Here is a 56,939-nt window from a genome sequence, read left to right on the forward strand (position 1 = left end):
AGTCAGCTCCACATGTCGCCACGCTTCCACCTCTGACCTATCAACCTGATCATCTTTCAGGGATCTTACTAGCTTGACGCTATGGGAAATCTCATCTCGAGGGGGCTTCATGCTTAGATGCTTTCAGCACTTATCCCTTCCGCACATAGCTACCCAGCGATGCCTTTGGCAAGACAACTGGTACACCAGCGGTGCGTCCATCCCGGTCCTCTCGTACTAAGGACAGCTCCTCTCAAATTTCCTGCGCCCACGACGGATAGGGACCGAACTGTCTCACGACGTTCTGAACCCAGCTCGCGTACCGCTTTAATGGGCGAACAGCCCAACCCTTGGGACCGACTACAGCCCCAGGATGCGATGAGCCGACATCGAGGTGCCAAACCTCCCCGTCGATGTGGACTCTTGGGGGAGATAAGCCTGTTATCCCCGGGGTAGCTTTTATCCGTTGAGCGATGGCCCTTCCATGCGGAACCACCGGATCACTAAGCCCGACTTTCGTCCCTGCTCGACTTGTAGGTCTCGCAGTCAAGCTCCCTTGTGCCTTTACACTCTGCGAATGATTTCCAACCATTCTGAGGGAACCTTTGGGCGCCTCCGTTACTTTTTAGGAGGCGACCGCCCCAGTCAAACTGCCCACCTGACACTGTCTCCCGCCCCGATAAGGGGCGCGGGTTAGAATTTCAATACAGCCAGGGTAGTATCCCACCGACGCCTCCACCGAAGCTGGCGCTCCGGCTTCTCAGGCTCCTACCTATCCTGTACAAGCTGTACCAAAATTCAATATCAGGCTACAGTAAAGCTCCACGGGGTCTTTCCGTCCTGTCGCGGGTAACCTGCATCTTCACAGGTACTATAATTTCACCGAGTCTCTCGTTGAGACAGTGCCCAGATCGTTACGCCTTTCGTGCGGGTCGGAACTTACCCGACAAGGAATTTCGCTACCTTAGGACCGTTATAGTTACGGCCGCCGTTTACTGGGGCTTCGATTCAAAGCTTCGCTTGCGCTAACCTCTCCTCTTAACCTTCCAGCACCGGGCAGGCGTCAGCCCCTATACTTCGCCTTGCGGCTTCGCAGAGACCTGTGTTTTTGCTAAACAGTCGCCTGGGCCTATTCACTGCGGCTCATCAGGGCTATTCACCCTAATGAGCACCCCTTCTCCCGAAGTTACGGGGTCATTTTGCCGAGTTCCTTAACGAGAGTTCTCTCGCTCACCTTAGGATTCTCTCCTCGCCTACCTGTGTCGGTTTGCGGTACGGGCACCTTTTCCCTCGCTAGAGGCTTTTCTTGGCAGTGTGGAATCAGGAACTTCGGTACTAAATTTCCCTCGCCGTCACAGCTCAGCCTGTGTGGTAACGGGATTTGCCTCGTTACCGGCCTAACTGCTTGGACGCGCTAATCCAGCAGCGCGCTTACCCTATCCTCCTGCGTCCCCCCATTGCTCAAACGGTAAAGAGGTGGTACAGGAATATCAACCTGTTGTCCATCGCCTACGCTTTTCAGCCTCGGCTTAGGTCCCGACTAACCCTGAGCGGACGAGCCTTCCTCAGGAAACCTTAGGCATTCGGTGGATGGGATTCTCACCCATCTTTCGCTACTCATACCGGCATTCTCACTTCTAAGCGCTCCACCAGTCCTTGCGGTCTGGCTTCAACGCCCTTAGAACGCTCTCCTACCACTGACATCGGAAGATGTCAATCCACAGCTTCGGTGATACGTTTAGCCCCGGTACATTTTCGGCGCGGAGTCACTCGACCAGTGAGCTATTACGCACTCTTTAAATGGTGGCTGCTTCTAAGCCAACATCCTGGTTGTCTAAGCAACTCCACATCCTTTTCCACTTAACGTATACTTTGGGACCTTAGCTGGTGGTCTGGGCTGTTTCCCTCTTGACTACGGATCTTATCACTCGCAGTCTGACTCCCATGGATAAGTCTTTGGCATTCGGAGTTTGTCTGAATTCGGTAACCCGATGGGGGCCCCTAGTCCAAACAGTGCTCTACCTCCAAGACTCTTACTACATGAGGCTAGCCCTAAAGCTATTTCGGAGAGAACCAGCTATCTCCAAGTTCGATTGGAATTTCTCCGCTACCCACACCTCATCCCCGCACTTTTCAACGTGCGTGGGTTCGGGCCTCCATCCAGTGTTACCTGGACTTCACCCTGGACATGGGTAGATCACCTGGTTTCGGGTCTACGACCACATACTCATTCGCCCTATTCAGACTCGCTTTCGCTGCGGCTCCGTCTCATCAACTTAACCTCGCATGTAATCGTAACTCGCCGGTTCATTCTACAAAAGGCACGCTATCACCCATTAACGGGCTCTAACTACTTGTAGGCACACGGTTTCAGGATCTCTTTCACTCCCCTTCCGGGGTGCTTTTCACCTTTCCCTCACGGTACTGGTTCACTATCGGTCACTAGGGAGTATTTAGCCTTGGGAGATGGTCCTCCCTGCTTCCGACGGGATTTCTCGTGTCCCGCCGTACTCAGGATCCACTCTGGAGGGAACGAAGTTTCAACTACAGGGCTTTTACCTTCTCTGGCCGGCCTTTCCAGACCTGTTCATTTACCTCGTTCCTTTGTAACTCCGTGTAGAGTGTCCTACAACCCCAAGAGGCAAGCCTCTTGGTTTGGGCTAATCCCGTTTCGCTCGCCGCTACTCAGGGAATCGCATTTGCTTTCTCTTCCTCCGGGTACTTAGATGTTTCAGTTCCCCGGGTCTGCCTTCTATACCCTATGTATTCAGGTAAAGATCCTATCCCATTACGGATAGGGGTTTCCCCATTCGGAAATCTCCGGATCAAAGCTTACTTACAGCTCCCCGAAGCATATCGGTGTTAGTACCGTCCTTCATCGGCTCCTAGTGCCAAGGCATTCACCGTGCGCCCTTTCTAACTTAACCTACTTCGGCCAATGATAAGCGGCGAATCTCTGCGTCAGCTCCGTCACTGTGCTCCTCACGTACTCTCGTACGCTCCGGTGCTCGTTCGGTCGCTTCCTTGATCTTCTTGCTTCTCATTGCCCTCATGGTTTGTGCTCTTACTTCGTTTTAAAACAAAAATAAGAGAAAAAAACTAAGATGGCGATTACTCGGTTATTGCTTCTTCATTAACGTTATCTAGTTTTCAAAGAACGAATCTTTCATTGAGAGATTGAACTCTCAAAACTGAACGAACAAAACACGTCGCGTTTCATGTAAATATCCTTAGAAAGGAGGTGATCCAGCCGCACCTTCCGATACGGCTACCTTGTTACGACTTCACCCCAATCATCTGTCCCACCTTAGGCGGCTGGCTCCAAAAGGTTACCCCACCGACTTCGGGTGTTACAAACTCTCGTGGTGTGACGGGCGGTGTGTACAAGGCCCGGGAACGTATTCACCGCGGCATGCTGATCCGCGATTACTAGCGATTCCGGCTTCATGCAGGCGAGTTGCAGCCTGCAATCCGAACTGAGAATGGTTTTATGGGATTCGCTTAACCTCGCGGTCTCGCAGCCCTTTGTACCATCCATTGTAGCACGTGTGTAGCCCAGGTCATAAGGGGCATGATGATTTGACGTCATCCCCACCTTCCTCCGGTTTGTCACCGGCAGTCACCTTAGAGTGCCCAACTGAATGCTGGCAACTAAGATCAAGGGTTGCGCTCGTTGCGGGACTTAACCCAACATCTCACGACACGAGCTGACGACAACCATGCACCACCTGTCATCCTGTCCCCCGAAGGGGAACGCCCTATCTCTAGGGTTGTCAGGAGATGTCAAGACCTGGTAAGGTTCTTCGCGTTGCTTCGAATTAAACCACATGCTCCACCGCTTGTGCGGGCCCCCGTCAATTCCTTTGAGTTTCAGCCTTGCGGCCGTACTCCCCAGGCGGAGTGCTTAATGCGTTTGCTGCAGCACTAAAGGGCGGAAACCCTCTAACACTTAGCACTCATCGTTTACGGCGTGGACTACCAGGGTATCTAATCCTGTTTGCTCCCCACGCTTTCGCGCCTCAGCGTCAGTTACAGACCAAAGAGTCGCCTTCGCCACTGGTGTTCCTCCACATCTCTACGCATTTCACCGCTACACGTGGAATTCCACTCTTCTCTTCTGCACTCAAGTTCCCCAGTTTCCAATGACCCTCCCCGGTTGAGCCGGGGGCTTTCACATCAGACTTAAGGAACCGCCTGCGCGCGCTTTACGCCCAATAATTCCGGACAACGCTTGCCACCTACGTATTACCGCGGCTGCTGGCACGTAGTTAGCCGTGGCTTTCTGGTTAGGTACCGTCAAGGTACCGGCAGTTACTCCGGTACTTGTTCTTCCCTAACAACAGAGTTTTACGATCCGAAAACCTTCATCACTCACGCGGCGTTGCTCCGTCAGACTTTCGTCCATTGCGGAAGATTCCCTACTGCTGCCTCCCGTAGGAGTCTGGGCCGTGTCTCAGTCCCAGTGTGGCCGATCACCCTCTCAGGTCGGCTACGCATCGTTGCCTTGGTGAGCCGTTACCTCACCAACTAGCTAATGCGCCGCGGGCCCATCTGTAAGTGATAGCCGAAACCATCTTTCAGCTTTCCCTCATGTGAGGGAAAGAATTATCCGGTATTAGCCCCGGTTTCCCGGAGTTATCCCAGTCTTACAGGCAGGTTGCCCACGTGTTACTCACCCGTCCGCCGCTGACTTCAGGGAGCAAGCTCCCATCTGTCCGCTCGACTTGCATGTATTAGGCACGCCGCCAGCGTTCGTCCTGAGCCAGGATCAAACTCTCCATATAAGAGTTGATTAAGCTCATAAGTTGTCTTTTCAAAAAAGACTAAAGAATTAACGTTGACGTTTTTGTTCGTTCAGTTTTCAAAGATCAATCAGAAAGTTTGGAGCGGGTGAAGGGAATCGAACCCTCATCATCAGCTTGGAAGGCTGAGGTTTTACCACTAAACTACACCCGCATATAAAATTATTGTTTCCCGAATGGTCGGGAAGACAGGATTCGAACCTGCGACCCCTTGGTCCCAAACCAAGTGCTCTACCAAGCTGAGCTACTCCCCGTAATATGGCGCGCCCGAGAGGAGTCGAACCCCTAACCTTTTGATCCGTAGTCAAACGCTCTATCCAATTGAGCTACGGGCGCATCTTTTAAAGCAACTCTTATATTATATCAACCTAGATTTCAAAAGTCAACAACTTTTTTGGTGCGGCCGAGAGGACTTGAACCTCCACGGGGTTGCCCCCACTAGGCCCTCAACCTAGCGCGTCTGCCATTCCGCCACGACCGCTTAATGAAGCGACAAGTAACATCATACCAAAACGTAGCACTTATCTCAATGGTAATTAATGGTGCGGGTGAAGGGAGTCGAACCCCCACGCCTTGCGGCGCCAGATCCTAAGTCTGGTGCGTCTGCCAATTCCGCCACACCCGCAATATGAAATTAAAATGGTGAGCCATGAAGGACTCGAACCTTCGACCCTCTGATTAAAAGTCAGATGCTCTACCGACTGAGCTAATGGCTCATACTTTTATGAGACTTCCTAAAGCCTGTTGTGTGCAGTCAGATGTTCCAAAGCTAAACGCTTTGTCACGGATTGCTATTCGGATGAAGAAATTCACTGATGCTGCAATCTGCTCTACCGACTGAGCTAATGGCTCATCAAAAATGGCTGGGCTAGCAGGATTCGAACCTGCGAGTGACGGAGTCAAAGTCCGGTGCCTTACCGCTTGGCTATAGCCCAATAACAAATGGCGGTCCCGACGGGAATCGAACCCGCGATCTCCTGCGTGACAGGCAGGCATGTTAACCGCTACACCACGGGACCATCCACATAAAACCGTCGGAAACAAAAAAGTGACCCGTACGGGATTCGAACCCGTGTTACCGCCGTGAAAGGGCGGTGTCTTAACCGCTTGACCAACGGGCCATTGTGAGAATTTTCTGGCGGAGAAGGAGGGATTTGAACCCTCGCGCCGCTTACGCGACCTACACCCTTAGCAGGGGCGCCTCTTCAGCCACTTGAGTACTTCCCCAAATATGGCTCCGCAGGCAGGATTCGAACCTGCGACCGTTCGGTTAACAGCCGAATGCTCTACCACTGAGCTACTGCGGAATAATAATGAACTTTATCGATAAAACAGTTAACATCTTATCGACTCTTCATATTATAAGGACGGAGGCTATAAAAGTCAAGCTTGTTTTTAGAAGAATTTATTAGCCGTTTATCCTGTTTTGTCCTGCGACAATTATTAAATATAAAGTGTACTTAATCTAATGTCAATTCTTTTTTAAACTAATTTCCCCTTGCATTTACCGCAAACATATTTCCTCGTATCAACCATTCTTTTTCTTTGATAAGTTTGACCGCATTCCTTACACATATAAACAAGAATCTTAGCAGATCTATTTGTTTTTGGATGATCAGGCAAGGCCGAACAAAATCGAGGTGCTCCCACTTTTTTCATTAGCATTCTGAAATCCTGATCACGATGTTTATATCCTTTTCCTTCTAAATGCAAATGATAATGACAAAGCTCGTGCTTAATAATTCCTTCTAATTCTCCGACCCCAAGCTGCTCATAATACTTTTTGTTTATTTCAACATGATGTGAACTCAGCATATATCTTCCGCCAGTCGACCTGAGGCGTGAATTAAAATAAGCCTGATGGCGAAAGGGCTTGCCGAAGCTTTCTAAGGATATCTTTTCAACAAGTGTCTGAAGCTCCTGGTCATTCATAACAATGTTTTTCCTCTCTTATCGTAAACATGACAACCTATTATAGCATACATTATATATACCTATTATAGCTCTGAACTCGCTTTGCTGCCCTAGGGAGCGATTATCAGATTCCAATACACGGGAGGTAAATCAGATGCCTGTATGGTTTCAAAACCAAATCCAGCGTGCTTTTTATGAAAAGGACCGGTATCAGATCAAGCTGCTGAATCAGTGCTGGTTTTTCTATAGAAAGAAACACTGCTCATAAAATATGGCGAGCCTGAGATATACCAGCTAAAAGCAGCTACAGCCCTTTGAAAACCTCACAAGCATAGGCCAAATCACGCTAGAAATATTGATTTCCGGCGTGATTTGGCTTATGACTCGAAGAACAAGCCATTTAAGCCAGCAAAACAAAGGAATGTTAATTAGTTTGGTCAAGCATAGTTAAGGCGACTCTTCCCTTGTGCTTATCAACAGAGTCAACCCAGACTGTTACTACATCCCCAACGGACACGACATCCAGCGGATGTTTGACAAATTGGCGGCTAAGTTTGGATATATGAACAAGGCCATCCTGTTTGACTCCGATATCAACGAATGCACCAAAGTCGACAACATTTCTCACTGTCCCTTGAAGCTCCATCCCTTCCTGCAGATCCTCAAGTTTCAGGACTTCTTTCTTTAGGAGTGGCTTTGGCAGCTCATCACGCGGATCCCTTTCAGGTCTCATTAAGGCATCAATAATATCTCTCAGTGTAAGTTCACCAATTTCAAGCTCCCGGGCTGTCTGGCTGATATTTATGCCTTTTAGTGCTTCCCTTAATGATTGTGTTCCAAGGTCACTGGATTTAAAGCCGAGATTAGCAAGCAATTTATTTACTACTGCATACGTTTCAGGGTGTATACCAGTCCGGTCCAGAGGTTCTTTCCCATCGATAATCCGCAGGAAGCCTATTGCCTGTTCATAGGTTTTGGCGCCAAGGCGCGGAATCTTTTTCAACTGCTTGCGGTCTGTAAATTTCCCTTCTTCTTCTCGTTTCTTGATTATATTCACAGCAACTGTTTTTGAAAGGCCAGCTACATGCTGCAGCAGCGAAGATGAAGCTGTATTTACATTGACACCCACTTGGTTTACCGCTGTCTCTACAACAAAAGAGAGTGATTCTGACAGCTTTTTCTGAGATACGTCATGCTGATATTGGCCAACCCCCACGGACTTGGGATCAATCTTAACCAATTCTGCAAGAGGATCCTGGAGGCGGCGGGCGATGGATACAGCACTCCTTTCTTCCACCTGAAAATCAGGAAACTCTTCTCTGGCAAGGTCTGAGGCAGAATATACGCTCGCCCCTGCTTCATTGACAATTAGGTAGAATATCTCCTCTTTCATGTCCTTTAAAATGTCAGCGATGAACTGCTCGGTTTCCCTTGAGGCGGTTCCATTGCCGATGGCAACCATTTCTACTTTGTAGGTGTTTAGAATATGAACTACTTTCTCTCGTGCTTGTTTCGTTTTGGAAACAGGAGGATGCGGATATATGACACCGATATCAAGTACTTTTCCAGTTTCATCTACAACTGCAAGCTTGCAGCCAGTTCTGTAGGCAGGGTCTACACCCAGTACTATCTTGCCTTTTAATGGGGGCTGAAGCAGCAGTTTTCTGAGATTTTCAGAAAAAATCATGATCGCCTGTTCTTCTGCTTTTTCAGTTAGTTCATTGCGGATTTCACGTTCAATCGAAGGCATAATCAGACGCTTGTATCCATCCTCAATAGCTTCCTTTACAATTGCCCCTGCAGGGGAGCGTTCATCCTTCACCCACTTTTTATACAAGTACTTTAAGATAAATTCGGTATTTGGCTTAATGTTAATCCTTAAAACTTCTTCTTTTTCACCCCGGTTTAATGCAAGTGTGCGGTGTGGAACAATCTTGCTCACTGGTTCCTCATACTCGTAGTACATTTCATAAACGCCTTTTTCGTCAATCTCTTTATTCTTCACAGAAGACTCAATTGTTCCCTTTTTGGCTGTTTCCATACGGATCCATTTTCTGCTTTCTGCTTCATCTGATACCCATTCTGCGATAATATCTTTCGCTCCGGCAATTGCCTCTTCCGTTGTGGTTACTTCCTTTTCATCTGATAAAAATTCTTTTGCCTTTGCAGCAGGGGGTTCATTAAGGGGGAAGGTGAGAAGCCATTCAGCAAACGGTTCAAGCCCTCTTTCCTTTGCCGCAGTTGCTTTTGTGCGGCGCTTTTGCTTATATGGCCGGTATAAGTCTTCTACCTCCTGTAGCTTCACCGCTTTTTCAATGTTGGATTTTAACTCTTTTGTCAGCTTGCCCTGCTCTTCAATTAAGCGGACTACCTCTTCTTTACGCTGATTGAGATTTTGTATGTATTGCCAGCGCTCCATGATATCCCGAATTTGAACTTCATCCAGTGCACCTGTCTGTTCCTTTCTGTATCGGGCAATGAACGGGACTGTGTTCCCTTCTTCCAATAAGCTGATTGTGTTTTTTACTTGTTTAATGGCTATTGATAATTCTCCAGCGATTAGGTTTAGTACTTGATTTTGTCTATCCAAAGTTTTTTCCAAGATCATTCCTCCATCATAGAGTCTCACTTTTCATTTTATCAAAAAGAAAAACAAAAAGCTTACCCTGTTCTAGAGTAAGCTTCCAAGTATGAAAGTAGCATCATCTGAGGTAGATGGATACTGCTTTTTTATATCTTCCGAGATAAGATCAATAGGGAGAAATGCTTTCAGCAAAGTTTTAACCCCTTGAATATTCAAGCCATCTGAGTATATCAAAAACTTAGATTCCGCTTCATACGTAAACCGCTGGGTATGAAACACCTGCGGCCTTCCTGACAGATATCCAGTTACAGGCAGAGGATATGTGAGTTTCCCAGTAGATGAATAAAGGAAAAACCGAATATTCCCTACACAGCTGTATACAAATTCCCTGGAGGCAAAATGGACTTTAAACAGTGCTACTGCTGCTCCTCTTTTCTGTAAAAGAACATCGTTGCAAAGCTTCATGAGCGTATCTACATCTTTCTCATGATGCTGCTCTACGACAGAAACAACAGCAGAAGAAGCTTCATACGCGAATTCCCCGCTTCCAAGGCCATCTGCCAGCACACATACAAAGTATTCATCAGTTGCGGTGAAGTAATATCCATCACCGCAAAAAGCTTTGCCATCTTTAGCTGTCTGGTGAGCAATCACTTCGATGTTATCTCCAACCAATTTGGTCATGAAAGGCACTCCGAGTTATTTGTTTCAGAGTGGATCGCTTCCTGAAGCTTTTTGATTGCACGGCGCTGAAGTCTCGAGACATGCATCTGGGAAATCCCCAGTTTATCTCCAGCTTCTTTTTGGCTCATATTCTCAAGATATGTGTATTGTATAATTAATTTCTCTCTCTCAGACAGGACATGCAGTACTTTATCAAGAACTAGCATTTGATTTACTTTTTCATAGCCCTCGTCTTCATTTCCGACGATATCCAGCAATGTAACTGTTCCGCCATCAGAATCAGCCTCGATTGAATGGTCAACAGAAAGCGCCTGATAGCTTTTTCCCATTTCCATTGCCTCGAGCACTTCTTCTTCTGATACACCCAGCACATCGGCTATTTCGTCCACTCTTGGAGACCTATGAAGTTCTGTTGTGAGCTCTTCAACGGTCGCTTTAATTTTTGGTCCCAATTCCTTTATGCGGCGCGGAACATGAACACTCCAAGTTTTATCCCTTAAGAAGCGCTTAATTTCGCCGATAATCGTAGGAACTGCAAAGGCCTCAAACGTTTTGCCAAAAGACTCATCATAGCGGCGGATAGCCCCTAATAAGCCGATAATGCCCACCTGGACAATATCCTCATGATAAGATCTTCCCTTTGAGTACTTGCGGGCAATGGCTTCAACTAAATTCTGATATTGGAATACCAGGGTGTTTTGAGCATCTTCATCCTGGTGAAGCTGGTAGGCTTTGATTAAAGCATTTGTTTCTTCTTTGGATTTTTGGTTAGGTTGAGATTGTTTTTGCATCCCTCTCCACCTGCTCTCCCTCTAGGTATTTGGTCATAAAGACCGTAACACCCTCTTTGTGATGAATTCTTACTTCATCCATCAATGTTTCAATCAGGTATAGACCCAAGCCTCCTTCACGCAGGAATTCCACAGAATCAGTCTGGTCGTATGGTCCAATGCCTTGTCTTGCAGATTGGAAGTCAAAACTTTTTCCGCTGTCTGCGACCATTACCTCAAGACGGTCAGTGTATAAACCGAACCCGATGACTACTTCTCCTTGCTCATTCTGCTTGTATGCGTGTTGGACTGCATTGGTGCAAGCTTCACTTGTAGCGATTTTAAGATCTTCAATTTCTTCATATGCAAATCCCATTCTGCTGGCAATCCCCGATAGCGTCAGGCGGATTACCCCAACAAATTCCGGCTTGGCCGGAATTTCACCTCAATATAATCAAATGGCTCGTTCATTGTACTCCACCTTCAATCCCGCTGTTAATATCGATAATATCGGCTAGGCCTGTAATTTCGAAAAGTCTCTTTAAACGGTCTGATAAGCCAACAATCTGGAATTTGCCGTTATTGGCTCGGACATTTTTAAATACACCAACAAATACACCTAAGCCGGTACTATCCATATAAGAGACTTCAGATAGGTTGACCACCATTTCCACGCCTTCTTTTTCTGTTAAAGGAAAAAGCTCTTCGCGGAGTTTAGGTGCTGTATACGCATCAATTTCTCCGCTTACCATTGCTTCAATCAGCATATCATTTTCTTTTACATCTATTGTAATATTCATAACTGACCCACCTCTTTACATGTCAACTGCTTTTTACTAGTTACCCGTTTTTAAAACCCGTTAAACATTTCTTTTTAAAATAATTAAGGTAAAATCGTCCCGCAATTGAAAATGCTGAAGTTTTTCAAGTTCTTTATATACGCTATTAACAATTTCCTGTGCACTTAAATGAATGTATTTCTTGATTAATTCCAGCAATGATTCCTTTTCTATAAACCCTTCTTCTGTACGGCATTCAGTAACCCCATCTGACATTAATATAATCATATCTCCTGGATTTACTCCTTTTTCGTACTGGCGGTATTTAGTTTTTTTATCAATGCCGAGAAGCAGGCCTTTCGCTGTCAGTTCGGTAAATTCACCTGTCTCAGCCACAAAGAAAAGTCCTGGTTCATGTCCGGCAGAACCATAAGAGAACATATGGCTGTTCGTATCATATATTCCATAAAACATAGTAATGAACATTGTTAAATCTACGTTCTGTTCTACGACCCGGTTTAGATTTTCCAGGACCGTTTTAGGGTCATTGCGGTTTTCAGGCAAACTGTCCATGGCATATTTAATCATGGACATACACAAGGCTGCCGGAAGACCTTTACCAATGACATCAGCTATTGCAATGCTGATCGTGCTGTTTTCATCCTGAACAAAGTGGAAATAATCACCGTTCATATGTTTAGCAGGAACACTTATGGCACCGATATCTAAACCTTCAACAGAAGGTACCTGCGTCCCCAGCAGGGTTTGCTGGACGTTCGCAGCTATTTCCATTTCTGTCCTGAGTTCCTGCTGAATATGCTTTAAGTTCTGATGCTCCCGATAAGCAAAACCATAGCCTATCATGACTTCCAGAAGGATATCAAAAGAATGGTGAACATACTCAGGCAAGTCCGGATAAAGTTCACCCATCAGACTTTTATGAACGCTGATAATCTCTTCAGGAGAGATTTTGTGCTCGATCGACTTCCTGCTGAACTTCTGGCCTTGATACAAAGCCTGTTCAGATTGTTCTTTAATATAATTCTCAAGAATATCCCGATACTTTGATTCCATCATTTCTCGGAAATCCATACCGCTTCCCCCTAACGAAGCCACTTAGTTGCTCTTATATCTGTTCCGGTTCCAGGATTGGAGTCAATTAAGAACTCATCCATTAACCGCTTCACACCCGGCAGGCCGGCTCCTAATCCCCCTGATGTCGAGAATCCGTCTTCCATTACTTGGCGTAAATCATTGATTCCAGGGCCGCTGTCTACAGCAACTATACGCAATCCCGCTTTTCCGCCGTCGTATATTTTTTCAATACAGACTTGCCCCTGTCCGGCGTATAAATATATATTCCGGGCAAGTTCACTAATGGCTGTGGTGATTCTAGCCTGGTCAACTGTACCAAAACCAAGCTCTTTAGCAACATTCCGCCCAAGCTGGCGGGCTGCAACGATGTCCCATTCGTTTATGATTTTAACGCAGGATTGGTTTTCCATACAGTTACTCCCCCAATTCCTGTTGTAATTTCTCCAAACCTTTTTCTAGATCTAATGCAGTAAGGACATCATCTAACCCAATACCTAACTCAATAAGCGTAATTGCTACGGCAGGCTGTATCCCGGTTATGACTACTTTTGCACCCATCAGTTTGGACATATTTATTACGTCGCCGAGAACTTTTGCGATGAATGAATCAATAAAGTCAATGGATGTTAAATCAATCACGACTCCATTTGCGCTGGTCTCATGGATTTTATGGAGCAGATCCTCCTGAAACTGCAAAGCAGTCTGGTCATCCAATTCCCACTGGATGGAGACTAATAGGCAATCGTTCAGTTTTAAAATTGGGATTCTCACTCTCATTCCACTCCCTCCACATTCACAATTTTGCGGCTGGTTAACTCAAGCGCCGCTTCTACACCCTTTTTCAAGGTATTCTTTGTAGTAAACTGATTTAAATCAATTCCCAGATTTACAATGGTCTGGGCAATTTCCGGACGGATGCCTACAAGCATGCATTTCGCTCCGACAAGCCTTACAGCATCAGCAGCCTGTATGATATGATGGGCTACCATCGTATCAACAACCGGCACACCTGTTATATCAATAAGCACCACTTCTGAACGGTGTTTTACTACTCCATTTAAAAGGTTCTCCATAATCTGCTTCGCCCGCTCCGTATCAATTGTACCGACAAGAGGCATGACTGTAATTCCTTCGAATACAGGAATCAGCGGCGCAGATAGTTCCTGAAGCGCAATTTTTTGGAGGGACACAGTTCGTTCCCAAGTGGTTGAATACATATTTACCACTTCATTGACCATGGGAGTCATCCAGCTGTCAAACTCGTAAATGAATTTCATTTGATTTTCCTGGGTGACAATCCCCGTTTCCTGCATGTCCTCAAACACAATCTTTCCGAAGGTTTGGAGACCTTTTGTCACAAAACTGAGCGGCCAGCCCAACCGTACGATTTTCTCTGAGAAATCACTCAATTTTGAAGTGAATTCCTCATTTGAACTTTTTATATTTGAAATAATCAGGTCAATGAATTCCCGGCTTGTCCCGATAAATACCTGATCAGATACAACCTTCGTAACTCTTTCATCCGCATTTTCCTTTGTGGCCTCCAGCCACTCATTGAATATGGAATCTTTGTTGTTTTGTATATAATTCAATATTGTGGAATTCATTTGTTCCTCCCTATTTTAGCATATATCTATTATTAGCCTTCCAATTCCCCTTTATTGTACAGAAGATAAAAAAACCTTCCTGTTCCGTATATATCAATTAAATGATAACAGTGAATGCCAGTCAAATGATACCTATATGATGCCGAATCAATAAACTCCAATCTTTGGTTAATTCGACAATTTATTATTAAATCCCTTTTTTCCCTTCACAACTTGGCAGATTTCCATTGAATATCGAAGTGTATGCTTCATAAGAAACGGGTATATTTACAAAACCAGTCAATTTTATATAATAAACGACTTTCTGTTTTACCCTCTTTATAAGAAACTAAACCTTTTTGCTGTATAAAAAACAAAAAACGCCCTTCAAAAGAGCGTTTGTTAAAATTCGATGAGGCCTAAGCTGATTTGCACGGCTTCATCCACTTTTTCCATCATTTCGTCATCGAGATGGGTTATTTTATCGGTTAAGCGTTGTTTATCAATTGTACGAATCTGTTCTAATAAGATGACCGAATCCCTTTCAAAACCATAACGCTTCGCATCAATTTCAACGTGAGTAGGCAGCTTCGCTTTTTGAATCTGAGCTGTGATTGCTGCAACAATTACTGTGGGACTAAACCGATTCCCGATGTCGTTTTGGATGACAAGCACTGGACGGACGCCGCCTTGTTCTGAACCAACAACTGGGGATAGGTCTGCAAAATAAACGTCACCACGTTTGACAATCAAGGGATTATCCTCCGCTTACTAGACGTTCAACTGTGTGTTCTGCCTCGTATTCCGCTTGAAATGCTTCAGATGCAATCGTCAAATTTATTTTCGCCATCTCCATGTAGCCTCGTCTCATGGACTCGCGAATTTGTCTCTTTTTGCGTTCGCGCAAATACATTTTGGTTGCCTGATAAATGAATTCGCTCCGGTTAACGTTTTCCTGTTTTGCAAATCCGTCTAACTCGGTTAAAAGATGCTGCGGTAACTTTACCATTATCTCTGTTGTTGTGCTGGAATCAGACACAAACATACACCTCCACCATCACTACACACCATTTTTATATCTACCATTTTCAATATTACCATTTATAAAGCCCAATGCAAAGGGGATTCTTTAATTCTTCTGTATTATCGTCCAAAAAAATAGTATTTTATGCATGATTTCAGAAAAGCGGAAGCGCCTTGCTCACCCCCGACAAGCACAAGACGGGCCTCACGGAAAGGCGTTCTTTGCCTTTTTGGGAGGAATGGCTTGTGACCTCGAGGGGTAGGCGCTGAAGCTAGACAGTTAACTAACTTCAGAGTTCATCATTCTTATCTTTTCAGAAAGCCGCCGCGCTTATTCCATACCTTTTTCCGGGCGATAGCTTAGCTGGGCAGCAAATAAAGTTTTTTACGATTATAGCAGATAATTAATTCCCCCGATAATTTTACCATCTCTTTTATATATGCGCGGAACCCGGGAAGATACCATGCAGGTTACTTCATAGTTGATGGTTTCAAGTTTTTCGGCGATTTCGTCAACCGGAATCTTTTCTTCCCCCTGCTCGCCGATCAGGGTTACTTTTGTACCGACAGGCATTTCATGCGGAAGCTTAATCATGCATTGATCCATACAAACTCTTCCAACAATTGGAACCCTCAATCCTTCAGCAAGAACCTCCTGCCCCTGAAGTTTTCGTATCCAGCCATCCGCATAGCCGATCGGCAAAGTTGCAATCCATTCATCTTCTTGTGCCTCATAAGTCGCCCCATAGCTGACCTTCTCGCCTTTATGAAGCTTTTTCACATGAACAATAGAGGTATGGAGAGAAAAAGCTTCTTTCAGAGGGAAAGGAAGATCAGACTTAATTTCCATGGAAGGAGCCAGGCCGTACATACTGATCCCCATTCTGACAGCATTGAAGTGGGCTTTGGGAAATCTAAGGCCCGCCGCGCTGTTGCTGGTATGGATATACTTTGGCAAAGTCTCCAGCCAGCTGGTCATTTCCTCAAATCTGCTCAGCTGCTTTTCAAAATAAGCATTCTCCAATGAATCCGCTGTGGCAAAATGCGTGAACACCCCTTCAAGCATAAAACGCTTGTCCTTTTTGATAACGCTCTCAATTCCCGCAAGCTCATCACGGCTTCGAATACCCAGGCGCCCCATGCCTGTATCAAACTTTAAATGGATATTCAGGACTTCTCCGTCTTCCACATATTCGTATGCTTGTGATAGCCACTCCTTTTGAAAAACGGTCAGGGCAATATTCTTTGCAGCTGCTTCGCCTGCATGCTCCGGGCGGCTCGCTCCCATTACTAAGATCGGCGCTGCAATCTTTTTATTTCTCAATGCCATCGCCTCATCCAGGGTGGCAACAGCCAGAGAGGATGCTCCCGCATCCAGGGCCGCTTCCGCCACAGCTGCATCTCCATGCCCATACCCATTTGCCTTCACAACCGCAATGACGTTTGTCCCTTCTTCTGCATGTTTTTTCATTGACTCTACATTATATGAAATATGATCCAGATTTATCTCTGCCCAAGTGTCCCGGTACATTTTTGTTTGTTCATTCATCGATGTATTCACGTCCTTTAGCCATTGCTTCTCTACATGTCGATTATCAAACTCTGGCAGAGGGTTTGTCAAATGCTTATTTTTATCAAAAGGCTTTGAAAGATGATTTCCCATGCCGGCAGCATAAAAAAAACAGGCCCCCTTTGAGACCTGCTTTTTGCCGGTGATTTATTTCACCATTTCCCCCTGTACAGTGCGGGCAATTTCGGACATTTCTTCAGGTGATAAATCATTGGATGCAATCATATAATCCACACCCTGGTAGGTCCAGGAAATGGTGTTGTCAGAAAGTGCACCAATGGTGAAGCCAAGGTCAACAGGCTCGCCCTTCACTGAAGTAACGACGGATGATGTCGGCATGACAGCGGCCTTTTCCTGCACAAGAGTGAAGGATTTTTCTCCATCGTACGTCAATACAACGCGCTTGCCATCTTCTGTTTGAACTTCCTGCTCATCAACCAGCTTTACATCAGCCATATCCATCTGCGGATATTTAACCGCGAATTCCTGATCCTCCACTTCAGCCATCACCGGCACTTCGAGCTGTGCTCCTGTCATGTTCTTCTGCATGTCAAAATCTTTCTTATCGAAGCTGGCATTAAACTTTACATTTGAAAATTCTACTGTTACAAGTGCATTTTTATCAGGATCCATAACCTTCACACTGACTGGGGATAAATCGGACTTCTTGAGCTTGATTTCCTGGACAGGAAGCATCTGATTATTTTGATAGCGTGTTTTTGTTTCAAACACATAATGATCTTTTGTAGCGGAGAACTTAGCTTCTTTATCCTCCATAATGTCCTTGACTAATGATTCATATAAATAAGCCTGGCTGCTGTTCTGCGGCCAATCGCTCTGGAAACGGAAGCTCTTGTTCAGCGCAGGAGTGAGGACAAATACACCGTCATCGTTGCGCAGAATCATTTGGCTTTGTTCCTTTTGGGCGTTTTTCAGGTTCACCCGGTAAAAGTCAGGCTCCTTATGCCATACTTCAATATCGTAGGTTTGCGGGTCAGTCCCCATCTGCAGAGTCATCTTGGCCTCTGCCTTGTATCCTTTAATGTCTTCAAGCTTATTGTTAAGATCCTTTACGACGTCTTCCTGTGATTTAGTTCCACAGGCAGACAATGCAAGAACTACCAAAAGCCCGGCAAGCAGCATGAACCACTTTTTCTTCATTCCTTCAGCCCCTTTGTCTCATTTCAGTGAGATCGGCCCAACTTCCGGCCTGTCTCTCCTATCGCATTATGAATATATGAGACAACCTTAGGGAATATGCTAGGAGGAATGACAAGCTTTGAAATTCTTCAGCCTGCCAAATATCAAGTTTTTTCTATAACCACCTGAGCCACCGCATATTCTCTGCTATGGGAAATCGACAAGTGTATCCCATCTTTAAATGGCTTCGAAATATATGGCTTTCCCTTTTCATCCTTTTCAATTTCAATATCCTGAAAGGAAAGTTCTTCCCCAATACCAGTGCCCCACGCCTTTGAAAAGGCTTCTTTTGCCGCGAACCTCCCGGCAAGAAATTCAGCCTGTCTCTTTTCCGGCAAGCGGCGATAGCCATCCTGCTCTTTTGGTGTCAAAATCCGTTCAGGAAACCGCTCCTGCCTGGCAATAATTTTTCGTATGCGCTCCAGATCTGCAATATCAATCCCAATACCGGAAATCATCTCTCATCTTCCTTCTATTTATATTATTCGCTGCATAAAGAATACAGTAGAAGCAGTATTATGTACACATTATCCAATGAATAAGTGTTATGGCATGCTGAAAAACTGCTTTTCAGGCTATGATGTAGATACACGGTCCAACAATTCAAGCACGGAGGAGAGCCATGTTTACAAGAACGGAAAGCTTTAAGGAATTTATCCGCTACTACCCTGTTGTTTCTGCTATCATTTGTATCCATATTATCATCTATCTATTAACAGTCGTTCCCCTATTTCCAAATACACTTATTTTCGAAAAGCTTGCAGGTGTCAATTTATATATTGTTCAAGGTGAATACTGGCGGCTGCTGAGCCCAATCATACTGCACAGCGGTTTCCCCCATGTTTTATTCAACAGCTTTTCTCTTGTTCTCTTCGGCCCTGTACTGGAACGAATGCTCGGGAAAACCAGATTCATCCTCCTTTACATCACAGCTGGTGCAGCAGCAAATATTGCAACACTGCTTCTTGAACCTTTGACATATATTCATGTGGGTGCCAGTGGTGCGATCTTTGGCCTGTTCGGATACTTTGCGGCAATCATTGTATTCCGAAAAGAACTTTTATCCAGGGAAAACTCACAAATCATACTGACCATTACGATAATCGGCGTAATCATGACCTTTCTGCAGCCAAACATTAATGTTACAGCCCATTTATTCGGCCTGCTTGCAGGTTTCCTGATTGGTGCGGCATCACTTGCCAAAGGACGTACATCTTCTTCATCCGGCATAATACGGCCCGGAGGTCTTGCCGGCATCAGGCCTTCATTAAAAGGGGTGCCCGCATCAAGGCTTGTTCTCTGGGGAATCATTATCATTTTGGCTGTCCTGGGGTTTTTATCCAGATAATCCTAGTCCAAAAGCTGGAGCGCCTTGATCAGATGAACTCCGTCTAAAAACCGCCACGTCCTGGCATACGCTGAAGCCAGCACATCCTGTGCAAGTCCGGCAGGCATAAGACGAATTATGCAGGAAACCTTCCAAAGCAAGCTTTTGTCGGGCGATACATCTCTGCCGAAGCGTTTCTGATTTCTGTTGGCTTATGACCCGAGGGGCTAGGAGCTGGATGCAGACAGCCTTTCCACAGAGTTTCACACTGATCCATTTTATAGTTTCCTATACAACAAAAAAAGCGCTCATAGGCGCTTTTCCTTTTTCAAATAACTTCTGTTTAATCCAGTATAAGAATACCACTTATAAATAGCATACACTTCTCCACGGTCAAGATCAGGAACCGTTCCGCCTGTCCCCCCAATCCCTGACATGGCCACAGCTTCTATGGTAGCCAGACTGCGCCTTTTCTGAAAATAACTTTCGCTCATGGTGAGGGACTGTATTCGATTTCTTTTCATAAAGACAGTCGTCCTTACAATCCCGCGATATCTGAGAGCAAGCTGCTGAGAACTGATATCCCAGCCTGCATCCCTGTATTTGAGATACGACCATCCCAAAGAAAGGATCAGCAGCACTAAAGAAAAGTATCCCCATGGCCTGAAAAAGAGGAGCGGCACAGCCACAAAAGGCAGTGCCCACAGAAACCCTCTCCATAAATAGCGGTTAAGCGCCCTTTTTGGAGATTTAAAAAATCCGGGCTGCAGTTCATAGTGGGACAAGTGGGGCTTTAATAAACCGGCAATCCGTGTTTTTTTCACAATCGGCAGGATCATAAGGCGCGCGCTTTCATTGTCCTCAATGGAACCTCCTGCACTTTCAATATAGACAGTCGCCAGGCCAAGTGGCTGCCTAAGCAGATTTTCCCTGATCTGAATTGCCTGAATGCGATTCAGCGGAATCGTCATCTGCCTCTTTTCCAGCAGACCTCTTGTGACAATCAACTCCTTATCAGTCTTTATTAAAGTAAAATCGGCATATTTTAGCATACCGCCAATAAGAGCAATAAGCCATGCAATAAAAAAGACGATGAAGACCAGGATACTCACAAATACAATTCCGTTGGCAATAAATCCTTCGAGGCCGGCAAACACCTTTTCATACGGAAGGATCTCTTCAAATTGAAAAACAAAGGCAAAGACAGCCGAAATAACGACACCTGCCCCACCTGAAGTTGATGCCAGAAGGAGCAGCTCGCCAGGAGAAATTTTATAAATCACTTCCCGGTTCTGTAAAGCTGTTTCCATTTCGGAAGGATTCTTTTTAGCAGCTGAAAATGCCTGCTGAATGAATTCTGCATCTTTTTTAGAAATAGCCGTCAATACCGCTTCTGCCTCACCAGCTCCGCTTGAACCGGCTGTCTCCACTTTCATCTTTACAAGGCCAAATGGCCTTTGCAGCAAACCTTCCGATAAGTCTAGACTTTGAATTCTTTCAAGCGGAATATATCTCTTCTTCCTTATCAGAACACCATACTCGATTCGAAGCTCGCCTTCTTCCAGTCTATAAGTATATCTCCACCAGGTAAGGATCCCTATCATAAAAACCGCAATTATGACCCCTAAAGACAGGACAAGCTGAACAATTTCACCATTTCCTCCTCTGCTTCCAAAGACGACAAAAACAAGAAAGGGCACCAGCATTTCCTTTAGGTGTTTCAGGAAATTGGCTACCGCTGATATTGGGTGCAGCCGTTTCGGATTAGACATCATCATCTGCAGCCCTTGCCAGCAAGGAAATGAAAAAGCGCAATTCCTCCGCTTCATCCACATCCAAGGCCGGTATTTCATGAACAGTTGCAGCCGTCGAGATGGTGACAGTAGCAAGACGATATTTACGCAATATCGGCCCTTGCTTGGTATCCACATGCTGCACCCGAATCATGGGAACAAGGGTCCTTTTAATCACAAATATCCCATGTTTGAGTTCTATTTCATTTTCCCGGACCTCATACCTCCATCTTTTCCACCTTAAGGAGGGGAAAATCATAATGACTAGGTAAGCATAAGCTGAATAAAACATTAAGGAAGCCCCAATAACCCAAATAGGCCACTTAAACAGGAAAGCAGCAGCAATTGCTCCCCCTGATAACACAAAAGGAAAAACAGAGTGGATTGTGCCGGAGATTCTCCATGCAAGCAGCCCCCTTGCCGGTATCCTTTTATGCGGCTCTGTAATCATGCAGTACCCCCGCAATTCCATAAAATTAATAGTCATTCAAAAACGCCCAGAGTCAGTTCCTCGCTAAGAACCTCATCAGCACATTTCTTTGGATCAGCTCTTTCACTTCTATAAGTATACATGACAGAAAAAAGAAGTGTCTCCCTTTTATGAAAAAAGCGGGGGTACTACTTATATTTCAAAGCTGGATGAATCAATAAAAGTCAGATCGGGGTTCGTTCTTAAATCTTCAGAAAGCTTAAATAGTGCGCTATCCTTCATTTTCGCTTCGATCATGCAATGAATCTCAGGCACTGACCCCTTAATGTTCTGAAGAAACTCCATGAACATATCAGCATTAATATAATCGGCATGCGCTCTGAAATCTTTGTCTGATTTCGGACTGGAAATATGCATTTTCACAGGCAATTCTGAATGATCCCATGTCGCTGCGACCCTTTCCCATTGCTCCGTCCAGTTATCATTCTCAAAATTGGCAAGGTGATGGTGGTAATCAAATACAAGCGGAATCCCAAGCTTTTCACAAAGATAAAGCGTATCATCAAGGGTAAAGGTGGTATCGTCATTCTCGAGGATAATCATTTGCTGGATTCCTGAAGGTGTAAAGCCCCAATTATGGATAAATTGTTCGAGAGCCTTCTCTTTATCATCATATCCTCCGCCCACATGCAGAACACAGCGGTGAGCTGGATTCAGCCTCATGCCTTTCAGCAGGGCTTCATGCATTGCCAGTGTTTTAATGGACATATTCAATGTATCAACTTTCGGTGTATTAAGGAGCACAAAATGGTCTGGATGAAAATCCACCCGCATAGGGTGTCCATCCAGAAAGTCACCAATTTTGGATAGAGCTTCTTTAAGAGAGTGCATATACTTCCAATCAGAAAGTTCCTCATGATTGGCAAGAGGAATCAGCCGGGAGCTAAAGCGAAAAAAATGGATATCATGGGCCACATTGTGCTTTAGCAGCCTTAGGCAGTTTTCGAGATTTGATACGGCAATCCGCTCCAGTCTTGCTATAGCCGCCTCGCGGTCTTTAATGGCCGAGAATTGCTTAAACGTCATCGTTTGCGATGGTGACGCGTTTTTCAGATTCATACTCATCGCGACATACCCAAGGCGTACAATCGTCATGTCGATTCCTCCCGCATTGTTTTTCCCTTAGTATGTACGGCTGCCGCTGAGAAATTGCAGATGGATGGCCCTTATAATAGTGGGAGCAAATTAAAAAGAAAAGGAGAGCAGAATCTCTGCTCTCCTTTTTAAAGTAACCGTTTAACGATAGCTGCTGCTGCTATTTGAACGGTTATTGTGGCTTTGACGTTTTCCAGTGTGGCCTTGACGGGATTTATATGATCCTTTCTGGCCTCCTTGTCTGCCTTTTCCGTTATAGCCTCCGCGGCTGCGGTCATTCGGCTTTCTGTCGCGCTTAGATGGAAGCGGCTTTTCCTCTGTTAATTTAACAGGAGTTGTATCCGGTTCTTTTGTCAGCATCTTCAGCACGGCTTGAACCACTGTTGAAGCATCCTTTTGTGCAAGGAGCTCATCAGCTGCTTCTTTATAGCTCTCAAGATTGTTTTCCTCAATGGTTTGCATGATTTTTTCCATGACTGCTTTCTGCTGGCCTTCAAGGGCCTCATCCAGTGTTGGAGCATCCATGCGTTCCATTTTCCTCTTGGTTGTACGTTCTACGACATGCAGATACGATTTTTCGCGCGGATTAATGAATGTCATCGCAACACCTGTTTTTCCAGCACGTCCTGTACGGCCGATGCGGTGAACATAGCTTTCAGGATCCTGAGGAATATCAAAATTGTATACATGTGTGACACCGGAAATATCCAAGCCTCGTGCAGCAACATCTGTTGCAACGAGGACGTCAATGCTTCCCTCTTTGAACTTGCGAAGAACAGAAATCCTTTTAGCCTGGCTTAAGTCACCGTGGATTCCTTCAGCCATGTATCCGCGAAGATTCAAGGCTTCAGCCAGTTCATCGACACGGCGCTTTGTACGTCCGAATACGATTGCCAATTCCGGTGATTGAATATCCAGAAGTCTTGTCAGCACATCAAATTTATTCTTTTCATGCACTTCAATATAGTATTGTTCAATAGATGATACAGTCATTTCCTTTGCTTTTACGCGGACAATTTGGGGTTCCTTCATGAAGCGTTCTGCCATTCTGCGGATTGGCGCAGGCATTGTAGCAGAGAAAAGCAGGGTCTGGCGCTCTTCCGGAATTTGGGCAAGGATTGCTTCAATATCATCAATGAATCCCATGTTAAGCATTTCATCCGCTTCGTCAAGAATGGCTGTATGGACATGGTCAAGACGCATTGTTTTGCGGTTTATGTGGTCCAAAATACGTCCTGGCGTTCCAACAATGATATGCGGTTTGTTCTTCAAGGCGCGGATTTGGCGATTAATATCCTGCCCTCCATAAATGGATAGGACTTTCGTTCTTTTGCCGTAGCCGATTTTATACAGTTCTTCCGATACCTGAATTGCCAGCTCGCGAGTCGGAGCAATCACAATTCCCTGAATGAAATCCTTCGTGTTGTCGATTTTATCAATCATCGGGATTCCGAATGCAGCAGTTTTTCCTGTTCCTGTCTGCGCCTGACCGATCAGGTCTTTATTCTCTAAACTTAACGGAATGGTCTGGGCCTGAATAGGAGTCGCTTCTTCAAATCCCATTCGCTTCAGTGATTTCATTGTCGCCGGGCTGATGCCCAAGTCTTGAAACTTTGTCAATGTATTCATTCTCCTTCTAATCATAGAAAAATTTTGTCCCTGCAAACCTGCAGGCAGGAATTCTCCTGAAAATTGGCCTATGAGTCACTCTTCCGGACGATTATAAGAAAAGTTAGGGCACCCCGTAAGGAGCCTTTTAACCGGCAGTACCCGGTCTCTAGATGCTTTAACTTCTTATTTTTATAAAAAGTGCGGTTATGTTTCGTTAAGAAGAGTCCCACTCACTATGAAACCCGCTTGAGGAAAGGATGAGGGTAAATTCTATCCAAATTGTTCACGGACAATCAGGTCTCTAAAAATGAGTTCTAACAACGAGAAAGCACTCATCTATTTATGGCCATACTGAAGTATGACGTTCTCCGCAATACCTCTGTATTTAATGAAAAAAGACATTCTCCTGCTGGAGCATGTCCGGGTTCTCAAAAGAAGTTCCTGTTGGCACTTTGGTGTTTATATTACCATTTTCAAGTAAGCATTGCAAACTTGAAGGCTGGCTGAAAACCTTATCATTCCGGCTTTTTTTGAAGAAAACCAAGGATCTCCTGAAAGAGGCGTTCCCCTTCTCCGCAATGGCAGATAAGATGTTTGGAGTCCTTTATAAAAATTAATTTTTTGGCCGATGAACTTATATTATTGTATAAATATCTGGCACTTCGCGGAGGCACCACTCCATCACTTTCACCTTGCGCAATCAATGTCGGCACAGTGATCTGATTTAAGATAGGTTTGATAGAGGCCACAAGCCTGCGGAATTGAAGAGTTGCCGTAATCGGTGTCGCACTTATTTTCCGCTTATATCTGACGAACATCTCATTGTCGGCCAGGTTTCCCTTGAAGGCATCCCTTGCCATCTCTTTAATATCGAAGAAAAGCTGTTTTGGATTTACGTAATAAGCAGCTGCACTGAGCAGAACCAGCTTATCCACAGGGTAATGCACTGTTAAGTAGCTGGCGATCAGGCCGCCCATCGAAAAGCCGATTACATACACTTTCTCACAGCGGCTTATCAGCCTTTTCAGCTCTTCCTCTGCATGCTCAATCCATTTGTTATAGGCAATTCCTTTCAGCTTAAGTTCATCGCCATGACCCGGCAATGTCGGCACGGAAATCTCCCAGTCTGTATGTTCTTTCAAATATTCTGCCAAAGGCTCTACTTCAAATGGAGCTCCTGTAAAACCATGTATGCACATGCAGCCAATCATCCTCGAGTCACCGCCATTTTTTATAATCTAAGTCAATTCTATTTTACACTTTTTCCTTTTTGCCATACTAATCAAACCTGTTAGAAGATAAAAATTATAACAAAGGAACTATATAAAAATAATTTAAACCCCTGTTTCACGTGAAACAGGGTTTATTTCCTATAATAACAGATATATACAATAACAAAATTAACAAGGTATGAGAATTACATGTTATTTTCCAGCTGTTTTAGTCTTACCATTCTATCTGTTAAAGTGTTGTTGTTATTTTTTTCTTAGCAATTATTGAAGGGCAGAGACAACTTCTTCCAGTTTCATGCCCCGGGATGCCTTAACCAGTATAATCGTTTCCGGATCCACATGTTTCTTCAGCTCTTCGATCAGCGGCTGTTTGTCAGTAAAGGCGGCCACCCGTTCGTGAGGAAGTACCTCCTTCGCTCCCTTGGCGATATATTCGCCAAGCTTGCCGAAAGTAAATACATAATCAACCTTTTCAGGATCCACAGATTTTCCTGTGGAGTAATGGAAATCCTCCTCCTGCGGACCAAGCTCCAGCATATCGCCCAGAACAAGAATTTTCTTTTTATACCCTGGCAGGTTGGCAATCAGTTCAATCGCCGCATTCATGGATGTTGGACTCGCATTATAAGCATCATTGATGATTTTTTCTCCACTTTGGCCCTCGAGAAGTTCCATCCTCATATTCGTCAGCTTTAAGCTTGCGAAGCCTTCGTTCATCTTTTCGTACGGAACGCCAAAATGGGCTGCTGCAATCATGGCTGCCAGGGCATTTAGAACATTATGGGTGCCTAACACAGGCAGATAAAACTTCCCGCTGGACACATTAATCCCAAACGTGCTGCCGCTGTCATTCTGCTTGATATCCATCGGGTACACATCATTTTTCCCGGTTCTTCCAAAAGTTCTTAAAGCTGCCGAACCATTGTAGGATTTCAGTTTTTCATCCAAGAGAGGCTCGTCGCCGTAATAAATAACCAGGCCATTTTCCTGGAGTCCATTTACGATCTCAAGCTTAGCTTCTGCAATCCCTTCTCTGGAACCTAAATCCTGAAGGTGGGATTCGCCTATATTCGTAATAATCACAGCGTCCGGGCGGGCAAGCTTCGTAAGGAAATCGATTTCTCCCCTGCCGCTCATCCCCATTTCCAGCACCGCGATTTCCGTATCTTCCTCAAGAGCCAGAATGGTTAAGGGCAAACCGATATGATTGTTAAAGTTACCTTCGGTTTTTTGAACTTTATATTGCACGGAAAGAAGGTTTGCGGTCATATCCTTGGTGGTTGTTTTGCCGTTGCTTCCTGTAATGCCTGCGACTTTTATCTTTAATTCATCACGATAGCTTCTAGCCAATTCCTGAAGAGCCGTTAGTGTATCTTCGACGATCAGGATTGGAAGATGAAGAGGGGATTGGGAACATCCTTTTGCCAAAAGGCTGCGGCTGCCCCTTTTTCGATGGCATCTTCTACAAATCGATGGCCGTCTGAATTTTCCCCTTTGAATGGGACGAACAAATTACCCCGCCCGATTTTTCTGGAGTCAATGCTGACGCCCTGTATGGATGTATTATGAAAAGATGAAACATCATTCTCGATCTTTATCATTTGTTCAATTTCCTGAAGTGTTTTCTTTATCATATGGCGCCTCCTGTTTCGGCATTATGAAAGGCTCATATTGCCAGTTATGTATGAACAAAAGGAACACGACAGATATGCCGTGTTTCCTTCAACAATTATATCTTTTTACATTGTGTGTTTAATGCTTTGTTTCTCAGCATGGCGTTCGATGGCCAGATTAACAAGCCTTTCGATCAGCTGAGGGTATTCTACTCCCGTATGCTTCCACAGAAGCGGGAACATGCTGAAAGGTGTAAAGCCTGGCATTGTATTGACTTCATTAATGTATAGCTTACCCTCTCTTGTTAAAAAGAAATCAGCTCTGACCAGACCTGAGCAGTCAAGGGCTTTAAATGCTTTAATGGCCATGTCTCTCAGTTCACTGTACTCAATTTCTGAGATTTCAGCAGGAATGATTAATGCTGTGTCCCCATCTTCATATTTGGCTTTATAGTCATAGAATTCAACTTTCGGGACAATCTCACCGGCAACAGAACATTCCGGATAATCATTGCCCAATACGCCAGCTTCAATTTCTCTGGCTGTAACGCCTTCTTCGATGATAATTTTACGGTCAAATTGGAAAGCTTCTTTGAATGCTTCCTCAAGCTCTGAACGGTTCATGCACTTACTGATTCCTACACTCGAACCCAGGTTGGCCGGTTTTACAAAACACGGGTACCCGAGTTCCCTTTCCACCTGGTCATAGGCTGCCTCCGTCTCATTTTCCCACTCACTGCGGATAAACCAGACATACTTCACCTGCGGCAGACCAGCCTGTGCAAAGATATTCTTCATAATGACTTTATCCATCCCTGCAGATGAAGCCAATACTCCATTTCCCACATATGGCAGGTTAAGCAGCTCAAGCAAACCTTGAACCGTGCCGTCTTCCCCGTTTGGACCATGAAGCAGCGGGAAGATTACATCAAATGGACCTTTATCCTGGGCACCCTGGAAAAGAGTAGGTGCCAAAGCTGTTGGAGGTAGTGCTTCCCCCTGGGAAAATTCCAGCTCCTTCACACTGGAAACAGGCCCTTGCAATTGAGGGCCCTTTACCCATTGACCTTCTTCAGATATATAAATAGGATGAATTTCAAATTTCTCCAAATCCAATGCTTTAATCACAGCCATTGCAGTCTGCATCGATACTTTATGCTCTGCAGATTTTCCGCCGTACAAAAGGCCAACCTTCGTTTTCATAAAAGAACCTCCAATATTCGATCATGGACTAACCGGCTTCTCATGCCGCTTTATTCCTTCATTTTTTTCCTTAGCTGATTTATATGTTCATTCAAGCTACTCTTTATTGTAACACTTTCACATTTAAGAAAGGGAGTGATTACATGTTCAATTCCACAGGAATTTTTTCTCCACATACGCCCATATTCCTATATGTATGAAATGGCCCTGAAAAAGGAAACTTTTCTTATCTGAAACCAGTAAAATAATTTCCTTTTCTGGCATTAAATTAAACTCCCTTTTTCCTATTATTATCTTAAGAAAACGTTTAACCGCCTACTATAGAGCAATTAACGAGAAAAAACCTTAATCCTTGGTGAATAATCAGACTTATTTTATTATTATAACAAAACCTTTATCTATTAACTTTTAACGTAAAACAGGATATAATCCTCCTAACAAAAACAACTGTATTTTTTAGGAGGACATAAAAATGAAGTTCGGTTTGCTTCCCAGAATAATTGCAGCCATTGCACTGGGTATTTTATTAGGTTCTTTTTCTCCTGAATGGCTTATTCAGCTATTTGCTACTTTTAATGGATTGTTCGGAAACTTTCTTGGTTTTGCGATTCCATTAATTATTATCGGATTTATCGCGCCAGGTATTGGGAGCATGGGAAAAGGCGCAGGGAAACTGCTGGGGATTACAACTGGTTTTGCCTATGCTTCTACGATCACTGCTGGTTTAGTCGCCTATTTTTCTGCGACGGTGTTATATCCTGTTCTTTTAAAAAACCAAAGCTTCAAAGAGTTTGAGAATCCTGAGGATGCTTTGCTTTCACCCTTTTTCCAGGTGGACATGCCTCCTGTAATGGGGGTCATGACGGCACTGCTGATTTCATTCACTCTAGGCCTCGGATTGGCTGCGATCAAAGGAAACACTCTGCAAAATGCTATGAATGATTTCCGTGATATTATTGAAAAACTGATTGAAAAAGTCATCATTCCATTGCTTCCTGTCCATATTTTTGGGATTTTCGCCAATATGACGCAGGGCGGACAGGTTGGCGCCATTATTTCTGTATTTGCCAAAGTCTTTGTCATGATTATTGCTCTTCATCTTTTATTTTTACTGCTTCAATACTCAGCGGCCGGCAGTCTTATGAAAGCCAATCCGCTTAGACTCATGAAAAATATGATGCCTGCCTACTTTACGGCACTTGGTACTCAATCATCCGCATCCACCATTCCTGTTACACTTAAGCAGGTTAAAAAGCTTGGTGCACGTGAAAAAGTCGCGGATTTCTCCGTTCCATTACTGGCAACGATTCATCTCTCCGGAAGCACGATCACCATTGTGAGCTGTGCGATCGCCGTGATGATGCTGCAGGGTCAAACGGCATCATTTGCAGAAATCCTGCCTTTCATTTTAATGCTTGGCATCACAATGATTGCAGCTCCCGGTGTCCCAGGAGGGGCTGTCATGGCCGCATTGGGTCTGCTTGATAGCATGCTCGGATTCAATGAGACCATGCTTGCGCTTATGATCGCCCTATACCTTGCCCAGGACAGCTTTGGAACTGCATGTAATGTAACAGGTGATGGTGCTCTGACGTTGCTGTCTGATAAGGTAAGCGGCAAAGATAAGAAACTTCAGCCTCAATCTGCTGTGAAAGCCGGCTAATTGAAAAAAGATGTCCCTGCGGGGACATCTTTTTTGTGCGGTTTTTATGAATTTTGCAGCACTAAGCCGGCATATCGGTCACTTAGTCTAGTTTAGCAGCCTATTATATTTTATCGGTATATCGTTCACTTGGCGCAGCATCCGCTTTACATTACCAGGAAAGTGAAAAGTATATATCCGAACTTTACTTAACAATCAAAACAGGCGCTTTCACACGTTTGGCTATTTTATGGCTAACACTTCCGAGCACCATTTCCTGAAGAGTATTCAGACCCCGGCTGCCAACTACTGCAACATCAAAATCCATTTTGTTGGAAAATTCCACAATGGCTGGTCCAGGCTCTCCCTGCAGGATTTTTATTTCATATGAAATGCCCTTTTCTTTTAATAAGTTTTCTATTGGCTCTAAGCGTTTTTTCTCACCTGGTCCACTATACTCTTATCAAAATGATGAAGGATATCTTCTTTTGAGGTCTGGCCATCAACAGCATAGACTACGGTAATTTCAGAATCAGGATTCTGTTCGGCCAGTTGAATGGCTTTAGCGGCTGCACGAATCGAATGATCGGATCCATCTGCAGCAATCAGTATTTTTTTAAACACAGAGCCTCACCCCTTACCTATTCTTATAAAAAAAATACCACAGTCGAAGCTGACTGTGGTATTCATTCCAGTTTTTTAATGGCCGGAAAATTTCGCACCAGGTTTGCGGTGAACGGCCAAACGCTCAATCAAGTTCGAGCTTGGCGCGTTTAATCCTGATAGGCGTACCAGCACACCGTTGTCACGAAGCTTTATTACAATCTTATCTATGGCAGCGACACCTGAGTCATCCCATACATGCGCCTGTGTAAAATCAATTTCAACTTCTTTTAATTCATCATTAAAGTCGAATGCTGCTACAAGTTCATCTACAGAAGCAAAGAAAACCTGGCCTGTTACAGCGTATATTTTCTTATCTCCTTCAATTCGTGATGCAACATGCACTTTCGAAATTTTAGCAACAAAGAAGATCGCACTTAGGATGATCCCCGCGAAAACTCCTTTGGATAAGTCATGAGTGAAAACAGTTGTAACAGTCGTTGTAACCATAACAATCGAATCTGTGACAGGCGTCTTAGCAAGTCCCTTAATGGATGACCAATCAAAAGTACCGATCGAAACCATGATCATAACACCGACTAATGCAGCCATCGGTATTTGAACGACAATATTCCCCAAAACTAAAATCAGAAACATAAGGAATGTGCCGGCTACCAAAGCGGACAGTCTGCCTCTTCCGCCAGATTTCACATTTATGACGGATTGTCCAATCATGGCACAGCCTGCCATTCCGCCGAATAGACCTGCCACGATATTCGCAATTCCCTGTCCGCGGCTTTCCATATTCTTATTACTGGCTGTATCGGTCATGTCATCAACTATGGATGCAGTCAGCAAGGATTCAAGCAAGCCTACGATCGCAAGGGCAATAGAGTATGGGAAAATAATCTTCAGAGTCTCAAGGTTAAATGGAACATCCGGTATAAAGAATGCCGGAAGGGCTGATGTGATAGTTCCCATGTCGCCAACTGTGCGCACATCACTCTTTGTCATGATGGCAATGATAGTAATAACAATAATAGCCACCAGAGGAGATGGCACTGCTTTAGTAAATCTCGGGAAAATATAAATAATCGCCAATGCACCGGCAACCATCGCATACATTACCCATGTAGCATCTACAAACTGTTCAAGCTGCGCCATGAAAATCAATATAGCCAGTGCGTTAACAAACCCAATCATAACCGCACGCGGAATGAATTTCATAAAGCGGGCCAGCTTAAGCACACCAAATAAGATCTGAAGAATTCCCGTCAAAATGGTCGCAGCAAATAAATACTGCAGTCCGTGATCGGCTACTAATGTAACCATTAATAACGCCATCGCACCAGTTGCAGCAGAAATCATTCCAGGCCTTCCGCCAACTATTGAAATGGTTACAGCAATACAGAAAGAAGCATACAATCCAACCATTGGATCGACACCAGCAATAATCGAGAATGCAATCGCTTCTGGAATTAGTGCCAATGCCACTACGATTCCAGCAAGAATGTCTCCCTTAACATTGCCAAACCATTGTTCTTTTTTTGATAAAACTTTCAAATAAACACCTCTTTATTAATAGATTTATAGTAATGACTTTGAACTCTCATCAAAGTCGGGCCGACAAAAACATATAGAATCATAACACATTTACTTATATTTACAAACCTTTATGTAAGCGCTAAAAACACTTAAAATCTATGTTTTTCTTTTGAAACCAACAGATTCCTATGCATATAAAAAATAATTTCCAACAAAAAAATGACCCTGGAGCAGAGTCAATTATTATCCTATAGGCGAACAAATCTCAATATAATGTCCATCCGGGTCTTGCACATATGCCACTTTCTGGCCCCAAGGCTTTTCAACAGGCTCGAGCAGGACAGGGACTCCGGCGGCCTTTAGCTTTTCAACTGCCGCTTCTACCTCTTCTGTGACAAAGCCCAGCTCAAATGTCTGCTCCTTTCTTAATCCATCCGGTATCGGAAGCCCGGTGACTTCCCGTCCTCCTTCTCTCGTATTAAAAGAAAGAATGGTGCTGCCTGTATCATACTCGATGTAAGTTCCAAATTCATTCCTAAGCTTCAGACCCAGCAATTCACCATAAAAATGCTTCGTTCTTTCCAGGCTTTCCGCATATAGAATGACATACCCCATCTTCAATTCCATTTATGGTCACCTCTTCAAATTTTCTAGTCATGATATGATTTCAATAAGGGAGGTATTTTCTCCTTTTAAAAGAATGTATAAACTTTGGAATCATTATTAATAGAGGTGCAGCAATGAACTGGAAAGAAATCGAACATCAGATGTACACGATGTGCATGGTTGCAGACGGAGATCAGATCCTCCTCATAAAACGCCCGGATTATAAAGGCTTCCCTGGCTATCTCGCACCAGGCGGAAAAGTAGAGTTTCCCGAGAGCATTACGGACGCAGCAAAACGCGAAGTGCTTGAGGAGACCGGGCTGCACGTCAAAAATATTATTTTTAAAGGCTGGGATGAGTACGTAAACCCCCAGATGAATGTCCGCTACATGGTATTTAATTATCTGGCAGACTCCTTTGAAGGAAGACTTCTTGCGGATCCTCCTGAAGGAGAATTGCAGTGGGTTTCGAGACAAGATGCAAGGGACCTTCCCATGCAGGATTGGTTCAAGAGAAAGCTGCCGCTTTTTTTCAAAGAAGGGACTTTTGAGATCCATTCAGTTTGGGATGAAGAGCACAACACAGAAGGAACAAGCAAGACAAGGGTTTTTACTAAGATTTAATGGAGGGGTACCCGCTATGATCGAAGATACAGCCCTAAAGGTGAAGATTCGTCCCATACAGGAAGAGGATTTGCCTATTTTATGGGACTATATTTACGGAACAGACAACCCTGAGTGGAAAAGATGGGATGCTCCCTATTTTCCTCTTGAGCATAAAGACTTTGAAACATATAAACAGGAATTCCTCCAAAAGGCAGAAGAATATCTGCCTAGCAGCATGGTAATTGCAGCGTCGGAAAAAGTAATCGGCATTGTGGGATACTACTGGGAGCATCGAGATTCTAATTGGCTTGAAGCAGGAATTGTAATTCACAATCCCGAGTATTGGAATGGGGGTTATGGAACAGAGGCTCTTACTCTGTGGGTGGACTTTCTATTTTCCTCTCTTCCGCTTGCCCGGGTAGGTATTACCACCTGGTCAGGCAACAAAAGAATGATGAAAGCCGCTGAAAAGATCGGCATGCAGCTTGAAGGTAAAATGCGGAAATGCCGGATTGTTAATGGGAAGTATTATGATAGCATCCGGATGGGCATTCTGAGGGAAGAATGGGAAGAAAAGGTCATCAATAAAAAATAGGCTCGTTCTTTAACGAGCCTAAACCTTATTCGCAGTGAGCCATGCATCCTTCTAAGAGGAATTCCTTTTTATCCTGATCGATCTGCAGGATGGTCAGGCTGGTTCCATGAATGAAGGGCGGATCCCAAATGCGTTCGACAGCAGCATTGCGGCAAAGCATATACAGAGCTTTGACAGCAACTGCATGGGTAATAATCAGCACACTGCCTTCTGATGAGGTCTTTTGCAAGTCTTCCAGAAAGGAAGCAACGCGGTTTGCCACATCATAAAAGCTTTCTCCTCCTGCACTTTCATAGGACTCCGGCCGGTTCCAATAGGCATCGAACGCAGCCGGATAAAGATCCCTTATTTCACTTTCCACTCTTCCCTGCCAATCACCAAGATCTATTTCCATAAGCCTTTCATCTGTTTCGACCGGAATCTGCCTTGTTCCTCTTACAAGCTGTGCTGTATGTAAAGTCCGTTTGCTCGGTGAAGATATCATACGCTTAAATTCTATATCCTTTATTCTTTCTCCAAGCAGCTTCGCATCACGTCTGCCTTTCTCCGTTAAATCAGAGTCCAGGCGACCCTGCATTCTTTTCGCTTTGTTCCATTCCGTTTCACCATGCCGGATGATATATAAAGTCAGCATCCCTCTTTTCATGCCTTTCTTTTCAGTATATGAAAATAACTTCCTGCCAATTTCCTGATTTCTTCCGATTTATCTTCGGAAAAAACGGCTATAAAACAAGTGGATGGGCCTGCTGATTTTTCCAAGTCCACTTCTGATTCAAGGTCCTTAACCTCAAACTCTCTATTGGAGAACATCCCGTTCAGCTCGTTCAGAATGCCTTTTGAACCTACTGGAAGCGTCTCAGTATCTTTAATGGAGTTAATGATTTTAAAAAGCTCCAGGGGTGCTGCCTCCGCCTCTCTCTCAATCAGCTCCTGGCCAACCAAAGGTGAACCAATAACCGCTATCCTTGTATCATCTGTATAAATTAGGGTCTCAGCAGGAAGCGCTCCCTGCCTTTTGCCAAGTACAGATAAACCTATTGCAGATTGAAGCAGGTTAAAATTGCTTTCTGTACTGCCGGTGATTTGCAGCTCCTTTAGACCCAATTCATCAGCCCCCTTCTTAATGCCCCGTATAAGCTGATCCCAGGCATCATTTCCGCAGAAATTCTGAAGGGCAGCAGCAAATGGCTGAGCACCTGCTGACAAACATTCCATGACAGCGACACGGAAGGAATAATACGAAACAGTCTCGTAAGGAACCTGGACAGCATCCTGTTCTTTCTCGCCGATTGCTCCGCTGTTATCACTGGCTACCACAATCATTTCTTCAGAATTAAAAGGAAGGCTTAAGACATCCCTCACTGCTCAGCACCCGCTTTGGTCATAGCCGGGCCCACAAGCTTGACAAGTCTCGGAATCGCTATATAAGCAATAACAGCATTTATCACAGAGCCTATAAAAAGAGAAGGCACAATTGCCAGGTAAAAGGCCTGGCCCATTAAAAAGATAAATGGAAGCGGGGCTGCAAAGGCATTGCCTAACACAAAAAGAATTCCCCCAGCCAGTGCCGGCCTCTCTGATATAAAGAACTGAAAATAAAGGCTAACAGTGCCATTTCAACAGCAATCAGGAGATGAAGCGGCCCTAAAGGCATGCCGCCCAATAACGCCGACAGCAAATGTCCGATGGCAGCAACGGCCGCACCGCCATAGCCTCCAAGCAGCACGGCTGCAAGCAAAGCAGGAAATGCATCCAGTGCCACGCTTCCGATAATGGCCGGAACTTTAATCGCTGCGCCGACTGCTGTCAGTGCAACAAGCATGGCTGCCATGCCCAATCGCATGCTTTTCATTCTTTATCCTCCTTGCGCTTTCCTTCACGGAATACATTAGCACTGCGCACATACTCCACATCTTTCTGGTTAAGACGGAAATTAACCACTCTTGCCAGGGCAAAGAAGTAATCAGATAAACGATTCAGGAATTTCAGTGCCACTGCAGAGGTTTCCGGATCCGCTTTTTTTAGTGAAACCACAAGCCGCTCCGCTCTCCGGGTTACTGTCCTGGCAATATGAATGGATGCAGATGCAGGTGCTCCCCCAGGCAGAATAAACCTTTCAAGCTTTGGCGCTTCCTCAATCAATTGATCAATCTTAGTCTCCAAATAGTCTACAGATTCCTTCGTCAATTTCAGCTCCCGCTTTTTCGAAACATTTGCAAGGTCACCGCCACAGTCAAAAAGCTCATGCTGAATCTTCTCCAGATCCTCCAGGACATCCTGAAAAATGGACGGATCCAGCTGTGTCATAGCTTGCCCTACAAAACAGTTTACTTCATCCACTGTTCCGTATGCTTCAACCCTTACATCATCCTTTTCCACCCTGCCTCCGATAATGCTTGTTTTTCCCTCATCACCAGTTCGTGTATAAAGTTTCATCAGCAATTCCCCATTTCATTTTATATTTTGACTGATGCCATACCAAATCAAATCAACTCTATCTGCAGCGGCAGCGGCATCCTGAAAGGCCCAGCCTGACGCATCCCGCCACTTTCGGTCAGCTGCTTCCATTGGAACAATGCCTTTTGAAATATCAGATCCGATTAAAACGATCTTTCGATTGACAGCTGTTTTTTCCCACGCCTGCCATTTTGCCAGCATCTCCTGCCACTTGTCCCGAATCTCTTCAAACTCCAGCGCTTGGGACCATTCCTTAATCATCAGCTCGATTCCCTCATAGACGATTAGGTTTTGATCCAAATCGCCGGTCATCTCACCATGATAAGCTGAAAACCATTTATGAGGAGTATCATCCAATTGATATAATCTCTTTACCCATCGGGATTTCCCGTTAAAGGCGCCTCCTGTAATGAAGTGCATCTCTCTCCCCTCCTAAACTCTTCCCGTGTCCACCTTAGCTCATAGCCTCTTCCAAACGGAACTTGCCATTCCCAGAATTCTTTTTCTCCGGTGCATACTTTCCAAGAAGGTATCTTATGACTCCGCCGTGTGTAATAACAGCAGCATCGCGCATATCCTTCCGGAGCAATTGATCGGTTAAATTTTGCCACCCTTTATCAACTCTTGCTGTAAATGCTGAAAAGGATTCCCCTCCGGGCACCACCCCTGAGAAAGGATCTTCCAGCCATTTTTGATAAGCCGGGGTATCTTTCAGCTCTTGATACGTCCGGCCATCCCACTCACCAAAATGCATTTCTCTCCATTCGGGACATGGTTCAATAGAATGATCCGGGAAAAGAATAGCTGCCGTCTTCATGCATCTGCCTAAATCACTTGCAAATATTCTTCTATAGTCTTGAGGCGCCGCGGCAAGCTTATCCCTATGTTCCGGACACAAAGGGGAGTCTGTCCAGCCCAGATAAGCATGGGACTTATTGGCTTCTGTCAGCCCATGACGAAGTAATGCAACAGCCACAGTATCATCCATAAAAACACCTCCGTCCCTTCCACACTGGCCCCAAGTACATCCCCTGTCATTCCGCCAAACCAGGCAATGACTTTCCTTGATAAAAATGCGAATAACAATATTGAAAAAAGAACCATGATAAGAAACCCAACAATGGCCGGGTAACCTGCCAGCCCGGCAGCTGCCGCGGCGGCCAGAAGGAAGATAGGGTAAATAGATAAGGTGGTTTTCGAAGCAGCCTGCTGAAATAATGAGCCCAGCCCCTCTGTTTTGGCTGCCTTAACTTTTATCAGCAATACCCCCATTACCATCTTGCTTAAAAATGGAATCACTGCGATTAAAAAAAGGAATATAGATTTGATAAAAGTACAATTTCATAGATAAATAGAAAACGGGTACCCAGCAATACGATGATGGACAGCACACCGAACGCCCCCACCCGGGGATCACTCATGATTTCCAGCCGCCTCTTCTGATCGCGATAGGAGAAGAACGCATCGCTCGCATCCATCCACCCATCAAGATGAATCCCGCCGGTCAGCAAAATGCCGGCCAGCCAGACGGCAAAAGCCGCAGCCAAGAGTGAAAAAGGAGTCCATTCAAGAAAAGCATAGAGAATAAATGCGTATATGCTCCCCTGAATGAGGCCGGCTATGGGGAAGGTTCTGATTGCCTTCTCCAAATGAGGCTTATCCATCGGCAGAGACATTGGAATGGGAATGCTTGTGAAAAATTGAAGGTTGATCAATAACCCTTTAAGCCATTTCATTCTGTTTTCTCCAGCTAAAGACGATTTCCTTCAATTTTCCCCAATCAAGATGCTGAATCATATTTTCCGCCAGTTCGTTGTATTTCCTATCCTTCAAGGCTTTTATTCGGACAGGCTCCTTACTTGGAATGCCTTTTTGTTTGCGCAGGGAATTAAGCCACTCACCCCTCCATTCATCATTATGGAAGATGTGGTGCATATACGTCCCTACCAGACGGCCTTCATTTCCATAGAATCCATCTTCTTCGCCATTTTGAAGCAGAAGAAGGCGATTGCCATCAAAGTCTTCTTCAAGAACTGTTTCACCTAAATGGATTTCATATCCATCCAAGATTTCCTTTACGGGAAGGTTCGTGCTTGAATGCAAACTGCCCTTCACCTGCACCGTCTTCTTGCGTTCATGAAAAATGGTATCTGCCGGTATCAAATTCAAGCCTTTTTCCTTTTCATTAGGGTTCCCGGTATCAGAACCTGCCATATCGATTAATCTCCTGCCGAGCATCTGGTATCCTCCACAAATGCCGGCAATAGAACCTCCATCGGCAGCATAGCGCACAATCCAGTCCGCCAGACCTTTTTCCTTGAAATAGCGCAAATCGCGAATCGTGCTCTTTGTGCCGGGAATGATCACCGCATCAGGTGAGCCAGCTTCCGATAGATGCCTTACCCATCTAATGTTCACGTCATCTTCATAGTAAAACGGATCAATGTCACTGAAGTTTGAAATAAATGGCGGCCGAAGCACTGCAATGTCCAGAATGCCTCCTCCAGCCCTTGGAACAGCAGCCTGAATGGATAGGGAATCCTCTGCATCGATCATATGGTCATCCAAGTAAGGAAGAACCCCGAGGACAGGAATGCCCGTCCTTTCCTCGATCCAGCGGATGCCATCCTCAAACAGCGTGATATCTCCGCGGAATTTATTAATGATAATGCCCGCAACCCGCTGTCTTTCCTGTTTGGTGAAAAGCTCCAGGGTTCCGACAATGCTGGCAAAAACACCGCCCCTGTCAATATCGGCAACCAGGATGACAGGCACATCCGCCATTTCGGCTACTTTCATATTAACAAGCTCTTTATCTTTTAAATTAATTTCAACAGGGCTGCCAGCCCCTCTATCACAAGCAGTTCGTATTGAGCATCAAGCAGACTCAGTGCCTCTCTGATGGTCTCCAGTCCCTTTTCATAAAAGGATTCCCGATAGCTTCTTCCTGATAGGGAATTGACTGCTTTTCCAAGGAGAATGACCTCCGCATTCTGAGCGGATTGAGGCTTAAGGAGAATAGGATTCATCCAGACAGCAGCTTCAGTTCTTGCCGCTTCAGCCTGAATGCCCTGTGCCCTGCCGATTTCATTTCCATCCTTTGTCACGTATGAATTATTGGACATATTCTGGGATTTAAAAGGAGCCGTACGGAAACCTTCATTGGAGAATGCCCGGCAAAGAGCCGTAGCAATCAGGCTTTTCCCGGCATCGGATGAAGTTCCCTGAATCATTATCCCTTTCATTCCGGTTCTCCTTTCATTTGTATGGGGATGCCAGCTTCAACAAGATAGGCTTCATCAGCCATATTTACTAAATTCCTGTGAAGCGTCCCAAGTATTTTTGAATATGTAATCACCAGTTCATTTTTGCCAATTGGCTCATTCAAGACTTCGTTGCTGACAACGATCAAGGCCCTGCATTTTTTGCGGATTTCTGTGATGGCCCTGAGAATATCAGATGATAGACTTTCCTGGAATTCTCTGTTCCGCCAAACATCTTCCGCTCTAAAAAGTTCATTATTCAAGAGAGTGGTCAAGCAATCGAAAAGAATAATGTCCTGATTGTTAAAGTTTCCCGAGATCTCTTCAAGTGCGGAAGGCTTCTCCCAGGTTGTCCAGCTCAAACCGCTCTTTTCCCGGTCATCCTGGTGCCTCTGAATCCGTACCTTCATCTCGGAATCGTACGCTTTTCCTGCAGCAATATACTGAAGCTTTCCTTCCGTCTTTATTGCCAGCCCGGCAGCAGTCCTCTCTGCAAAGGAGCTTTTTCCGCTCCGCACTCCACCGGAGATAAAAATCAGCGATCCTTCCGCCATTGCCGCATCGCCTCCATCAGCACATCGTTGTCTTTCGGCCCTTTAATCGCAAAGCGCAGCCATCTCCCTTCCAGACCTGGGAAATTCATTGTGTGCCTCGGGATAATTCCTTTCTCAAGCAAAAATCGAAAAAGAGGCAGCTGCACATCAAATCTCGGATCTCTCAACAAATAGAAATTAACTGAAGAAGGAGAAACCTCAAAATCCAATTGCTGATAAAATTGAACCAGCCTATCTCTCTCCTGCCGGATTAAATTCTTTGTCAGCCTGACATGCTCTTTGCTGTCCAGACACCATTCCCCTGCTTTTAAAGCGAGGGCATTTACACTCCAGTGCGGCTTTAGAGAAGCTGCTTCTTCAATTAACCTCTCACTTGCCATCATGTATCCAAGGCGCAGGCCCGGTATCGAAAACATCTTTGTCATGGAGCGCAGCACCACAACATTCGAATCCTTTTCTATGAAAGGAACGATTGATTGATAGTCGCAGGCAAAGTCATAAAAAGCTTCATCCATAATAAGCAGGCAGCTATGGGTATGACACTTCTCAATTAATTCCTTTACAATGGAAGATGGGTAAAAAATACCTGTCGGGTTATTTGGGTTGCAGAAGAAAACAACATCAGCGGCTTTCAGCCTTTCAGATAGCGCTTCCATATCGAGATCCCAGTCGCCAGGCTCCAGCTGATGATAGGAGACTGTACAATGATTAACCCGGCAGGCCTCTTCATATTCCGAAAAGGCCGGCTGAATAATCAGCACCCTTTTTCCGGCTATCATCCGGCCAATCAGGGTGATTAGCTCGGCGCCTCCATTTCCCACCAGAATCTGTGTTTCTTTTATTCCCTCTGCAGCCGCCAATTTGCTTTTTAATAGAGAAGATTGGGGATCCGGATAATCGCTAATAAATTGGAATAGACTGCCCCATCCTTCTTTTAACTCGCGGGGAGGACCAAGTGGATTGATATTGGCACTGAAATCAATTCGCTCCTCAGGCATTGGCTTATCAATTGCTTCATATAAATATTGCGGGTTAGATCCATGTGAAGGCCAAATCAAGGAACACCCCTCCTGTCCATAATAAAAGCAAGAATAAGAAAACCGTCTTGTTCATGATCGAAATGCTTTTTATGATATGTTCTTTTTCAAGCAGCACCATTGGCTTTCCCATCGTGGCTCGGTTAGAAATTACACCCTTATAAAAATTGATTCCTCCCAGCTGAACCCCCAGGAGGGCTGCAACAGCTGCTTCGCCCCAGCCGCTATTTGGGCTCGGGTGCTTTGGTGCATCTCTTAAAAGGATCCCCCATGCTTCCTCATATGGAGAATGCTCCGGCTTTTGTGTGAGCATGATGCAAACCGATGTCAGCCGGCTCGGGATCCAGTTTGCGATATCATCCACTTTGGCAGATGCCCACCCAAAATCTATATACCTTTCATTTCTATGGCCAACCATGGAATCGCAAGTATTAATGGCCCTGTAGATAAGGGCCATTGGAGCACCGCCAATCATGGCCCAAAATAATGGAGCTGTAATGCCATCACTGGTGTTTTCAGCCACTGTCTCCACGGCAGCCCTGACAATGCCTGGTTCATCCAATCGATCTGTATCCCTGCCGACAATGTATGAAAGCTTTAATCTTGCTTCTTCCATATCTCCTTCTGCCAGAGGCTCATAGACCTCCAGTGCTGCATCTTTTAAACTCTTTTGCGCAATGGCTGTGAAGATAAGAATGCCCTCTGCCAGAATGCCGGCAACCGGGTGAATTTCATAGAAGAGCTCTATGATTAAATAAGTTATACCTCCTGCTGCCAGCAGGACTATAAATAGCATGATGATCCCTTTTAATTTTCTATAGCGGCCTTTATTAAGAACTTGTTCAAGTTTATGTATCAGGGCACCCATCCATCTGACCGGATGCGGCCAGTTTGGCGGGTCTCCTATCAGCTTATCTATTATGCAGGCAAAGGTTAGAGCGATCAGGTGATTTAAAATCATCCCTTTATCCTTCTTTGCGATTTTTTTATTGCCTCAACAGTACATTCGTAGACACCTTTTCCGATTATTTTGCCAAGAGGTGTAATGGTGCCCGCATACTCCAGGTATTCTCCCTGCTGCGTGGCCGCAATCATAATACTGTCTGTCGATGTTCCGGTCGCTATCGTCCCTGTGACTGCATCCTTTACCTTCTGATCATATAAGGCTCTTGTCTTTGCCTCGGTTGCAGTCATAATGCATTGAATAAAGGCTTCCTCTGTCAGATTGCCATTAACGAAAACCCATGTATTGATTGTACCCGGAGTCAGATGATAAGAATGGGCTTCACTTTTCGAGGCATCAACAGCATTGCCGACACCTGCTGTCACGACCACATACACAGAAAAGGTTCCATCTTCATAAAATTTACTGCTATGATCTTCAACATATACAGCGGTCATCATCCCCACGGTTTCCCCGGGTTCTAAGCCGATCTCCCGGACAAAATCCGCCATCTCCGCTCTATGATCACTGCAATCATAATTCTTGCTCACATGCCGGTTTAGAAATATGCGATTCCAGCCGGTGCCCGATCCTGTTACACCTGATGACATGGTTTTCAGCGGAAATGGGGAGCGAAGGACAAGTAAGTCTTCCTTTACCTCAAGATAGGATCGATCAATTCGATTCACTGATTGGCTTTCTGCCTGAGAGCGTTTGGGCACCAAAACCATCTGAGGGGCCGGGACTCTTGGATGCGGCAGCTTCTCAATCTTCGTCCTATAGACCTCACGTATTCTGCCTTCTTTTAAAACCTCATTGGGAACGTGGTTAATATTGACTTCACCATTCTCAAGCAGCAGAAGGCGGTCACAGTACAGGCCGGCCAAATTCAAATCATGAAAAATGGAAATGACCGTCAGCCCGCAGTCTTTTGACCATACAGAAAGGAGATCAAGCAATTCTTTTTGATAGGACAAGTCCAGATGGTTAGTCGGTTCATCCAGCAATAATATTTCCGGCTCCTGGGCAAGGGCCTGGGCTAAAAACACCCTTTGTCTTTCGCCGCCGGATAATTGCTGAATATCATAATCCTGAAAATGGGAAATGCCTGTCTGCTCCATGACTCGATTGACCGCTTCTTCATCTTTGCCGGACCAGCTCTGGAACCACCCCTTTTGATGGGCATATCTGCCGAGGGAAACAGTTTCCTTTACCGTATAGGAAAAAGCCTGAGAGGAGTGCTGAGGCAGAACAGCAATAATTTTTGCAAGCTCTTTCGGTGTATACTGTGAAAGGTTCTTTCCTTTGATCAATATATCTCCTGACTTATGAGGCAGAATGCCGCTCAGCATCTTCAGTATCGTGGTTTTCCCGCTTCCGTTCGGACCCAGTATTCCGAAGAGCTCCCCTTTCTCCACTTCAAAGCTGATATTTTTCACAACCGGTGCACCGGCATATCCGCCAGTAACTTGCTGAACGCTTAGCATGATTAACCACTTCTTTCTGAACTAAGATATGCCTTCGGAACAGGCAAAAACCGCTTGTTCCTGCAAAGAAAATCCAGGGAATCCTTCCTCCTTGAATGGGTGGACGCTTGTGCCGGACAGTTATCGAGGTTCAAAGTTTATTCTTTCTTTTAATTAAAATAATAGCAAACGCAGGTGCACCGATTATCGCTGTAATCACACCGATTGGAAGTTCGGTAGGTGCAATGATCGTCCGTGAAACCAGATCGGCAATAATAAGAAAGCCTGCACCCATCAGAATAGATAGCGGCAATAGGTGCCTATGATCCGGTCCCCATAACAGCCTGGTCAGATGAGGGATCACAAGACCGACAAATCCTATCGTTCCAGATACAGCTACAGCCGCACCAGTCAAGATAGAGCCAGCTATCAGGACCATCATCTTTCTCTTCTGAACGTCCACCCCTATATGCTGGGCCTTTTCTTCTCCGAAGCTCATGGCATTAAGCTCTTTGCTGTTCACTAAAAGAAGGATGGCACCCAGTACAAAAAACGGAATGATAATTTTAATATACGCCCACCCTCTCATGGATACACTGCCAAGAAGCCAGCCAATAATCTGTCTAAGCTCCTCTCCAGTCAGGGCAATCATCAGAGAAATCAGAGCGCCAAGAAAAGAACTGAAGATAATGCCTGTTAAAATAATCGTTTCCACTTTCATGGATCTTTCAATTTTTCTGGCAAACAGCAAAACGGCAAAAATGGTTAAAAAGGAAAATAAAATGCTGAATAACGGCAGCGTAAACATTCCTGCAAACGGAATGGATAATCCTAAGAATAATGTTAAAACAGCACCTAGTGAAGCCCCGGATGAAACCCCAATTGTATATGGATCTGCCAGCGGATTTCTTAATAAACCTTGAAAGGCGGCTCCCGCAATTGCAAGAGACGCCCCTACTAAGCCAGCCAGCAAAACGCGCGGCAGGCGAATATTCAAAATGATATTTGAATGCATAGCATCCGTGTTTCCCAATGAAATAAAAGGAAATAGCTCAGCGCTTATTACTCTGATAATCGTCATGGGGTGAACAGACACTGTTCCAATTGAAATCCCCATCAGCATGGCTAAAAGCAGGAAAGCCGCTGCTGTTAGATAAGCTAAAAATTTATTATTTAAATACGTCCGGATATACTGCTTTTGCAAGTTCCTCGACTCCTTCAATAATACGAGGGCCAGAGCGGGTTACCATATCGGAATCAACATCGGCAACATGCTTATTTTTTACTGCGGTTATATCCTGCCAGCCATCCCTTTTCATTACATTGCCAGCAGCATCCTCAGTGTAATAGCCATGAGTTGTGATGATTACATCCGGATTCCGTTCGATAATCGCTTCCGGATCCATTTTCGGCCATCCTTCTTCGGAAATGATATTTTCTGCATTGATGGCACTTAGCATTTCATCCATAAATGTTTTTGTACCTGCTGTATAGATTTCAGGAGCAGGTGAAACTTCCACGAAAACCGATTTGCGGTCTTCTTCTTTTATGCCCTGAGCTTTTGTTTTGATTTCCTCGAGCTTGCTCTTCATATCTGAAACAAGCTGCTCTGCTTCATCCTTCTCTCCCGCTGCGGTTCCAACCATTTCAATGGATTCAAAAACCTGATCAAAGCTCTTTGCATCATTGACAACAAGGACGGTCACACCTGCATCCCTTAATTGCTGAAGGCCAGCTTCGGAATTATGTGCGCTTGACGCGTGAGCAAGGACAAGATCCGGTTTTAAAGAAATAATTTTCTCGACATTAAATTCCATGCCGCCAATCTTTTCTTTTTCTGTGGCTTCGGGCGGGTAGTTATCAAAATCGGAGACTCCGACAACTTCTTCGCCAAGCCCCAATTCAAAAACAATTTCGGTGTTGCTTGGAATCATGGAAACGATTCTTTCGGGCTTGGATTCGATGACGATTTCATTATCAAGAGCATCCTTTATCGTAACAGGAAAAGCAGCCTCTTCCCCGCCAGTATTCTGCCCTTCCTCAACCTTTTTCTCTTCTTTAGGCTGTTCAGCACTCTCGCCGCAGCCTGCTAGCACTCCTGCAGCCAGAAGCATCGTTAATAAAAATGCATAAAACTTTCTCATACTCAGCAATCCTCCTAGAACTTTCGACAAAATTCGGGTGGTGTCTAACACCATCTTAAAAAATAAAAGGCTGGTTCTCATAATATTTTTTAGCTTACAAACCTAGCGCGTTGATTTCCGCTGCAGGCACTTGCTTTCCGGGGAGAGATGAGAGCCTCCTCGGCTTCGCCTGTGGGGTCTCTCACTTCCCTCACTTCCCGCAGGAGTCAAGTGCCCTCCGCTGCAATCAACTCAGTGGCAGAAACTAAGTTAGCCACCCATAGACTTTTAGAAACAACCAAATAAAAAACATCCCCTCGGACGGCAAGGAGATGTTGGCATGGTCATTTATCAATTAGTGCAGAAAGGATGGCCGGACCAAACACCTCCCTATCCTCGTAGGTTTATGGGTGCTTAAGAATCAGGCAGGTCTCCTGGCTCATGGTCAATGCGTTCTGCTCCTTCCCATACATTCCTGTACAGTGGATTTACAGACAGCTTCCATTTACAGTGGCGGGACCGCGCTGGAATTTCACCAGCTTCCCTATTAAGTCTTCAAAAGAGCCTGTTTTAAAACCCTTTTGAGAAGACACCTGTTCTATGCGGATATAAAATTTTCTATCTCCGATTATACACCATCACGCAGAAAAAGTAAGAGAATTTTGCTGAATGTTGTAAAAAAGTTCAGAATTCTAGCGCGAGTATATTTTCCATTCCCTTGTTTTCTTATCAAACACAATCTTCGCCTCACATGGCTCTTTCACAATGGCCTCATACTCGTCATACATATCATCCATATTCGCAAAGTCGCCAATAATCCAAATAGGAATTTCTATCCGGACCCGATTCTGTTCGATATCCTTAATGGAAAGTACCGCTCCCTCTTTCATAAGAGACTTTAAGGAAGGCAGGACATCTCTGGTGATAGGAGGATACGTCTTTTTCTTTTTTATGCCAAGGAGCGTTTTTTCGACTTTCATCTGTCCCATTTTACCGGGGATTACTTCCCCAAGCATGCGGTAAAAATCGTTCAGATCGCGATAATATGTACGGTTAAACCAGCCATCATCATGGGCCAGGTACACATAGCGATTGCTCAGATAATTGTAAAAAGGCGGCTTAAGATGTTCCTTGACATGGCCGAGATAAAGAAGCTCAGCAATTGTCTGGCCGGGAAGCTCATTCACCGCTTCCTCTTCCTCGAAATCAATCCAGCAAAAATCGCCATAGCCATATACATCATCCTCAACCAGCCTGCCCAGCTTGTCCCTTGACACATAATCGAACATCGTGTGGGTATTAAAGTCCCCATGTTCAAAACGATGCTTTAACAACAGCAGATTGTTAATAGAATCGGAAAGAGTTTGGGCAAACTCTGCAAACTCAATTCCATAAGTCATCACATACTGATCCTGTTCATTAAGATGGATGTAGATGAGATCACGAATAGCATGATTCCTTCTTTTCAATGACGAAACCTCCGAACCGTTACCCAAAGTGGTGTTTTCAAAGAAAAGCACTGAGCTAGACAGATAAGAATAGCGCAAGCGCCTTCACAAATTAGTAAAAAGACAGCTTCTTTTTGAAACTGCCTGTTAAACATCCAGTATTTTATTCTCTTATTGTAGCAAAAATAACTGAAAATATCTTTGCCGATGAGAAAAAATTTTAAATTGCAGCCTGCCCGGTTTTTTGAAAATACAGGAAACCATCATGCTGATTCATTCGTCTAACTACATGCAGAGAAAAAATGTATTCTGTTCTCCATTGTAAGGTTTATTTTTCTTTGTTAGGATAAAAATGTAAAAAGGTACAGAAACCAGGTGTATACAAATGAACAAGAATAATAGATTCTCAGACCGGTTCGATTGGACGTTATGCTTTCTTCTGCTGCTATTTTTCCTCATCAGCTGCATCGCTATTTACAGCGGACAATCCTCCAATCAATATGAAGGGAATTTTGTCGTCTCACAAATAAAAAATTATGTTGTCGGAGCTATCATTGTGGCAATTGTCATGTATTTTGACAGCGAGCAAATCAGAAGGCTTACTTGGCTGCTGTACGGTTTAGGCATCCTATTGCTTGTCGGGTTATTCATTGCACCGGAAAGCATTGCACCAGAGCGCAAAGGGGCTACATTGTGGTATATCATTCCTGGACTTGGTTCTGTGCAGCCCTCAGAGTTTGTTAAGGTATTCCTTATCATTGCCCTCAGCAAAGTCATCGCTGACCACCATCTGAAATATCAGGCAAAGACTGCAGGCACGGACTTTTTCCTTCTAATCAAATTAGGGGCAGCCACATTGCCTCCATTAGGATTGATTATTATTGAAGACCTGGGTACCGCCCTTGTCATCATCGCCATATTAACTGGAATCATCCTGGTTTCCGGGATCACCTGGAAAATCCTTGTTCCGATTTATGGAATCCTTGGCGCTTTCGCGGGAACGGTGCTCTATCTGGTCATCATAGCACCGGAGATTTTAGAGAAGTACCTTGGGATAGACCCCTATCAGTTCAGCCGAATTTATTCCTGGCTTGACCCGGTTAATCACAAGCAGGGAGCCGGAATGCAGCTGTACAACTCCATGCTCGCAATCGGCTCAGGATTAATATCCGGAAAAGGGTTTACTGACAGACAGGTGTATGTGCCTGATGCCCATACTGATTTTATTTTTAGCGTCATTGGCGAGGAGTACGGCTTTTTTGGTGCAAGTGTAGTAATCAGCCTTTTCTTTCTGCTCATCTATCACTTAACTAAAACCGGCTTGGAGACGACCGACCCTTTTAATACCTATATTTGCGTCGGGGTCATCAGTATGATCACCTTCCATGTATTTCAAAATATCGGTATGACTATTCAGGTACTGCCAATCACCGGCATTCCGCTGCCGTTTATCAGCTACGGCGGAAGCTCGCTTATGGGAAACATGATGGCGATGGGCCTGATTTTCAGCATCCGGTACCATCACAGAACTTATATGTTTTCAACGGATTCAAATTATGTTGCAAAATAATTCCAACAGCGTATAATAACATTAATATATCTAGTGTCTATGATGAAGAGAGTAGCAAAGGGCTCTTTCCTAAAAGCGAGACAGGGACGGTGCAAGCCTGTCGGGAAATCCTTTCGTGAAGCGCACTTCGGAGATGCATAGCTGAAAGAAAAGTAGGCTATGCCGGGTAAGGAGTCCCGTTACCAAACCCCTTTAGGAAATACGTTCAAGCATATTTTGAAACGTCCTTTCAAAAGAGGTCCTTTGGACAATCAGAGTGGTACCGCGGGTAGATTTCAGCTCGTCTCTATTTTTATATAGAGACGGGCTTTTTTATTTTCCAGGAGGTGTTAATATGATCAATTTCAAAGCTATTTTCACAGCTCAGCTGGCTTCAGTGCTGAATGGGCAGCTTTCTGACGAAGCAATTGCGGACTTAATCGAAACGCCAAAGAATCCGGCACATGGCGATCTTGCTTTTCCCTGTTTTACACTTGCAAAAGCATTCAGGAAGTCACCTGCCTCTATTGCTGGCGAGACAGCGTGCCTGATTCAGGGACCGCATATCGAAAAAGCAGAGGCTGCTGGTCCTTACATTAATATCTTCTTTTCCAAAGAGTCAGCCGGTGCAGTCATAATGGAAAAAATTTTGAACGAAGGAAAAGAATATGGACAGCTGAATGATGGCGCAGGCAAAACAGCCGTGCTTGATTTCTCTTCGCCAAACATCGCAAAGCCCTTCTCCATGGGCCATTTGCGGTCTACGGTCATTGGAAACGCCCTCGGCAGCCTGGCCGAAAAATGCGGTTATACAGCGGTCAGAATCAACCACTTAGGCGACTGGGGCACACAATTCGGCAAGCTGATCACCGCTTATACAAAGTGGGGCAGCCCGGATAAAGTGAAGGAAAATCCCATAAAGGAACTGCTTAGCCTATATATACGCTTCCATGAAGAAGCAGAAGCTAACCCAGCCCTTGAAGATGAAGCGCGTTCCTGGTTCAAAGAGCTTGAAAACGGAAATGAGCAAGCTCAGGCACTCTGGAGCTGGTTTAGAGAAGAATCATTGAAAGAATTCCAGCGGGTTTATGATATGCTTGGCATTCATTTCGACTCATACAATGGTGAAGCTTTTTATAATGATAAAATGGAACCCGTCATAGAGGAACTCATGGCAAAAGACCTGCTGGCTGAGTCTGATGGCGCAGAGGTGGTTCAACTGCCTGATGAAGACCTTCCTCCATGCCTGATAAAAAAATCCGACGGAGCGACTCTGTATGCAACACGGGATCTCGCTGCAGCTTTTTATAGAAAAGAAACCTATCAGTTTGATCATTCCCTATACATTGTCGGTCAGGAACAGAGCATCCATTTCAGGCAGGTTAAAAGCGTTATTAAAAAGATGGGTTATGAGTGGGCGGATAATATGACACATGTCCCTTTTGGCCTCTATTTAAAAGATGGGAAAAAGATGTCTACCCGAAAAGGCAGAGTCATCCTTCTTGAGGAGGTCCTGAATGAAGCAATCCTTCTGGCAAAGACCAATATCGAAGCTAAAAATCCCGGCTTGGAAAACAAAGATGAAGTCGCTGAAGCAGTCGGCATCGGGGCTATTCTGTTCCATGATCTGAAAAATGACCGCATGAATAATATTGAATTTTCACTTGAAGATATGCTGACATTTGAAGGAGAAACAGGACCCTATCTGCAATACACCAATGCCCGGGCCTATTCTCTTCTCCGCAAGGCAGACGATATTCCATCTGCCGAAAATGGGCTATCTGATTCTTACAGCTGGGAAATTATCAAGCTGCTCTATCAGTATCCTGAAAAAATCAGACAATCTTATATGCAGCTTTCCCCTTCTGTCCTGGCTAAATATTTGATTGATGTGGCTCAAGCCTTCAATAAATATTACGGACAGGTAAGAATATTAGAAAAGGATAACAGCATCAAATCAAGACTTGCCCTTGTCAAAGCAGTCACAATTGTTCTTTCCGACGGGATGCAGACACTCGGCATGAAGGTGCCCCGGCAAATGTAAAAGGAGAGGCCATTATGGTCTCTCCTTTTTTGCCTTTGTGCGGGCATTTGCTTTATGCATTTTCACAAGGCTTCTTACTAAAAAGCCGCCGACAAAAATGGCCATCAGCACTAAGCCGGTATAATTCAAATGTATTAATTTCAGAATCACACTTGCCACTGTAGCCATATATAAGGCTCCGAGCATATAGGTGATTTCTTCGTTTTCAAAATAGGAGGTAAGCTTCGCTCCAAATTGTGACCCTATCAGGCCTCCTGTTACGAGTGAAATGCCAATCCAATAATCAATGCTGACAGTGGAAGCGTAGGATAGAAAGCCTGCAGATACGATTAACATGATAGCAAACAAGCTGGTTCCTACTGCTTTCTTCGGCATCATCCCTAAATAGGCAACCGATAAAGGCACCATAATAAAGCCGCCGCCCACACCTAATGTCGTAGAAACAAATCCTGCAAAAAATCCAATCAGAACCATTTTCACAATGGATGGAGAATGTTCAGATGACGGAGCGGCATTGGCTGATTTTTTCCCTCTTTTTAACATGCCCAAAGCAAAATAAGACAGCAGAATGATATAAAACAAAGGAACTGCCCACGCATCCCAGCCCTTTTCCTCAAGAAACAGCACAAAGGGATGGGCGGCCTGAGTAGCTGCCATACCGCTTAGTCCAAGAATCAGCCCTTGCTTAAGCCATATATTCTTCATCCTGATATGAGCGAAGATGCCTGAAAGAGAGGTACCAATTGAAAAAAGCAAACTCGTTGTGATTGCTTCTACCGGAGAAAAGCCAAACAGCATGAGTGTCGGAGTAAGAATGAATCCCCCGCCTACCCCAAAAAAACCAGAGAGCACACTAATAAGCGCTCCGAGCGTAATAAATAAGAGATATTCCATTAAAAAATCCTCACTAACCTGTATGTCTTGCCTATTAAGCGGTACTATATCACTTTACCATAATCAGCCATGGTTATACTGTGGATTTTGAATTTGCTTATTTATAATTATTATAAATAAGTATTGATTTTAATTTGATATTTGTTATAATAAATATATAAATGACTTAGGGGGAATATAAAAATGGAAAAATTACATGCAGCATTAAATGTACAAATCGCAAACTGGAGTGTTCTTTATACTAAATTGCACCGCTACCACTGGTTTGTAAAAGGCCCGCTTTTCTTTACCCTTCATGAAAAGTTCGAAGAATTATATAATGAAGCAGCTGAAGTTGTGGATGAGGCAGCCGAACGCCTGCTAGCCATCGGCGGCTCACCGGCAGCGACACTTAAGGAGTTCTTAAGCATCACTACTCTTGAAGAGTCTAATGGGGAAAAGAAAGCAGAAGATATGGTTGCCGCTCTTGCTTCCGATTATAGACATATTAAAGAACAATTAATTTCTTTAGCACAGCTTGCTGAGGAGCAGGAAGATCAAGTGACAGGCGACTTTGCCATCGGTCTTATGGAAAAATTGGATACGCATATTTGGATGTTAAATGCCTACTTAGGAGAATAATCGATAATTAAGAAAGAGTCAGTGAGAAAAATCACTGGCTCTTATTTTTGTGCAGAAAAAATCTTCCCCTAAAGACTTACTGAGATGTTATGATTGACCTGATTGCCTGATATCATCTTCAGAAGGGAGTATCCATAATGGGAAACTTAAAATATTCATTATTCATTTTTCTTGGCGCATGCAGTTATGGCATTCTGGCATCCATTGTGAAACTCGGACTCCAGGCCGGCTACTCTGTTCCTGAATTGACCGGAAGCCAATATTTATTTGGGCTCCTTTTGCTGTTGCTTTCTTTCCCATTTATCAAAAAAACAAAAATCACCCTTCAACAAACAGCAGCTTTGTTATTGACCGGTGCTTCCCTAAGTTTAACAGGCATTCTGTATGGAATGAGCCTTGATCGGAATCCGGCCTCCATCGCTGTTGTCCTCTTATTTCAGTTCACCTGGATAGGAATTCTTTTAGAAGCTCTATATGAAAAAAAGATGCCCAGCAAAGCAAAAATCATTTCTTCGATTTTGCTAATTATAGGGACTGTATTTGCAAGCAACCTGATTAATTCCGGGTCACATCCTATTCAAGCTGAGGGACTGATCTATGGCTTATTATCTGCGGTAACATTTGCCGTATTCATTTTTGCAAGCGGCAAGGCAGGTAAAGGAATTCCAACCATCCAGAGGAGCATCTTCATCACGTTTGGCGGACTTCTTCTGGTTGCAGCTTTTTCAGGCCCCGTTTTAATAAGCGGTGGCATCCAGCTTGAGGGCCTATGGAAATTCGGGCTGCTGATGGCATTGTTCGGGGCTATTTTCCCAATTGTATGTTTTGCAATCGGCTCACCTCATTTAGATTCAGGTCTTGCCACAATTGTAGGTTCTGCCGAACTCCCGGCCGCTGTTGCTGCTGCCATGCTGATTCTTGGCGAAAGAATTTCAGAAGCACAGGCTTTCGGAATCGTGCTGATCCTGATCGGAATCAGTATTCCGCAGTTCACATTAAAAAAAGCAGCAAAGAATCGTTTTAGCACGTAACGTGTTTTTACGGATATTTTCAGGAGACTTTGGGATCCATTCCAAAGTCTTTTTTCTTTAAAGGCTGTTGCATGAGTTCGGACTCTTTCCTGCGGATCTTCTTCTCCTGTCTGAAGTTGCACCGGGTTCGGACTCTCTCCTGCGGATTTCTTCTTCTCCTGTCCGAAGTTGCACCGGGTTCGGACTCTCTCCTGCGGATTTCTTCTTCTCCTGTCCGAAGTTGCACCGGGTTCGGACTCTCTCCTGCGGATTTCTTCTTCTCCTGTCCGAAGTTGCACCGGGTTCGGACTCTCTCCTGCGGATTTCTTCTTCTCCTGTCCGAAGTTGCACCGGGTTCGGACTCTCTTGACCAGAATTCACCTCCTACTGTCCGAAGTAGCGCAGGGTTCTTTTCGATATTGTCCTTCATAACGGACTATTTTTATTTTCCCAAGCTTTTTCTCTTCACAAAAATTTGCAATTTAAGTAAACTATTAATACCTATAAAACCAATGAGAAAGGTCGGAATATAATTGGCAAATACACCTGTTTCTATTCCCCGCCCGCTCGTAAGAACTAATCAATGGTCGATCGTATTAAGTGTTTTAGCTTCGTGGCTAACCGGAGAAGCATGGATTCTTGCCATACCCCTCCTTGCAGGTATAATGGGCCTATTGTTCGGCTACAATCCCATTATGCGTGCAGCAAAACTTTTTCTAAGAAAAAATCCTGCTGATTACATTCCCGAAGACTGGGAGCAGCAGCAATTTAATCAAGTGATTGCCGTTGCATGCCTGGCGCTGGGCCTGATCAGCTTTCTTCTGGGCTGGACAGCTGCAGGATATGTTTTTACAGCTATGGTAGCTCTATCAGCATTTGTCGCCATTCTTGGATTTTGCATAGGCTGTTTTATCCGCTTTCAGCTCAATCAATATAAATACCGAAAATCTTATAAAGCTTAAGGCAGCCAACACGGCTGTCTTTTTCATTTCCTTTTCCACCCAGCTAGTTTCAAAGGACTTTTTAAGGGGTACATATTTCATAAGTAAAACATTCTGAGGTGAAAAAATGAAAACTGCCAGTAAGTTTCTTTTAACAAAAGAAGATATGACTAACCCCGAGATTGTGCCTGAGTGGGTTTGTCAGGAATATAAAACATTTCATGATACAGTTACAGATAAAACCTTCCCGTGCTATTTTGGAATGACTGCTGAAATGCGCGGCGAATTGAGATATGCCTATATTACACAGGAAGATTGGTCTAACCTGCCGGGAGCCCTCGAATCCTTTATCGAGCTTTTTGACGCACCAAAACTCATTCGCCATGGCCTGTTTGTATTTGTGGAGCCGGAGACAGATGAAAAACCGCTTGAACATTACAGAGAATATTTCTGGAATATTCTGCAGTATTTGCATAAGGTTGATACAAAGCCTTGGCCTAAGGATTATCCGACAGATCCTGACCACCACTTATGGGCGTTTTCTTTTGCTGAGGAACCATTCTTTGTGTTTGGAAATGCGCCTGCCTACAAGCAGAGAAAGACGAGGGATTTAGGCAATAGCCTTGTACTGGGCTTCCAGCCGCGCCGCATTTTTGAAGGCCTTGAAGGCACCTCTAAAGGCGGCATCATGTCCAGGGAAAAAGTAAGGGAACGGGTTGAAAAATGGGATGGCCTCCCTACCCATCCAAACATCAGCCATTATGGCGATCCCGAACACCGTGAGTGGAAACAATACTTTATCGGTGATGACATTAAACCAATCGAAGGGAAATGCCCTTTCCATCATAAATAATTTTGAAAGTGAAGCGCCTAGCGCACGAATTATCTTCGAGGACCGTCGATCCACTAATTCTTCCTGAAAAGCAAAAAACTGCATAAATAAATAAGGAACCGCTCTCAGTAAACGGTTCCTTATTTATGAGTTATATATTGATTAATGCGACTGCCAATTGCGGACAGTACTTCTCTTCCAGCTGCCTGACTTTGAAGCTGGTCGACAAGGACAGCGGCGTAAACGGTGTTTCCTTTATGGGTAAATATGGCGCAATCATGCTCTATTCCGGGTAGTTCTCCTGTTTTGCTGGCAACCTTGACTTTTTCCGTGTCCATTGTGTTTGCAAGTTTGTTCTTATACTGCTGTTTTTCCAATATATCCAGTGCTTTTTCTGTAAATTTCCCGGATAAAAGCGAATTCTCTGCCAATGCCTTCATGCCATACACCATATCCCTGGCAGTCGTGGTGTTGTCCATGCCGTTTTTCAATGCCTCAAAGTCCATCATCTTTCTGTTTAATTCCGTGCAATTAAACCCCAAACTTTTGATAAACTGATTGATTTTCTCTATTCCCAGCCTCTCAATGATGAGATTGGTCGCAGTATTATCAGATACAATGACCATGAGCGTCATTAAGTCTATAACCTTCATCTTCAGACCCTTGCTCATGGCCTGCAATACCCCGGCTCCGCCAACCCGGGCAGCATCCTTCACTTCTGCTTCCTCATCGAGATCAAGCAGGGCATTCTCCGCCTGTGAAAGCCCCGCGAGTAAAATGGGAACCTTAATTAAGCTTGCGGAAGAGATAACATCATCGGCATTTGTTTCGATAACACCATCCTCTGTATGGATGTATACGGCCACACGTCCTTCACAGCAGCTGGCCAAATCAAGAATTTCTGCTTTGATAGTAAGAAAGTTCATGTTATTTCGCAGCGGCTACTTGCGGCCGGTTATGGTCGCCCGTTACCTTTTCATTATATAAATGGCAGGCCACAAAATGATCCTTCTCAATCTCCTGCCACTCAGGCTTCATGGAAGCACAAGCCTCCATCGCATAAGGACAGCGCGTGCGGAATACGCAGCCGCTTGGAGGATTCATTGGACTTGGGAGTTCCCCTTCCAAAATGATTCTTTCCCGATGATCCTCAACATCAGGGTCAGGGATGGGAATCGCCGAAAGTAAGGCCTGCGTATAAGGGTGAAGCGGATTTTTATATAAGTTTTCGCTTGTGGTTAATTCCACTAAATTCCCCAAATACATAACGCCAATTCTGTCGCTGATATGTTTGACCATCGAGAGATCATGGGCGATAAATAAGTAGGTCAGGCCTTTTTCTTTTGGAGCCCCTTAAGCAGGTTGACTACCTGGGCTTGTACCGATACATCCAGTGCGGAGATCGGCTCATCAGCAATAATGAATTCCGGATCCAGCGCTAATGCACGGGCAATCCCAATTCTTTGCCTTTGTCCGCCGCTGAATTCATGCGGGTAGCGGTTGGCATGATCGCGGTTAAGTCCCACATCCTCCAGAAGCTGATAGACCCGCTCAAGCCGTTCCTTCTTGTTCGGATATAACCCATGCACTTCCATGGGCTCCGAAATAATCTCCTGGACGGTTGACCGCGGATTCAACGAAGCATATGGATCCTGAAAGATCATCTGCATCTTCCTGTGAAAAGCAAACCTTTCTTTTTCAGTCATGGTATGGACATTCTTTCCGTCATAAAGGACATCGCCTTCTGTACGGTTATATAAACCAATAATTGTACGCCCTGCGGTTGACTTTCCGCAGCCGGATTCGCCGAC

At 44.6% G+C, this 56,939-nt stretch carries 51 protein-coding genes, 11 tRNA genes, 2 rRNA genes, 6 pseudogenes, 1 riboswitch and 1 other annotated feature (2 of these 72 cut by a window edge); of the genes and pseudogenes, 11 read left to right on the forward strand and 59 right to left on the reverse strand.

What is annotated here, in order from left to right:
- The 15 genes from M5V91_RS20910 to M5V91_RS20980 all read right to left on the reverse strand — a co-directional run.
- Positions 1 to 2,906, reverse strand: a 23S ribosomal RNA gene (locus M5V91_RS20910) (it extends 28 nt beyond the left edge of the window).
- A complete protein-coding gene (locus M5V91_RS20915) occupies positions 2,901 to 3,032 on the reverse strand; it encodes a hypothetical protein (protein ID WP_258760818.1) in 132 nt (43 codons plus the stop codon). Before M5V91_RS20915 ends, M5V91_RS20910 begins: the two co-directional genes overlap by 6 nt.
- Before the next feature lie 181 nt (positions 3,033 to 3,213).
- Positions 3,214 to 4,763 (reverse strand): 16S ribosomal RNA (locus M5V91_RS20920).
- The 16S and 23S rRNA genes sit together here with 11 tRNA genes alongside, the layout of an rRNA operon.
- A gap of 98 nt (positions 4,764 to 4,861) precedes the next feature.
- Positions 4,862 to 4,935, reverse strand: a tRNA-Gly gene (locus M5V91_RS20925).
- 23 nt (positions 4,936 to 4,958) lie between these two features.
- A tRNA-Pro gene (locus M5V91_RS20930) sits at positions 4,959 to 5,035 on the reverse strand.
- Between the two features lie 5 nt (positions 5,036 to 5,040).
- Positions 5,041 to 5,117 (reverse strand) — tRNA-Arg (locus M5V91_RS20935).
- A gap of 59 nt (positions 5,118 to 5,176) precedes the next feature.
- A tRNA-Leu gene (locus M5V91_RS20940) sits at positions 5,177 to 5,262 on the reverse strand.
- Between the two features lie 59 nt (positions 5,263 to 5,321).
- Positions 5,322 to 5,406, reverse strand: a tRNA-Leu gene (locus tag M5V91_RS20945).
- A gap of 15 nt (positions 5,407 to 5,421) precedes the next feature.
- Positions 5,422 to 5,497: transfer RNA gene (locus M5V91_RS20950), tRNA-Lys, on the reverse strand.
- Positions 5,498 to 5,641: 144 nt separating this feature from the next.
- Positions 5,642 to 5,716 (reverse strand) — tRNA-Gln (locus tag M5V91_RS20955).
- Between the two features lie 8 nt (positions 5,717 to 5,724).
- Positions 5,725 to 5,800 (reverse strand) — tRNA-Asp (locus M5V91_RS20960).
- A 30-nt stretch (positions 5,801 to 5,830) separates the two neighbouring features.
- A tRNA-Glu gene (locus M5V91_RS20965) sits at positions 5,831 to 5,902 on the reverse strand.
- A 15-nt stretch (positions 5,903 to 5,917) separates the two neighbouring features.
- Positions 5,918 to 6,008, reverse strand: a tRNA-Ser gene (locus M5V91_RS20970).
- 5 nt (positions 6,009 to 6,013) lie between these two features.
- Positions 6,014 to 6,088: transfer RNA gene (locus M5V91_RS20975), tRNA-Asn, on the reverse strand.
- A 175-nt stretch (positions 6,089 to 6,263) separates the two neighbouring features.
- Complete coding sequence (locus tag M5V91_RS20980) at positions 6,264 to 6,713, reverse strand: SprT family protein (protein WP_251175628.1); 450 nt, start codon at positions 6,711 to 6,713, stop codon at positions 6,264 to 6,266.
- 136 nt (positions 6,714 to 6,849) lie between these two features.
- On the opposite strand from M5V91_RS20980, the gene cmpA reads away from it, so the two are divergent.
- Positions 6,850 to 6,963 carry a cortex morphogenetic protein CmpA gene (cmpA, locus tag M5V91_RS20985; RefSeq protein WP_009336300.1) on the forward strand — a complete coding sequence of 38 codons (114 nt, stop codon included), beginning with the start codon at positions 6,850 to 6,852 and terminating at the stop codon, positions 6,961 to 6,963.
- Positions 6,964 to 7,119: 156 nt separating this feature from the next.
- On the opposite strand, the gene M5V91_RS20990 is transcribed toward cmpA, so the two are convergent.
- From M5V91_RS20990 to acpS, 14 genes and pseudogenes are all read right to left on the reverse strand, one after another.
- Positions 7,120 to 9,303 carry a Tex family protein gene (locus M5V91_RS20990; protein ID WP_251175627.1) on the reverse strand — a complete coding sequence of 728 codons (2,184 nt, stop codon included), beginning with the start codon at positions 9,301 to 9,303 and terminating at the stop codon, positions 7,120 to 7,122.
- 63 nt (positions 9,304 to 9,366) lie between these two features.
- Positions 9,367 to 9,963, reverse strand: a complete 597-nt coding sequence (locus tag M5V91_RS20995) for a PP2C family serine/threonine-protein phosphatase (protein ID WP_009336302.1) — start codon at positions 9,961 to 9,963, stop codon at positions 9,367 to 9,369.
- Positions 9,960 to 10,754, reverse strand: coding sequence for an RNA polymerase sigma factor SigB (gene sigB / locus M5V91_RS21000; protein ID WP_251175626.1), 795 nt, complete (start codon positions 10,752 to 10,754; stop codon positions 9,960 to 9,962). The genes M5V91_RS20995 and sigB overlap by 4 nt, the downstream gene beginning before the upstream one ends.
- Positions 10,732 to 11,204, reverse strand: a pseudogene (rsbW, locus tag M5V91_RS21005) (anti-sigma B factor RsbW). The gene sigB and the pseudogene rsbW overlap by 23 nt, the downstream one beginning before the upstream one ends.
- Entirely contained in the window at positions 11,201 to 11,533 is a 333-nt protein-coding gene (locus tag M5V91_RS21010) for an anti-sigma factor antagonist (RefSeq protein ID WP_009336305.1), read from the reverse strand. The pseudogene rsbW and the gene M5V91_RS21010 overlap by 4 nt, the downstream one beginning before the upstream one ends.
- A 60-nt stretch (positions 11,534 to 11,593) precedes the next feature.
- A complete protein-coding gene (locus M5V91_RS21015; protein WP_019381250.1) occupies positions 11,594 to 12,604 on the reverse strand; it encodes a PP2C family protein-serine/threonine phosphatase in 1,011 nt (336 codons plus the stop codon).
- Between the two features lie 11 nt (positions 12,605 to 12,615).
- The gene (locus M5V91_RS21020) at positions 12,616 to 13,017 is read right to left on the reverse strand and encodes an anti-sigma regulatory factor (RefSeq protein WP_009336308.1); all 402 of its coding nucleotides are present in this window, start codon (positions 13,015 to 13,017) and stop codon (positions 12,616 to 12,618) included.
- Positions 13,018 to 13,021: 4 nt separating this feature from the next.
- Positions 13,022 to 13,384 (reverse strand): STAS domain-containing protein, encoded by a 363-nt coding sequence (locus tag M5V91_RS21025; protein ID WP_009336309.1) that lies wholly within the window; start codon positions 13,382 to 13,384, stop codon positions 13,022 to 13,024.
- Positions 13,381 to 14,214 carry an RsbT co-antagonist protein RsbRA gene (gene rsbRA / locus M5V91_RS21030; protein ID WP_009336310.1) on the reverse strand — a complete coding sequence of 278 codons (834 nt, stop codon included), beginning with the start codon at positions 14,212 to 14,214 and terminating at the stop codon, positions 13,381 to 13,383. The genes M5V91_RS21025 and rsbRA overlap by 4 nt, the downstream gene beginning before the upstream one ends.
- A 381-nt stretch (positions 14,215 to 14,595) precedes the next feature.
- A complete protein-coding gene (ndoA, locus tag M5V91_RS21035; protein ID WP_009336311.1) occupies positions 14,596 to 14,946 on the reverse strand; it encodes a type II toxin-antitoxin system endoribonuclease NdoA in 351 nt (116 codons plus the stop codon).
- A 4-nt stretch (positions 14,947 to 14,950) separates the two neighbouring features.
- Positions 14,951 to 15,232, reverse strand: coding sequence for a CopG family ribbon-helix-helix protein (locus M5V91_RS21040; RefSeq protein ID WP_026041666.1), 282 nt, complete (start codon positions 15,230 to 15,232; stop codon positions 14,951 to 14,953).
- Positions 15,233 to 15,607: 375 nt separating this feature from the next.
- Positions 15,608 to 16,879, reverse strand: a complete 1,272-nt coding sequence (gene alr, locus M5V91_RS21045; protein ID WP_284521489.1) for an alanine racemase — start codon at positions 16,877 to 16,879, stop codon at positions 15,608 to 15,610.
- Between the two features lie 54 nt (positions 16,880 to 16,933).
- Positions 16,934 to 17,947: a LolA family protein gene (locus M5V91_RS21050; RefSeq protein ID WP_019381248.1), complete on the reverse strand. Its 1,014-nt coding sequence runs from the start codon at positions 17,945 to 17,947 to the stop codon at positions 16,934 to 16,936.
- 143 nt (positions 17,948 to 18,090) lie between these two features.
- Positions 18,091 to 18,444: a holo-ACP synthase gene (acpS, locus tag M5V91_RS21055; protein WP_009336315.1), complete on the reverse strand. Its 354-nt coding sequence runs from the start codon at positions 18,442 to 18,444 to the stop codon at positions 18,091 to 18,093.
- Between the two features lie 164 nt (positions 18,445 to 18,608).
- Here acpS and M5V91_RS21060 point away from each other — a divergent pair, with 164 nt between their 5' ends.
- Entirely contained in the window at positions 18,609 to 19,334 is a 726-nt protein-coding gene (locus M5V91_RS21060; RefSeq protein WP_009336316.1) for a rhomboid family intramembrane serine protease, read from the forward strand.
- A 287-nt stretch (positions 19,335 to 19,621) separates the two neighbouring features.
- On the opposite strand, the gene M5V91_RS21065 is transcribed toward M5V91_RS21060, so the two are convergent.
- The 7 genes and pseudogenes from M5V91_RS21065 to M5V91_RS21095 form a co-directional block, all read right to left on the reverse strand.
- Positions 19,622 to 21,091, reverse strand: coding sequence for a PH domain-containing protein (locus M5V91_RS21065; protein WP_341000276.1), 1,470 nt, complete (start codon positions 21,089 to 21,091; stop codon positions 19,622 to 19,624).
- Entirely contained in the window at positions 21,078 to 21,557 is a 480-nt protein-coding gene (locus M5V91_RS21070; protein WP_019381244.1) for a PH domain-containing protein, read from the reverse strand. Before M5V91_RS21070 ends, M5V91_RS21065 begins: the two co-directional genes overlap by 14 nt.
- A gap of 171 nt (positions 21,558 to 21,728) precedes the next feature.
- A complete protein-coding gene (gene uvsE / locus M5V91_RS21075; protein WP_009336319.1) occupies positions 21,729 to 22,691 on the reverse strand; it encodes a UV DNA damage repair endonuclease UvsE in 963 nt (320 codons plus the stop codon).
- Between the two features lie 141 nt (positions 22,692 to 22,832).
- Positions 22,833 to 24,311 carry a degradosome RNA helicase CshA gene (cshA, locus tag M5V91_RS21080; protein WP_019381243.1) on the reverse strand — a complete coding sequence of 493 codons (1,479 nt, stop codon included), beginning with the start codon at positions 24,309 to 24,311 and terminating at the stop codon, positions 22,833 to 22,835.
- A gap of 506 nt (positions 24,312 to 24,817) precedes the next feature.
- Positions 24,818 to 25,513, reverse strand: a complete 696-nt coding sequence (locus M5V91_RS21085) for an alpha/beta hydrolase (RefSeq protein ID WP_009336321.1) — start codon at positions 25,511 to 25,513, stop codon at positions 24,818 to 24,820.
- Between the two features lie 282 nt (positions 25,514 to 25,795).
- Positions 25,796 to 27,168, reverse strand: a pseudogene (locus M5V91_RS21090) (UDP-N-acetylmuramoyl-tripeptide--D-alanyl-D-alanine ligase).
- Between the two features lie 105 nt (positions 27,169 to 27,273).
- Entirely contained in the window at positions 27,274 to 28,350 is a 1,077-nt protein-coding gene (locus M5V91_RS21095) for a D-alanine--D-alanine ligase (RefSeq protein ID WP_009336323.1), read from the reverse strand.
- A 472-nt stretch (positions 28,351 to 28,822) separates the two neighbouring features.
- Between M5V91_RS21095 and M5V91_RS21100 the strand changes: the two genes are divergently transcribed.
- Entirely contained in the window at positions 28,823 to 30,013 is a 1,191-nt protein-coding gene (locus tag M5V91_RS21100; RefSeq protein WP_019381239.1) for a dicarboxylate/amino acid:cation symporter, read from the forward strand.
- A 184-nt stretch (positions 30,014 to 30,197) separates the two neighbouring features.
- On the opposite strand, the pseudogene M5V91_RS21105 reads toward M5V91_RS21100, so the two are convergent.
- The 3 genes and pseudogenes from M5V91_RS21105 to M5V91_RS21115 form a co-directional block, all read right to left on the reverse strand.
- Positions 30,198 to 30,616, reverse strand: a pseudogene (locus M5V91_RS21105) (universal stress protein).
- Positions 30,617 to 30,691: 75 nt separating this feature from the next.
- Entirely contained in the window at positions 30,692 to 32,158 is a 1,467-nt protein-coding gene (locus M5V91_RS21110; RefSeq protein WP_251175622.1) for a SulP family inorganic anion transporter, read from the reverse strand.
- A gap of 225 nt (positions 32,159 to 32,383) precedes the next feature.
- Positions 32,384 to 32,767 (reverse strand): VOC family protein, encoded by a 384-nt coding sequence (locus M5V91_RS21115; protein ID WP_019381237.1) that lies wholly within the window; start codon positions 32,765 to 32,767, stop codon positions 32,384 to 32,386.
- Positions 32,768 to 32,880: 113 nt separating this feature from the next.
- Between M5V91_RS21115 and M5V91_RS21120 the strand changes: the two genes are divergently transcribed.
- Together M5V91_RS21120 and M5V91_RS21125 are read left to right on the forward strand one after the other, a co-directional pair.
- The gene (locus tag M5V91_RS21120) at positions 32,881 to 33,369 is read left to right on the forward strand and encodes an 8-oxo-dGTP diphosphatase (protein WP_009336328.1); all 489 of its coding nucleotides are present in this window, start codon (positions 32,881 to 32,883) and stop codon (positions 33,367 to 33,369) included.
- A 16-nt stretch (positions 33,370 to 33,385) separates the two neighbouring features.
- Positions 33,386 to 33,946: a GNAT family N-acetyltransferase gene (locus M5V91_RS21125; RefSeq protein ID WP_217027378.1), complete on the forward strand. Its 561-nt coding sequence runs from the start codon at positions 33,386 to 33,388 to the stop codon at positions 33,944 to 33,946.
- Between the two features lie 25 nt (positions 33,947 to 33,971).
- Here the strand turns inward: M5V91_RS21125 and M5V91_RS21130 are convergent, their stop codons facing one another.
- The 16 genes and pseudogenes from M5V91_RS21130 to M5V91_RS21205 all read right to left on the reverse strand — a co-directional run bounded on the left by M5V91_RS21130 (position 33,972) and on the right by M5V91_RS21205 (position 47,258).
- Positions 33,972 to 34,580 carry a histidine phosphatase family protein gene (locus M5V91_RS21130; protein WP_226280661.1) on the reverse strand — a complete coding sequence of 203 codons (609 nt, stop codon included), beginning with the start codon at positions 34,578 to 34,580 and terminating at the stop codon, positions 33,972 to 33,974.
- A gap of 8 nt (positions 34,581 to 34,588) precedes the next feature.
- Positions 34,589 to 35,308 (reverse strand): ATP-binding protein, encoded by a 720-nt coding sequence (locus M5V91_RS21135; RefSeq protein WP_217027376.1) that lies wholly within the window; start codon positions 35,306 to 35,308, stop codon positions 34,589 to 34,591.
- Positions 35,305 to 35,798 (reverse strand): annotated as a pseudogene (locus M5V91_RS21140) (ECF transporter S component). Before M5V91_RS21140 ends, M5V91_RS21135 begins: the two are co-directional and overlap by 4 nt.
- Positions 35,795 to 36,382: a cob(I)yrinic acid a,c-diamide adenosyltransferase gene (locus tag M5V91_RS21145; protein WP_009336333.1), complete on the reverse strand. Its 588-nt coding sequence runs from the start codon at positions 36,380 to 36,382 to the stop codon at positions 35,795 to 35,797. The pseudogene M5V91_RS21140 and the gene M5V91_RS21145 overlap by 4 nt, the downstream one beginning before the upstream one ends.
- A gap of 15 nt (positions 36,383 to 36,397) precedes the next feature.
- Positions 36,398 to 36,823 carry a bifunctional adenosylcobinamide kinase/adenosylcobinamide-phosphate guanylyltransferase gene (locus tag M5V91_RS21150; RefSeq protein WP_009336334.1) on the reverse strand — a complete coding sequence of 142 codons (426 nt, stop codon included), beginning with the start codon at positions 36,821 to 36,823 and terminating at the stop codon, positions 36,398 to 36,400.
- A gap of 34 nt (positions 36,824 to 36,857) precedes the next feature.
- Complete coding sequence (locus tag M5V91_RS21155) at positions 36,858 to 37,391, reverse strand: histidine phosphatase family protein (protein ID WP_284521490.1); 534 nt, start codon at positions 37,389 to 37,391, stop codon at positions 36,858 to 36,860.
- Positions 37,349 to 37,675, reverse strand: a complete 327-nt coding sequence (locus tag M5V91_RS21160; RefSeq protein WP_284521491.1) for an adenosylcobinamide-GDP ribazoletransferase — start codon at positions 37,673 to 37,675, stop codon at positions 37,349 to 37,351. Before M5V91_RS21160 ends, M5V91_RS21155 begins: the two co-directional genes overlap by 43 nt.
- Positions 37,676 to 37,707: 32 nt before the next feature.
- Complete coding sequence (locus M5V91_RS21165; protein WP_284521492.1) at positions 37,708 to 38,139, reverse strand: adenosylcobinamide-GDP ribazoletransferase; 432 nt, start codon at positions 38,137 to 38,139, stop codon at positions 37,708 to 37,710.
- Positions 38,126 to 39,648: pseudogene (locus tag M5V91_RS21170) on the reverse strand (cobyric acid synthase). The gene M5V91_RS21165 and the pseudogene M5V91_RS21170 overlap by 14 nt, the downstream one beginning before the upstream one ends.
- Complete coding sequence (locus tag M5V91_RS21175) at positions 39,645 to 40,220, reverse strand: bifunctional adenosylcobinamide kinase/adenosylcobinamide-phosphate guanylyltransferase (RefSeq protein WP_009336338.1); 576 nt, start codon at positions 40,218 to 40,220, stop codon at positions 39,645 to 39,647. Before M5V91_RS21175 ends, M5V91_RS21170 begins: the two are co-directional and overlap by 4 nt.
- Positions 40,202 to 41,278 carry a threonine-phosphate decarboxylase CobD gene (gene cobD / locus M5V91_RS21180; protein ID WP_217027370.1) on the reverse strand — a complete coding sequence of 359 codons (1,077 nt, stop codon included), beginning with the start codon at positions 41,276 to 41,278 and terminating at the stop codon, positions 40,202 to 40,204. The genes M5V91_RS21175 and cobD overlap by 19 nt, the downstream gene beginning before the upstream one ends.
- Positions 41,253 to 42,218 (reverse strand): adenosylcobinamide-phosphate synthase CbiB, encoded by a 966-nt coding sequence (gene cbiB / locus M5V91_RS21185; protein ID WP_009336340.1) that lies wholly within the window; start codon positions 42,216 to 42,218, stop codon positions 41,253 to 41,255. Before cbiB ends, cobD begins: the two co-directional genes overlap by 26 nt.
- A complete protein-coding gene (locus M5V91_RS21190; protein WP_009336341.1) occupies positions 42,215 to 43,687 on the reverse strand; it encodes an adenosylcobinamide amidohydrolase in 1,473 nt (490 codons plus the stop codon). The genes cbiB and M5V91_RS21190 overlap by 4 nt, the downstream gene beginning before the upstream one ends.
- A gap of 130 nt (positions 43,688 to 43,817) precedes the next feature.
- Positions 43,818 to 44,870 carry a FecCD family ABC transporter permease gene (locus M5V91_RS21195; protein WP_009336342.1) on the reverse strand — a complete coding sequence of 351 codons (1,053 nt, stop codon included), beginning with the start codon at positions 44,868 to 44,870 and terminating at the stop codon, positions 43,818 to 43,820.
- Complete coding sequence (locus tag M5V91_RS21200; protein WP_009336343.1) at positions 44,836 to 45,810, reverse strand: ABC transporter substrate-binding protein; 975 nt, start codon at positions 45,808 to 45,810, stop codon at positions 44,836 to 44,838. The genes M5V91_RS21195 and M5V91_RS21200 overlap by 35 nt, the downstream gene beginning before the upstream one ends.
- 386 nt (positions 45,811 to 46,196) lie before the next feature.
- Positions 46,197 to 46,401: riboswitch (cobalamin riboswitch) on the reverse strand.
- An 80-nt stretch (positions 46,402 to 46,481) separates the two neighbouring features.
- Entirely contained in the window at positions 46,482 to 47,258 is a 777-nt protein-coding gene (locus M5V91_RS21205) for a hypothetical protein (RefSeq protein WP_251175621.1), read from the reverse strand.
- A 364-nt stretch (positions 47,259 to 47,622) separates the two neighbouring features.
- Between M5V91_RS21205 and M5V91_RS21210 the strand changes: the two genes are divergently transcribed.
- Both M5V91_RS21210 and argS read left to right on the forward strand, forming a co-directional pair.
- A complete protein-coding gene (locus M5V91_RS21210) occupies positions 47,623 to 48,807 on the forward strand; it encodes an FtsW/RodA/SpoVE family cell cycle protein (protein WP_009336346.1) in 1,185 nt (394 codons plus the stop codon).
- 30 nt (positions 48,808 to 48,837) lie between these two features.
- Positions 48,838 to 49,098: a binding site (T-box leader), on the forward strand.
- Between the two features lie 46 nt (positions 49,099 to 49,144).
- Entirely contained in the window at positions 49,145 to 50,830 is a 1,686-nt protein-coding gene (argS, locus tag M5V91_RS21215) for an arginine--tRNA ligase (protein ID WP_175502119.1), read from the forward strand.
- Between the two features lie 12 nt (positions 50,831 to 50,842).
- Here argS and M5V91_RS21220 read toward each other — a convergent pair whose 3' ends face one another.
- A complete protein-coding gene (locus M5V91_RS21220; RefSeq protein ID WP_009336348.1) occupies positions 50,843 to 51,724 on the reverse strand; it encodes a sulfite exporter TauE/SafE family protein in 882 nt (293 codons plus the stop codon).
- Between the two features lie 183 nt (positions 51,725 to 51,907).
- Here M5V91_RS21220 and M5V91_RS21225 point away from each other — a divergent pair, with 183 nt between their 5' ends.
- Together M5V91_RS21225 and M5V91_RS21230 are read left to right on the forward strand one after the other, a co-directional pair.
- On the forward strand, positions 51,908 to 52,345 hold the full coding sequence (locus M5V91_RS21225) for a Dps family protein (RefSeq protein WP_009336349.1): 438 nt from the start codon (positions 51,908 to 51,910) through the stop codon (positions 52,343 to 52,345).
- A 137-nt stretch (positions 52,346 to 52,482) separates the two neighbouring features.
- Positions 52,483 to 53,376 carry an EamA family transporter gene (locus M5V91_RS21230; RefSeq protein WP_251175620.1) on the forward strand — a complete coding sequence of 298 codons (894 nt, stop codon included), beginning with the start codon at positions 52,483 to 52,485 and terminating at the stop codon, positions 53,374 to 53,376.
- Positions 53,377 to 53,395: 19 nt separating this feature from the next.
- Here M5V91_RS21230 and M5V91_RS21235 read toward each other — a convergent pair whose 3' ends face one another.
- Positions 53,396 to 53,785, reverse strand: a complete 390-nt coding sequence (locus M5V91_RS21235) for a hypothetical protein (protein ID WP_284521493.1) — start codon at positions 53,783 to 53,785, stop codon at positions 53,396 to 53,398.
- 103 nt (positions 53,786 to 53,888) lie between these two features.
- Here M5V91_RS21235 and M5V91_RS21240 point away from each other — a divergent pair, with 103 nt between their 5' ends.
- Together M5V91_RS21240 and M5V91_RS21245 are read left to right on the forward strand one after the other, a co-directional pair.
- Positions 53,889 to 54,317: a DUF4395 domain-containing protein gene (locus tag M5V91_RS21240; RefSeq protein ID WP_217027357.1), complete on the forward strand. Its 429-nt coding sequence runs from the start codon at positions 53,889 to 53,891 to the stop codon at positions 54,315 to 54,317.
- Between the two features lie 106 nt (positions 54,318 to 54,423).
- Complete coding sequence (locus M5V91_RS21245; protein ID WP_251175619.1) at positions 54,424 to 55,149, forward strand: YqcI/YcgG family protein; 726 nt, start codon at positions 54,424 to 54,426, stop codon at positions 55,147 to 55,149.
- 119 nt (positions 55,150 to 55,268) lie between these two features.
- Here M5V91_RS21245 and M5V91_RS21250 read toward each other — a convergent pair whose 3' ends face one another.
- Together M5V91_RS21250 and M5V91_RS21255 are read right to left on the reverse strand one after the other, a co-directional pair.
- On the reverse strand, positions 55,269 to 56,054 hold the full coding sequence (locus M5V91_RS21250) for a serine hydrolase (protein ID WP_019381221.1): 786 nt from the start codon (positions 56,052 to 56,054) through the stop codon (positions 55,269 to 55,271).
- 1 nt (position 56,055) lies between these two features.
- Positions 56,056 to 56,939: pseudogene (locus M5V91_RS21255) on the reverse strand (ABC transporter ATP-binding protein) (it continues 126 nt past the right edge of the window).

Origin of the sequence: Cytobacillus pseudoceanisediminis (assembly GCF_023516215.1) — a bacterium.
Taxonomy (GTDB): domain Bacteria; phylum Bacillota; class Bacilli; order Bacillales; family Cytobacillaceae; genus Cytobacillus; species Cytobacillus pseudoceanisediminis.

What these genes read in the sequence shown, in the direction of transcription:
- M5V91_RS20915 (WP_258760818.1), bottom strand. Translation starts at nt 3,032, where the DNA reads ATGAGGGCAATGAGAAGCAAGAAGATCAAGGAAGCGACCGAACGAGCA.
- M5V91_RS20980 (WP_251175628.1), bottom strand. Translation starts at nt 6,713, where the DNA reads ATGAATGACCAGGAGCTTCAGACACTTGTTGAAAAGATATCCTTAGAA.
- cmpA (WP_009336300.1), top strand. Translation starts at nt 6,850, where the DNA reads ATGCCTGTATGGTTTCAAAACCAAATCCAGCGTGCTTTTTATGAAAAG.
- M5V91_RS20990 (WP_251175627.1), bottom strand. Translation starts at nt 9,303, where the DNA reads ATGATCTTGGAAAAAACTTTGGATAGACAAAATCAAGTACTAAACCTA.
- M5V91_RS20995 (WP_009336302.1), bottom strand. Translation starts at nt 9,963, where the DNA reads ATGACCAAATTGGTTGGAGATAACATCGAAGTGATTGCTCACCAGACA.
- sigB (WP_251175626.1), bottom strand. Translation starts at nt 10,754, where the DNA reads ATGCAAAAACAATCTCAACCTAACCAAAAATCCAAAGAAGAAACAAAT.
- M5V91_RS21010 (WP_009336305.1), bottom strand. Translation starts at nt 11,533, where the DNA reads ATGAATATTACAATAGATGTAAAAGAAAATGATATGCTGATTGAAGCA.
- M5V91_RS21015 (WP_019381250.1), bottom strand. Translation starts at nt 12,604, where the DNA reads ATGGATTTCCGAGAAATGATGGAATCAAAGTATCGGGATATTCTTGAG.
- M5V91_RS21020 (WP_009336308.1), bottom strand. Translation starts at nt 13,017, where the DNA reads ATGGAAAACCAATCCTGCGTTAAAATCATAAACGAATGGGACATCGTT.
- M5V91_RS21025 (WP_009336309.1), bottom strand. Translation starts at nt 13,384, where the DNA reads ATGAGAGTGAGAATCCCAATTTTAAAACTGAACGATTGCCTATTAGTC.
- rsbRA (WP_009336310.1), bottom strand. Translation starts at nt 14,214, where the DNA reads ATGAATTCCACAATATTGAATTATATACAAAACAACAAAGATTCCATA.
- alr (WP_284521489.1), bottom strand. Translation starts at nt 16,879, where the DNA reads ATGGGAAATCATCTTTCAAAGCCTTTTGATAAAAATAAGCATTTGACA.
- M5V91_RS21050 (WP_019381248.1), bottom strand. Translation starts at nt 17,947, where the DNA reads ATGAAGAAAAAGTGGTTCATGCTGCTTGCCGGGCTTTTGGTAGTTCTT.
- acpS (WP_009336315.1), bottom strand. Translation starts at nt 18,444, where the DNA reads ATGATTTCCGGTATTGGGATTGATATTGCAGATCTGGAGCGCATACGA.
- M5V91_RS21060 (WP_009336316.1), top strand. Translation starts at nt 18,609, where the DNA reads ATGTTTACAAGAACGGAAAGCTTTAAGGAATTTATCCGCTACTACCCT.
- M5V91_RS21065 (WP_341000276.1), bottom strand. Translation starts at nt 21,091, where the DNA reads ATGATGATGTCTAATCCGAAACGGCTGCACCCAATATCAGCGGTAGCC.
- M5V91_RS21070 (WP_019381244.1), bottom strand. Translation starts at nt 21,557, where the DNA reads ATGATTACAGAGCCGCATAAAAGGATACCGGCAAGGGGGCTGCTTGCA.
- uvsE (WP_009336319.1), bottom strand. Translation starts at nt 22,691, where the DNA reads ATGACGATTGTACGCCTTGGGTATGTCGCGATGAGTATGAATCTGAAA.
- M5V91_RS21085 (WP_009336321.1), bottom strand. Translation starts at nt 25,513, where the DNA reads ATGATTGGCTGCATGTGCATACATGGTTTTACAGGAGCTCCATTTGAA.
- M5V91_RS21095 (WP_009336323.1), bottom strand. Translation starts at nt 28,350, where the DNA reads ATGAAAACGAAGGTTGGCCTTTTGTACGGCGGAAAATCTGCAGAGCAT.
- M5V91_RS21100 (WP_019381239.1), top strand. Translation starts at nt 28,823, where the DNA reads ATGAAGTTCGGTTTGCTTCCCAGAATAATTGCAGCCATTGCACTGGGT.
- M5V91_RS21115 (WP_019381237.1), bottom strand. Translation starts at nt 32,767, where the DNA reads ATGGAATTGAAGATGGGGTATGTCATTCTATATGCGGAAAGCCTGGAA.
- M5V91_RS21120 (WP_009336328.1), top strand. Translation starts at nt 32,881, where the DNA reads ATGAACTGGAAAGAAATCGAACATCAGATGTACACGATGTGCATGGTT.
- M5V91_RS21125 (WP_217027378.1), top strand. Translation starts at nt 33,386, where the DNA reads ATGATCGAAGATACAGCCCTAAAGGTGAAGATTCGTCCCATACAGGAA.
- M5V91_RS21130 (WP_226280661.1), bottom strand. Translation starts at nt 34,580, where the DNA reads ATGCTGACTTTATATATCATCCGGCATGGTGAAACGGAATGGAACAAA.
- M5V91_RS21145 (WP_009336333.1), bottom strand. Translation starts at nt 36,382, where the DNA reads ATGAAACTTTATACACGAACTGGTGATGAGGGAAAAACAAGCATTATC.
- M5V91_RS21150 (WP_009336334.1), bottom strand. Translation starts at nt 36,823, where the DNA reads ATGCACTTCATTACAGGAGGCGCCTTTAACGGGAAATCCCGATGGGTA.
- M5V91_RS21155 (WP_284521490.1), bottom strand. Translation starts at nt 37,391, where the DNA reads ATGGATGATACTGTGGCTGTTGCATTACTTCGTCATGGGCTGACAGAA.
- M5V91_RS21160 (WP_284521491.1), bottom strand. Translation starts at nt 37,675, where the DNA reads ATGGGGGTATTGCTGATAAAAGTTAAGGCAGCCAAAACAGAGGGGCTG.
- M5V91_RS21165 (WP_284521492.1), bottom strand. Translation starts at nt 38,139, where the DNA reads ATGAAATGGCTTAAAGGGTTATTGATCAACCTTCAATTTTTCACAAGC.
- M5V91_RS21175 (WP_009336338.1), bottom strand. Translation starts at nt 40,220, where the DNA reads ATGGCGGAAGGATCGCTGATTTTTATCTCCGGTGGAGTGCGGAGCGGA.
- cbiB (WP_009336340.1), bottom strand. Translation starts at nt 42,218, where the DNA reads ATGATTTTAAATCACCTGATCGCTCTAACCTTTGCCTGCATAATAGAT.
- M5V91_RS21190 (WP_009336341.1), bottom strand. Translation starts at nt 43,687, where the DNA reads ATGCTAAGCGTTCAGCAAGTTACTGGCGGATATGCCGGTGCACCGGTT.
- M5V91_RS21200 (WP_009336343.1), bottom strand. Translation starts at nt 45,810, where the DNA reads ATGAGAAAGTTTTATGCATTTTTATTAACGATGCTTCTGGCTGCAGGA.
- M5V91_RS21210 (WP_009336346.1), top strand. Translation starts at nt 47,623, where the DNA reads ATGAACAAGAATAATAGATTCTCAGACCGGTTCGATTGGACGTTATGC.
- M5V91_RS21220 (WP_009336348.1), bottom strand. Translation starts at nt 51,724, where the DNA reads ATGGAATATCTCTTATTTATTACGCTCGGAGCGCTTATTAGTGTGCTC.
- M5V91_RS21225 (WP_009336349.1), top strand. Translation starts at nt 51,908, where the DNA reads ATGGAAAAATTACATGCAGCATTAAATGTACAAATCGCAAACTGGAGT.
- M5V91_RS21230 (WP_251175620.1), top strand. Translation starts at nt 52,483, where the DNA reads ATGGGAAACTTAAAATATTCATTATTCATTTTTCTTGGCGCATGCAGT.
- M5V91_RS21235 (WP_284521493.1), bottom strand. Translation starts at nt 53,785, where the DNA reads ATGAAGGACAATATCGAAAAGAACCCTGCGCTACTTCGGACAGTAGGA.
- M5V91_RS21245 (WP_251175619.1), top strand. Translation starts at nt 54,424, where the DNA reads ATGAAAACTGCCAGTAAGTTTCTTTTAACAAAAGAAGATATGACTAAC.
- M5V91_RS21250 (WP_019381221.1), bottom strand. Translation starts at nt 56,054, where the DNA reads ATGAACTTTCTTACTATCAAAGCAGAAATTCTTGATTTGGCCAGCTGC.